Source organism: Paenibacillus sinensis, assembly GCF_019904155.1.
Classification (GTDB): domain Bacteria; phylum Bacillota; class Bacilli; order Paenibacillales; family Paenibacillaceae; genus Paenibacillus_AQ; species Paenibacillus_AQ sinensis.
Window position 1 is genome coordinate 114,944 of the sequence record NZ_JAHCMB010000241.1, and the last position, 44,437, is coordinate 159,380.

Annotated in this window: 41 protein-coding genes and 1 pseudogene (1 of these 42 only partly in view); 22 read left to right on the forward strand and 20 right to left on the reverse strand. The window is 56.5% G+C overall.

Translation table 11 applies throughout. The features are described from left to right. From KIH86_RS29160 to KIH86_RS29170, 3 genes are all read right to left on the reverse strand, one after another. A protein-coding gene (locus tag KIH86_RS29160) for a hypothetical protein (RefSeq protein WP_223081410.1) crosses the window boundary here: on the reverse strand, window positions 1-137 show its beginning. It extends 151 nt beyond the left edge of the window; the window shows 137 of its 288 coding nt (coding positions 1-137); it begins with the start codon at window positions 135-137; its stop codon lies off the left edge, out of view. A 237-nt stretch (window positions 138-374) separates the two neighbouring features. Further along, window positions 375-1,214, reverse strand: a complete 840-nt coding sequence (locus tag KIH86_RS29165) for a 1,4-dihydroxy-6-naphthoate synthase (protein ID WP_223081643.1) — start codon at window positions 1,212-1,214, stop codon at window positions 375-377. Window positions 1,215-1,222: 8 nt separating this feature from the next. Next, a complete protein-coding gene (locus tag KIH86_RS29170) occupies window positions 1,223-1,939 on the reverse strand; it encodes a futalosine hydrolase (protein ID WP_223081409.1) in 717 nt (238 codons plus the stop codon). Between the two features lie 206 nt (window positions 1,940-2,145). On the opposite strand from KIH86_RS29170, the gene KIH86_RS29175 reads away from it, so the two are divergent. The 4 genes from KIH86_RS29175 to KIH86_RS29190 all read left to right on the forward strand — a co-directional run bounded on the left by KIH86_RS29175 (window position 2,146) and on the right by KIH86_RS29190 (window position 4,791). Then, complete coding sequence (locus KIH86_RS29175) at window positions 2,146-2,622, forward strand: MarR family winged helix-turn-helix transcriptional regulator (protein ID WP_223081408.1); 477 nt, start codon at window positions 2,146-2,148, stop codon at window positions 2,620-2,622. Between the two features lie 176 nt (window positions 2,623-2,798). Next, window positions 2,799-3,194 (forward strand): DoxX family protein, encoded by a 396-nt coding sequence (locus KIH86_RS29180; RefSeq protein WP_223081407.1) that lies wholly within the window; start codon window positions 2,799-2,801, stop codon window positions 3,192-3,194. A gap of 41 nt (window positions 3,195-3,235) precedes the next feature. Next, window positions 3,236-4,186 carry a ring-cleaving dioxygenase gene (locus KIH86_RS29185; protein ID WP_223081406.1) on the forward strand — a complete coding sequence of 317 codons (951 nt, stop codon included), beginning with the start codon at window positions 3,236-3,238 and terminating at the stop codon, window positions 4,184-4,186. Beyond that, window positions 4,183-4,791, forward strand: a complete 609-nt coding sequence (locus KIH86_RS29190; protein ID WP_223081405.1) for an alpha/beta hydrolase — start codon at window positions 4,183-4,185, stop codon at window positions 4,789-4,791. The genes KIH86_RS29185 and KIH86_RS29190 overlap by 4 nt, the downstream gene beginning before the upstream one ends. Before the next feature lie 298 nt (window positions 4,792-5,089). On the opposite strand, the gene KIH86_RS29195 is transcribed toward KIH86_RS29190, so the two are convergent. Together KIH86_RS29195 and KIH86_RS29200 are read right to left on the reverse strand one after the other, a co-directional pair. Beyond that, complete coding sequence (locus tag KIH86_RS29195; protein ID WP_223081404.1) at window positions 5,090-7,450, reverse strand: putative bifunctional diguanylate cyclase/phosphodiesterase; 2,361 nt, start codon at window positions 7,448-7,450, stop codon at window positions 5,090-5,092. 277 nt (window positions 7,451-7,727) lie between these two features. Further along, the gene (locus tag KIH86_RS29200) at window positions 7,728-9,722 is read right to left on the reverse strand and encodes a glycosyltransferase family 39 protein (protein ID WP_223081403.1); all 1,995 of its coding nucleotides are present in this window, start codon (window positions 9,720-9,722) and stop codon (window positions 7,728-7,730) included. A 210-nt stretch (window positions 9,723-9,932) separates the two neighbouring features. Between KIH86_RS29200 and KIH86_RS29205 the strand changes: the two genes are divergently transcribed. The 4 genes from KIH86_RS29205 (at window position 9,933) to KIH86_RS29220 (ending at window position 13,878) form a co-directional block, all read left to right on the forward strand. Beyond that, entirely contained in the window at window positions 9,933-11,168 is a 1,236-nt protein-coding gene (locus KIH86_RS29205) for a multidrug effflux MFS transporter (RefSeq protein WP_223081402.1), read from the forward strand. Next, window positions 11,158-12,054 (forward strand): DMT family transporter, encoded by an 897-nt coding sequence (locus KIH86_RS29210; RefSeq protein ID WP_223081401.1) that lies wholly within the window; start codon window positions 11,158-11,160, stop codon window positions 12,052-12,054. The genes KIH86_RS29205 and KIH86_RS29210 overlap by 11 nt, the downstream gene beginning before the upstream one ends. 148 nt (window positions 12,055-12,202) lie before the next feature. Further along, window positions 12,203-12,562, forward strand: coding sequence for a FlxA-like family protein (locus tag KIH86_RS29215; protein ID WP_223081400.1), 360 nt, complete (start codon window positions 12,203-12,205; stop codon window positions 12,560-12,562). Between the two features lie 419 nt (window positions 12,563-12,981). Then, a complete protein-coding gene (locus tag KIH86_RS29220) occupies window positions 12,982-13,878 on the forward strand; it encodes an FMN-binding protein (RefSeq protein ID WP_223081399.1) in 897 nt (298 codons plus the stop codon). Window positions 13,879-14,007: 129 nt separating this feature from the next. Here KIH86_RS29220 and KIH86_RS29755 read toward each other — a convergent pair whose 3' ends face one another. The 3 genes and pseudogenes from KIH86_RS29755 to KIH86_RS29230 form a co-directional block, all read right to left on the reverse strand. Next, window positions 14,008-15,063, reverse strand: a complete 1,056-nt coding sequence (locus KIH86_RS29755) for an energy-coupling factor transporter transmembrane component T (RefSeq protein ID WP_235775683.1) — start codon at window positions 15,061-15,063, stop codon at window positions 14,008-14,010. Window positions 15,064-15,174: 111 nt separating this feature from the next. Beyond that, window positions 15,175-15,726 (reverse strand): annotated as a pseudogene (locus KIH86_RS30250) (energy-coupling factor ABC transporter ATP-binding protein); the annotation flags it as partial. After that, window positions 15,711-16,535: an ATP-binding cassette domain-containing protein gene (locus KIH86_RS29230; RefSeq protein ID WP_223081397.1), complete on the reverse strand. Its 825-nt coding sequence runs from the start codon at window positions 16,533-16,535 to the stop codon at window positions 15,711-15,713. The gene KIH86_RS29230 and the pseudogene KIH86_RS30250, both read right to left, overlap by 16 nt. Before the next feature lie 219 nt (window positions 16,536-16,754). Between KIH86_RS29230 and KIH86_RS29235 the strand changes: the two genes are divergently transcribed. Next, window positions 16,755-17,372 (forward strand): biotin transporter BioY, encoded by a 618-nt coding sequence (locus tag KIH86_RS29235; protein ID WP_223081396.1) that lies wholly within the window; start codon window positions 16,755-16,757, stop codon window positions 17,370-17,372. 260 nt (window positions 17,373-17,632) lie between these two features. On the opposite strand, the gene KIH86_RS29240 is transcribed toward KIH86_RS29235, so the two are convergent. The 3 genes from KIH86_RS29240 to KIH86_RS29250 form a co-directional block, all read right to left on the reverse strand. Beyond that, the gene (locus KIH86_RS29240; protein ID WP_223081640.1) at window positions 17,633-19,195 is read right to left on the reverse strand and encodes an alpha-amylase; all 1,563 of its coding nucleotides are present in this window, start codon (window positions 19,193-19,195) and stop codon (window positions 17,633-17,635) included. A gap of 63 nt (window positions 19,196-19,258) precedes the next feature. Further along, window positions 19,259-20,110 carry a DUF72 domain-containing protein gene (locus KIH86_RS29245; RefSeq protein ID WP_223081395.1) on the reverse strand — a complete coding sequence of 284 codons (852 nt, stop codon included), beginning with the start codon at window positions 20,108-20,110 and terminating at the stop codon, window positions 19,259-19,261. A 237-nt stretch (window positions 20,111-20,347) separates the two neighbouring features. Continuing rightward, window positions 20,348-22,123 carry a histidine kinase N-terminal 7TM domain-containing diguanylate cyclase gene (locus tag KIH86_RS29250; protein WP_262416315.1) on the reverse strand — a complete coding sequence of 592 codons (1,776 nt, stop codon included), beginning with the start codon at window positions 22,121-22,123 and terminating at the stop codon, window positions 20,348-20,350. Window positions 22,124-22,317: 194 nt separating this feature from the next. On the opposite strand from KIH86_RS29250, the gene KIH86_RS29255 reads away from it, so the two are divergent. From KIH86_RS29255 to KIH86_RS29280, 6 genes are all read left to right on the forward strand, one after another. Beyond that, the gene (locus tag KIH86_RS29255; protein WP_223081393.1) at window positions 22,318-23,100 is read left to right on the forward strand and encodes an ABC transporter ATP-binding protein; all 783 of its coding nucleotides are present in this window, start codon (window positions 22,318-22,320) and stop codon (window positions 23,098-23,100) included. A gap of 4 nt (window positions 23,101-23,104) precedes the next feature. Further along, a complete protein-coding gene (locus KIH86_RS29260) occupies window positions 23,105-23,917 on the forward strand; it encodes an ABC transporter permease (protein ID WP_223081392.1) in 813 nt (270 codons plus the stop codon). After that, entirely contained in the window at window positions 23,914-24,819 is a 906-nt protein-coding gene (locus KIH86_RS29265; RefSeq protein ID WP_235775685.1) for an ABC transporter permease, read from the forward strand. The genes KIH86_RS29260 and KIH86_RS29265 overlap by 4 nt, the downstream gene beginning before the upstream one ends. Before the next feature lie 183 nt (window positions 24,820-25,002). Next, window positions 25,003-26,121, forward strand: a complete 1,119-nt coding sequence (locus KIH86_RS29270; protein ID WP_223081391.1) for an ABC transporter substrate-binding protein — start codon at window positions 25,003-25,005, stop codon at window positions 26,119-26,121. Between the two features lie 90 nt (window positions 26,122-26,211). Then, entirely contained in the window at window positions 26,212-27,675 is a 1,464-nt protein-coding gene (locus KIH86_RS29275; RefSeq protein WP_223081390.1) for a CoA-acylating methylmalonate-semialdehyde dehydrogenase, read from the forward strand. Between the two features lie 68 nt (window positions 27,676-27,743). After that, a complete protein-coding gene (locus KIH86_RS29280) occupies window positions 27,744-29,111 on the forward strand; it encodes an aspartate aminotransferase family protein (protein WP_223081389.1) in 1,368 nt (455 codons plus the stop codon). Here the strand turns inward: KIH86_RS29280 and KIH86_RS29285 are convergent. After that, on the reverse strand, window positions 29,077-30,768 hold the full coding sequence (locus tag KIH86_RS29285) for a PucR family transcriptional regulator (protein ID WP_223081388.1): 1,692 nt from the start codon (window positions 30,766-30,768) through the stop codon (window positions 29,077-29,079). The two genes, KIH86_RS29280 and KIH86_RS29285, sit on opposite strands and share 35 nt — an antisense overlap. 275 nt (window positions 30,769-31,043) lie before the next feature. Here KIH86_RS29285 and KIH86_RS29290 point away from each other — a divergent pair, with 275 nt between their 5' ends. From KIH86_RS29290 to KIH86_RS29315, 6 genes are all read left to right on the forward strand, one after another. Beyond that, window positions 31,044-32,435, forward strand: coding sequence for an NAD(P)-dependent oxidoreductase (locus KIH86_RS29290; RefSeq protein WP_223081387.1), 1,392 nt, complete (start codon window positions 31,044-31,046; stop codon window positions 32,433-32,435). 28 nt (window positions 32,436-32,463) lie between these two features. Beyond that, window positions 32,464-33,753: an NAD-dependent dihydropyrimidine dehydrogenase subunit PreA gene (preA, locus tag KIH86_RS29295; protein ID WP_223081386.1), complete on the forward strand. Its 1,290-nt coding sequence runs from the start codon at window positions 32,464-32,466 to the stop codon at window positions 33,751-33,753. A gap of 3 nt (window positions 33,754-33,756) precedes the next feature. Next, entirely contained in the window at window positions 33,757-35,181 is a 1,425-nt protein-coding gene (gene hydA / locus KIH86_RS29300; protein ID WP_223081385.1) for a dihydropyrimidinase, read from the forward strand. Continuing rightward, a complete protein-coding gene (locus KIH86_RS29305; protein WP_223081384.1) occupies window positions 35,181-35,414 on the forward strand; it encodes a hypothetical protein in 234 nt (77 codons plus the stop codon). The genes hydA and KIH86_RS29305 overlap by 1 nt, the downstream gene beginning before the upstream one ends. A gap of 310 nt (window positions 35,415-35,724) precedes the next feature. After that, complete coding sequence (locus tag KIH86_RS29310; protein ID WP_223081383.1) at window positions 35,725-36,522, forward strand: methionine ABC transporter ATP-binding protein; 798 nt, start codon at window positions 35,725-35,727, stop codon at window positions 36,520-36,522. Next, the gene (locus KIH86_RS29315; protein WP_235775686.1) at window positions 36,519-36,851 is read left to right on the forward strand and encodes a hypothetical protein; all 333 of its coding nucleotides are present in this window, start codon (window positions 36,519-36,521) and stop codon (window positions 36,849-36,851) included. Before KIH86_RS29310 ends, KIH86_RS29315 begins: the two co-directional genes overlap by 4 nt. Here the strand turns inward: KIH86_RS29315 and KIH86_RS29320 are convergent. From KIH86_RS29320 to KIH86_RS29340, 5 genes are all read right to left on the reverse strand, one after another. Beyond that, window positions 36,837-38,516, reverse strand: a complete 1,680-nt coding sequence (locus tag KIH86_RS29320) for a recombinase family protein (protein ID WP_223081382.1) — start codon at window positions 38,514-38,516, stop codon at window positions 36,837-36,839. The two genes, KIH86_RS29315 and KIH86_RS29320, sit on opposite strands and share 15 nt — an antisense overlap. Window positions 38,517-38,597: 81 nt before the next feature. Further along, complete coding sequence (locus KIH86_RS29325; protein WP_223081381.1) at window positions 38,598-38,861, reverse strand: DUF6870 family protein; 264 nt, start codon at window positions 38,859-38,861, stop codon at window positions 38,598-38,600. Window positions 38,862-39,522: 661 nt separating this feature from the next. Then, window positions 39,523-39,801, reverse strand: a complete 279-nt coding sequence (locus KIH86_RS30255; protein WP_223081380.1) for a helix-turn-helix domain-containing protein — start codon at window positions 39,799-39,801, stop codon at window positions 39,523-39,525. 114 nt (window positions 39,802-39,915) lie between these two features. Continuing rightward, the gene (locus tag KIH86_RS29335; protein ID WP_223081379.1) at window positions 39,916-40,332 is read right to left on the reverse strand and encodes an RNA polymerase sigma factor; all 417 of its coding nucleotides are present in this window, start codon (window positions 40,330-40,332) and stop codon (window positions 39,916-39,918) included. 510 nt (window positions 40,333-40,842) lie between these two features. Then, window positions 40,843-41,520 (reverse strand): lactate utilization protein, encoded by a 678-nt coding sequence (locus KIH86_RS29340; protein WP_223081378.1) that lies wholly within the window; start codon window positions 41,518-41,520, stop codon window positions 40,843-40,845. 113 nt (window positions 41,521-41,633) lie between these two features. Between KIH86_RS29340 and KIH86_RS29345 the strand changes: the two genes are divergently transcribed. Continuing rightward, on the forward strand, window positions 41,634-42,317 hold the full coding sequence (locus KIH86_RS29345) for a Crp/Fnr family transcriptional regulator (RefSeq protein ID WP_223081377.1): 684 nt from the start codon (window positions 41,634-41,636) through the stop codon (window positions 42,315-42,317). Here KIH86_RS29345 and KIH86_RS29350 read toward each other — a convergent pair. The 3 genes from KIH86_RS29350 to KIH86_RS29360 all read right to left on the reverse strand — a co-directional run bounded on the left by KIH86_RS29350 (window position 42,314) and on the right by KIH86_RS29360 (window position 44,259). Further along, window positions 42,314-42,475, reverse strand: coding sequence for a hypothetical protein (locus tag KIH86_RS29350; RefSeq protein WP_223081376.1), 162 nt, complete (start codon window positions 42,473-42,475; stop codon window positions 42,314-42,316). The genes KIH86_RS29345 and KIH86_RS29350 overlap by 4 nt on opposite strands. A 4-nt stretch (window positions 42,476-42,479) precedes the next feature. Continuing rightward, window positions 42,480-43,880: a relaxase/mobilization nuclease domain-containing protein gene (locus KIH86_RS29355; RefSeq protein WP_223081375.1), complete on the reverse strand. Its 1,401-nt coding sequence runs from the start codon at window positions 43,878-43,880 to the stop codon at window positions 42,480-42,482. Window positions 43,881-43,959: 79 nt separating this feature from the next. Next, window positions 43,960-44,259 (reverse strand): CD1845 family protein, encoded by a 300-nt coding sequence (locus KIH86_RS29360; RefSeq protein ID WP_223081374.1) that lies wholly within the window; start codon window positions 44,257-44,259, stop codon window positions 43,960-43,962. Window positions 44,260-44,437 lie beyond the last annotated feature (178 nt).

The following is a 44,437-nucleotide window of genomic DNA, read 5'->3' on the forward strand; positions in this document are numbered from 1 at the left end:
ATGACCAGATTGACAGGGAAAGTGGAGTTGTTCTGTACAGTAACGGCTGCGTTGATTCCACCTGCGAGATTCTCATAGTAGGATTTGCCGACGCCTGTTGCGAGATTGAAGAACTGCTGCGGTAACAGAATAGCCATCTCGGAATACCTCCTTTGCTGTTTGATAGTACATGGTATGCTCAAAATCTAGCAAAGCGGCGACGAATGGCATAGCTTGTTCGCACATTTTGATAGAAAGGGTATTCCGCTGAGTTTCCCTTCCTGACGAAAAAGCCCCCAATCCCTTTACAGCAAGGGATTGGGGGCTTTGCAGGCTTTGCACTGATTCGCTATTGCGCCATCAGTGAGGTCATTACCCGGTGTAAAAGTAAGAGGCTAGCGAAGAAGCGCCGGGTCGATCCGGGGAACAAGCCCTTCAGCGGCCGCACGGTCCAGCAGGCTGGAAATGGCATTATATCCGCTATCGCCCAGCTCCATCGTAAAATCGTTCACATAGAGGTCGATATGTGATCTGGCCACCTGCGGCGACAGCTCCTGCGCGTGGCTCAGCACGTAATCCTGCGAGGCTTCCGGGTGATCCCACGCATAGCGCAGCGATGCCTGAATCCAGCCGCTGACAGCTCCGGCGTCCAGGTCCCGGCGGGCGATAATGGCGCCGAGCGGGATCGGAAGTCCCGTATCGGTCTCCCACCAGCTTCCCAAATCTACGAGCATATGAAGGCCGTAAGTAGAGTAGGTGAAGCGGGCCTCGTGGATGACCAGTCCCGCGTCGATGATGCCGTCTCTCACAGCCGGCATGATTTCGTGGAACGGCATGACGACGATCTCGCCCACTCCGCCCGGAACATGGCTGGCCGCCCATAGGCGGAACAGCAAATAGGCAGTGGAGCGTTCGCTCGGCACGGCGACCCGCCGCCTTGACAGCTCTTCCGGACGACAGATGGCGCCTGCTCCGCCGCTTGTCAGCAGCAGCGGGCCGCAGCCCCGGCCAAGCGCGCCTCCGCAGGGCAGGAGCTTGTACCGCTCCAGCACCCAGGGCAGAGCGGCATAGGATATCTTGAGCACCTCCGGCCCCGCGCCTTCGGCGGCGAGGCCGTTGGTGATGTCGATATCGGCATAGGTTACGTTCAGCTTGGGCGCACCGGGAATAAGCCCGGCGGCCCAGGCGTGAAAGACAAACGTATCATTGGGGCATGGCGAGTAAGCAATATTCAATTCTGCGGTCATTTCAGCACCTCCGATAGTATGGGCCCGGCGGCGGCGAGGGCGGCAAGCGCCTCGCCGATCCGCCAGGCGTCCCGGTCGCGCGGCCCGACCGGGTTCGAAATGGCGCGAATCTCCAGCACCGGGAGATTCAGCGCCGCTGCGGCTGCGGCAACTCCGCAGCCTTCCATGGCCTCGGCGGCCGCGCCGGGTACGCGCGCCGAGAGAGCGGCGGCCGTCTCAGCCGTGCCGGTCGCCGTCGAGACTGTGAGCACAGGTCCCGTGCTCACAGGGAGGCCCGCCGCTTCAAGCGCGGCGGCGAGCCTTGCCCCCCGGCCGGTGTCGGCCGGGTAGCGCACGCGGCCGAAGCCGAGCTCGTCGGCGCGGCGGAAGCCTTCTGCCGTCTCGGCTCCGAGATCGGCGAAGATCAGCTCGCTGGCTACGACCAGCGAGCCTACGGCGGCGCGGCCGGGGAAGCCGCCGCCGATGCCGGCGCTGACGACGCAGGCATAGCGTCCGGCGCCGGCGGCAAGGGCCGCGGCCGTGCCGGCGGCTGCTGCGGCCGGACCTGCCCCGGCCGCGATTACGGTGAAGCCGGGCGCGCCGCCGAGCCCGCGCATGACGGCGTCCGCTTCCGCTTCCACCGCCGTGACGATCAGGACGCCGGCCTCAGGCTCCAGCCTGCTATCGGACGGCTGCCCGATATAGTCCGGGCGGGGCCCCTTGGCATCGTTCATCAACAAAGCCTCCTTCGGCTCATTCTTTCTATAAATAAATAGATGCATAATGGTTGCATTTCGAAGAAAAGGATACACCCCTTTGCCGGGCAAGGTCAATTTAGCATAAATTTTAAACAAGGTGTTGACAATAGAAATAACGGGGTGTATATTTATCTTAAGTTAAAGATAATTAATTCAAAGATAAATGGCGGAGGTGAGAGGGAATGAGCGAAGCAAATGAGAAGCAGGTTGTAGCCGAAGAGACAAGCGGCCGGGATGAGGCGGCATCGCTTAAGCTATTTGTCGTATTGTCCAAAGCTTACCGGAGCCTGATGGACCGGGCGGTCAAGGACATGAAGAGCCACGGGCTGTCCTCCGCCGAGTTCATGGTGCTGGAGGTGCTGTACCACCGTACCCGAATCCCGCTCCAGCAGATCGGCGAGAAGATTCTCGTGACAAGTGGAAGCATCACCTACAATATCGATAAGCTAGAGAAGAAGGGGCTGCTGAAACGCGTGCCGTGCAGTGAGGACCGCCGCGTAACCTATGCCGAGATTACCGGAGAGGGCCGGGCGCTGTTCGACGAAATCTTTCCGAAGCATGTGGCGACGCTGCATGAAATGATGGGCGGACTGGATACGGCGGAGAAGGAGCAGGCGATCGGGATGTTAAAGCGTCTCGGCAAAGGGGCCGGCGCTTAGCAGGCCGCATATGCGGCCTAAGGATAAGGTCCCGTGAAACGCTAGGTTGCATGGGACCAGCGGAATCCCGCCTGGAATGAAGACAGACTGACGGCGGATAGCGAGAAAGGCTTTCTTTTTTGCCTAATATCTTAAAGTAAAGATTATTAAATCAAAGAGAATGGAGACGATCTAAAATGGTAAGTGTAGGATTATTGCTGATTCGGTTATTTATTGGTATTGCGTTTATCGGTCATGGGGCTCAGAAGCTGTTCGGCTGGTTCGGCGGTTACGGACCTAAGGGAACGGGCGGCTGGATGGAATCCGTCGGCATCAAGCCCGGCGTGGCGATGGCGGTGCTGGCAGGCGTGCTGGAGCTGGGCGGGGGACTGCTGCTGGCGCTCGGATTGTTCACTCCGGTCGGAGCCGTGATGCTGGTTCTGGCGATGGCGGGAGCGCTGAAGGTTCATGCCGGCAACGGCTTCTGGGCTACAGCGAACGGTTATGAATACCCGCTTACGCTGCTTGTAGTCGCAGCTGCCATCGCGCTCTCGGGTCCGGGCTCGCTGTCTCTGGATCATCTGCTGTTCTAATTTAATCATGTGGCCATCGGGCCGGAAAAGGGGAATAAATCATGAAGCTTCAAACAGCTGGCATTCATCATATTACGGCGTTCGTGCAAGACGCGCAGCGCAATGCGGACTTCTATGCAGGCATTCTGGGACTTCGTCTGGTGAAAAAAACAATCAACTTCGACGCTCCCGAGGTCTATCATCTGTACTTCGGCAATGAGGCCGGAGCGCCGGGCACGATCATTACCTTCTTCCCGTCTCCTGTGGGGCGTAAGGGCCGGATCGGCAGCGGGCAGGTTGGCGTAACGGTGTATGCGGTCCCCGTCGGCTCACTCTCCTTCTGGGAGGAACGGCTGAATGCTTATGACATTCCGGTTACGAAAACCCAGCGGATCGGCGAGACGTACTTGTCGCTGGCCGATTATGACGGCCTGCGTATTGAACTGGTCGAACGCGAGGAAGGCCCGCTGAGCACCTGGTCGTTCGGCGGCGTCCCGGCTGAGCACGCCATCAAGGGATTCGGCGGGGCTGTGCTGTACAGTGCAGCTCCTGCGAGCACCGCGGATGCACTCGTGCACACGCTTGGCTTTGAACGTGTAGCTGCCGGAGACGGGTATGTACGCTTCCGGTCAGCGGGTCCTCTGGGCAATGTGGTCGATATCAAGACCGATCCGTTGCCGCTCGGCGCCGGAGGAAGCGGCACCGTGCACCATATCGCCTGGCGGGCGAAGGATGATGCGGAGCAGCTGGAATGGCAGGATTTCGTGGCAAGCCGGGGCTTCCACCCGACACCGGTTCAGGACCGTCAATACTTTAACGCGATCTACTTCCGCGAGTCGGGCGGCATCCTGTTCGAAATCGCGACCGATCCGCCCGGATTCGCCAATGACGAAGAGCCGGATAAGCTCGGACAGAAGCTTATGCTCCCGTCCTGGTATGAGCCGCATCGCGCGGCGATCGAGAGCAATCTGGCGCCCTTTACGGTGCGCGAGCTGGAGGTGAAGCGTCAATGATTCATATCTTCAAGCCCGGAAGCGATGCTTCGAAGCCGACTCTCGTCCTGTTCCACGGAACTGGCGGCAATGAGCGGGACCTGCTCCCGCTTGGCGAGATGCTGTCACCGGGATCGGCCCTCCTGGGCATTCGGGGCAATGTGTCGGAGAACGGGATGCCCCGCTTCTTCCGCCGCCTGGCGGAAGGGGTGTTCGACGAGGAGGATATTGTCTTCCGGACACATGAAGTGAAGCAGTTTCTGGATGAGGCTGCGGCCAAGTACAATCTGGACGCATCCAATCTGACGGCTGTCGGCTATTCCAATGGAGCCAATATCGCGGGCAGTCTGCTGATGCATTACGGCAGCCTCTTCTCATCGGCGGTGCTGCTGCACCCGATGGTTCCGCTGCGCGGCATGAACCTGCCCTCTCTTGAAGGGACGCCGGTCTTCATCGGCGCCGGCCTCAATGATCCGTTGATCCGTAAGGAGGAGACGGAGGAGCTTCAGGGGCTTCTCGAAGGAGCGGGCGCGGAAGTAACCGTTCACTGGGGCAATCAGGGCCACCGGCTGAGCGCCGCCGAAGCCGAAGCGGCCCGGCTGTGGCTGGAGCGCCGGAACCGCTGAGCCGCTATGCGATCGAGCGGTGAGGCCATTGAGCCCCTGAAGCGATCGAGCCGCCGGGCTGCCCGGGCAGCATCTCAAGCGGTGCTGGCCCATCCGGGGCCTGGAAGTCCAGGCCCGTTAATATAAAAAGAACGCAGACAAGGGACAGCTTGCCCCGAGTCTGCGTTTTTGCGTGTGTCTGCAAGGGTTGGTACATGATTATGATGGAACTGCTTATGAGGCTGTGGCGGCTGTGGTAGCGGCTTGGGAGGTCGGCAGTCCGGGTATAGTGGACTTGTGGCGCTGCTGACAGGCCGCTTCAAGCCGTTCCTTTTTCCCTGGAGTCCATCCAGTCGAGCAGCATATCCAGCGGCAGCGGCCGGCTGAAAAAGTAGCCCTGCACGGCGTCACAGTCCAATGCCCGAAGAACTTCGGCCTGACCGGCGGTCTCCACGCCTTCGGCGACAACCTGCTGGTTCAGGCTGTGAGCCATCACAATCATCGCCTGGACAATGTTGCGGGCATTGGAATTGCCGTCAATCCCGTCAATCATGGACTTGTCGATTTTAAATACCTGGAACGGCAGGCTTTGAATAACCGAGAAGGTCGAATAGCCGGTGCCGAAGTCGTCCATCGCCAATTGAATGCCCATGTCGGCCAGCTCGCGGAACTGCCGCAGCTGCTGCTCCCTCTGAACCATATGGGTGCTCTCTGTTACCTCCAGCTGCAGGAGCCGGGGCGGGTACCCGGTTTCGGCAAGAATGGCCTTCAGGTCCTCCACATAATCGCCGGCCGCCAGCTCTTTATTGGATACATTGACAGAGATCGCAAGCTCATCTCTTCCCGCTTGGAGCCAGGAGCTTCCTATCCGGCAAGCTTTCTCCAGAACCCGCCGTCCGAGCGGCACGATAAGTCCCGATTCTTCCGCATAGGGGATGAACACGGAGGGGGGCAGAACCGACCCGTCCGGCTGAATCCAGCGGACCAGGGCTTCCACGCCCCAAATCCCCCCGGTTGCCAAGTCGATCTGAGGCTGAAAATACAGTCTGAACCGGTTCTCCCTCAAAGCGCCCTTTATCTCCTGGCCGAGTATTAAACGGTTTTCCTGCCTATGTTTAAGCTCCTCCGTGAACATGCGGTACTGTCCGCGGCCGTGCCGCTTGGCCTCATTTAGCGCCAAATCGGCGTATTGAAGCAGCTGCTCCGGGCTAGAGGCGTACGGCCGGGACAGGCAGATGCCAATACTGGCCGACACGGTAAACGACTCTTGCATATAGACAAAAGGCTCTTTCAATCCTTTAAAAATGGCTACACAGGTCTCTTCGGCAATCTCCCGCTGAGTCCCTTTGAACAGGAGCGCGAATTCATCTCCGCCCAATCGGGATATGAGCCGGGCCGATGCGGCGCTCCGCGAAAGGACACATCCGACATGCTGCAGCAGCAGGTCGCCGACATGATGCCCCCGGGCATCGTTCAGGTCTTTGAAGTAATCAAGATCAAGTTGAATCAGACTGACAGTTTCTCCGTCCTGCTCCCCCATCGCCAGCAGATCCGAGAGCGCCTCCTGAAATTTTCTGCGGTTGCCAAGGCCGGTCAGCGGATCGTTGTAGGCCATGTAGATGATGCGTTCCTCCGCCTTGATGTGGTCTGTTATGTCCCGTATCAATACGTATTCAAAGGGCTCTCCGCCCGACTCGATCCTTTCGTGCTCGGTCTGGAGGATTCGGGGCTTGCTGCCGGATACCGAGGTTATCCGGAAGTTCTCCTTATCCCGGTCCCCCGCAAGGCTGCCTTGTTCATAGGGAGGGGCCAGCCGCTCAAATTTCTGGTGCAGGAAGTCAGCCTCCCGCAGTCCGAACAGCGTCAGCGCGGCGGAATTGGCCTCGATGATTCGTCCGTACCGGTTCAGCAGCACGATGGCGATGGGGGAACGGTCGTACAGCACCTTGTATTTTCGTTCGATGGTAGGCAGAAGCTCGTAGCGGACCATCCCGTAACGGATCATGAAGGCGAACAGAATCAAGCCAAGCGTGCTCGGTTCAGGCATGTTGAAGCTTTCGGAGGTCATAAAATATGGGTTGAAGCTGACGAGCCCTATACCGGAGATCCCGCCGTAGAGATATGCCAGCAGAAGCAGTCGCAGCTGTTTGCGTTTTTGGGTTAGCCCGCTGCGTTTTACATAGGTCATGCCCTGATAGAGAAAGTAGAGGCAGGCGCCAAACGTATAGACCGCCGATACCATCACGGCATTGAATGCTGCGGGGCTTGGCATCACATCGGTCCACGGCCCCCTTTGTGTGACGTCGACATACACATAGGAGGAGGGCATAATCAGAAACAAGGCGCAGAATGCAGGCGAATAGCCGAATAATACAATTCGTGCCCTTGACCAATGATCAAAACGGTCCGTCATTCGCATAATGAGATGTATCGAAAATGACATCATTAATAAGGCCGGGACCAGCTTCATCCAGATCGTTACGGCCGGGGCAAATTCGGCCGGGATCAGATTGATCAGCGCATCGGCCAGAAAGAATACCATGATCGTGTAGAACAATCCGGAATAAAGCCGGTTCAGGGCGGTGCGGTTGCGAAGACCGGTCTCGACCGCAATATAAAAGAAGAACCCTGTCGGAATCATGAAGCATAGCAGGGAAAGCAGATACAGCCAACCGGACATAGCAGCACACCTCGCAGATAAGGCTGAATCACTGGACAAGCTCTACTGTCTATATCGTCTTTTTGTATGGAAGAATGGATAGAAAGATAACAATTTTTGTTAATCTTTTTACATAGCATTTATGCTCAGTGGTCTTCTGACTCCAGATAAGGGTTGAGCATTGATAACGGCAGGGAAGCAGGGATGAGATATGACGCATAAAAAAACAGGACATGACCGGGCATTTGCCCGTCATGTCCCGCCTCTGAGAGGTGAAACCGGTTCTGGAACAGGTTTGTTACGCGTGCTCCGGCACTTCCGCAATCGAGTGTCCGGCATCGGCATCCTGCGCTGTATGCCGCGACGCATCCAGCATGATTTTGATCAGCAGGACGCACATGGCGATGTTAAGCAGCGCCGAGAAGAACATCAGGAAGCCGACATGGCCGTCGGTGCTTGTATAGCCGTAATAGACGGCGTAAGTATTCATGAAGATCGTGGCGCTGAAGCCGAAGGCGAGCCACAGAAGCCGTCTGTCCTTAAGCTGGCCGTAGGCCAGGAGCGCCAGAGCCGCTGCCGGGAACAGATACCGTTCGTGCATGCTTGACGAGAAGGTGAATACTCCGGCAATCAGCAGCAGGGCCGAGAGGGAAGCGAACGCCACCTTCCGGCTTCGGAGGTAGAGCCAGCCCGACAGCAGCGTAGCCAGAACGATAAAGATCATGCCCCAGGCGTGATAGCTGAAAATGACGAACGTCGACGACGAGTCCTTGTAGTTCGCCCCGAGAAGCCCGAACAGGTTGAAGCCGTTCACCGAAGCGTATGGGTACTCGTTCACGGTTCCGGTATAGAGGTCGTACAGCCACATCGGGCTTCGGCTTCCCGTAAAGGGCAGCGCCACGACAACCGCGGCAGCGACCGCAATCGCGGCGGATTTCAGCCACGGGCCGATGGATCGCGCTGTCAGCAGCGCGAACAGCAGCACCGGCGTGTAAATGATGCCCTGCGGCTTCATCAATACCGCCAGCGCGAAGAACAGGGAAGCCCAGCCCAGCTTCCGGCTGCACAGCGCCCAGATGGCGGCGGCCACAATCATGGTGAAGAAAGAGTCGACCTGTCCCCAGAATGTGGCGTTGATCAATACGGCCGGGTTGAACATGTAGAAGACCGCAATCAGTACTGCCGTCTCCGCTTTGAGCAAGCGGGAGGCCGCCTTGTACAGCAGGAAGGCGGTGACTGCGTCCGCAATGATCGAGGGGAGCTTGATCAGCGTAAGCAGATAAGGCTCGATATGCGGCAGCGTCACGAGCTTGCCTGTCGCCCACAGAATGTACATATACAGCGGCGGGTAATCGCTGGAGCTGTTCTCGTAGAAGCTTCCGAGTCCCTTGGCCGCCGCTTCCGCCCAGGTGGTGAAGAAGCGGATATCTCCACGGTAGCCGGAGATCCAGGGAGCCGCCGCCAGCTTCAGGCAGAATCCGGCCGCCAGCAGCAGCAGGACGACGGTTCCCTTGCGGGATTCGCCGATGATGAACTTGCCTTTGCGGGCATAGTAGAAGGCTGCGCCCAGCAGTCCGGCGAAGAGCGCCGCGTAGATGGCCAGCGCCGTGCCGTACTGGCCGTCGCTGCCGAAGCCGCCACCGAAGCCTCCGCTCTGACGGCCGCTGAAGCCGCCGTTCATGCCGCCTTGGCGGGAGAAGCCGCTTGCGCCGCCCGGATTCTGATTCTGGCCGTTATTGCCTTGCGCGCCTGCTTCGCCGCCGAAGCCCGCAGGCCCGCCGGAAGCCGAGCTGCCGGAATCCCCTGGCGTGCCGCTGCCGGAAGCGATGCCCTGCTGGCTCTGTGAGCCGGAGCCGCTCTGCGGATCGGCTGACCCGCTTTGGGAGCCTGCGGCGCTCAGCGAGTCAGTCGCTGCATCTTGCGCTCCGCCGACTCCGTTTGGCGCGCCTGCGCCACTCTGCGAGCCGCTCGCACCCGCGCCAGGCGAACCAGCGCCTGTGCCGCCCTGCAGGTTCGCTGCTCCACCTTGAAATCCTGCGCCGCTCTGCGAGCTGTCCGCCGCCTCGCCCGGCGCGGTATTTTGCCGGTATCCGCCCTGCCTTCCGCCCTGGAAGCCGCCTTCCGTTCCGCCGGGGCTGAAGCCTCCTTGTCTGCCCCCCTGTTGAAACCCGGATGGCGAACTGCCGGCTGTGCTTCCGTCCACATGCGCGAGCGAGTATATCAGGATGCCAAGACTTACCGCCAGCACAAGCGACAGGCCGGCGATCCATTTATGCTGTCTAATCCCATTCACAGCTTTCACTCCTCTTATCCAAGTGCTGGGGTTATTATACAGGCGATAGCTTAAGATATCCTGAATCCTGGAAGTTCTTATTGAACTCTCATTGAACTCTCATTGAATTCTCATTGAATTTCAGGACGGGCTTCGGGTAGTATGAAGAAATATGGATTTTCAGAATACCCGGCCTAGCGCGCCGGCTGCAGCAGAAAGGCAGATAAGAAGATGAGCATCAAATCAACCGCTTTGGATGTACAAGCCATCCGGGCCTCCAGAAAGCTGAGACTTCAGCTTGCGGGCATTCTGGGGGCAATCGCCACGATCGGCCCGCTGTCGATCGACATGTATTTGCCCGCTCTCCCGGAGCTGGAGCGATCATTCGCCACCTCCGCCACTTTTGTCCAGCTCAGTCTGAGCTGCTTCCTGATCGGACTGGCACTGGGCCAGCTGTTTGCCGGTCCACTGAGCGATGTGTACGGACGCCGCCGGCCCCTAATGATTGGTATGGCGGTATACGCGCTGTCGTCGCTGCTCTGCGCCTTCAGCCTTTCCATCGGCGTCCTGGTCGTGCTTCGTCTGATCCAGGGCTTGTCGGGCTCGGTCGGCGTTGTCATTTCACGCGCAGCCGTCCGCGACCTGTATTCGGGCTCAGAGCTTACCCGGTTCTTCGCCCTGCTGATGATCGTCAACGGCCTGGGGCCGATCGCGGCTCCGGTTATCGGAGGCCAGCTGCTCCGGTTTACAACCTGGCAGGGGGTCTTCCTCGTGCTGTTCGGGGCGGGCGTGCTGTTCTGCCTCATGATCTGGCTTCGCCTGCCGGAGACGCTGGCGCCAGAACGCCGCTCGCATGGCGGACTTTACGGTACCGTCGCTTCCTTCGGCAAGCTGCTGCGCAACCGCACCTTTATGGGGTATGTTCTGTCCCAGAGCTTTGTGAATGGCGCGATGTTCGCCTACATATCAGGGTCGTCCTTTGTTCTGCAAAATATTTTCGGCGTATCTCCGCAGATGTACAGCCTGATCTTTGCCGTCAACGGACTCGGCATCATCATCTCCGGCCAGATCGCGGGACGCCTGTCCGGCAGACTGGGTGAAGCCCGGCTGTTGGTGTGGGGGCTCATTCAGTGCGCGCTTGGCGGTCTGCTGCTCCTGTTCGCCATTCTGACCTCGGCCGGACTGCCGCTTATGCTGCCGGCCCTGTTCGCCGTCGTCTCCAGCGTCGGCATGGTCGGCACGACCACGTTCTCGCTGGCGATGCAGGACCAGGGCGACCGGGCGGGCAGCGCCTCTGCGATGCTCGGCCTTCTGCCGCTTCTGACAGGCGGGCTGATCTCCCCGCTCGTTGGTCTGGGCGGCGGCGATACGGCTCTGCCCATGGCCGCCATTATTGCGGCTGCCGGTATCTGCTCGCTGCTCTGCTACAGCCTGCTGGTGAGAAGGAGGGGCGCTGATGGGCCGTAAAGATCTGTTTGGCCTGGTGCTCCTGGCCCTCATCTGGGGCTCGTCGTTTCTCTTCATGAGAATCTCTTCTCCGGTGCTGGGTCCCGTGCTTACGACCGAGCTGAGAGTAGCCATAGCCGCGGCGGCTCTGCTGCTGTACGCGCGGCTTGCGGGAATCAAGCTCGATATCCGGGGGAACTGGAAGGCGTATCTGCTCCTCGGCGGGCTGAACGCCGCGCTGCCCTTTACGCTGATCAGTGCGGCTGAGCTGCATCTGAATGCTTCCCTTGCTGCGATTCTCAATGCGACTACACCGATATTTGCGACGCTTGCGGCCTGGTGGACAGGCGGAGAGCGGCCGGGCCTGAACCGGGCGATTGGACTGGTGCTCGGACTCGGCGGCGTTGCCGTGCTTGTCGGCTGGAGCCCCGAGCCGCTGGACCGGGCAATGATCGTATCCGTCCTGTTCTCACTGGGCGCCGCGCTAGCCTACGGTTTCGGAGGTCTGTACGCCGCCCGGGTTGGCAAGGGCGTGCCGCCGCTGACGGTGGCCACCGGCCAGCAGCTCGGCGCTGCGATATGCCTGCTGCCGTTTCTTCCCGCCGTGCCTCCGAGGGAGGTGCCGGGCGCTCTCGTCATCTTGTCCATCCTCGCGCTTGCACTGGTCTGCACCGCTTTCGCCTATCTGCTCTACTTCCGGCTGATCGCAAGCATCGGGCCTGTCAAGACTGTCAGCGTGACTTTCCTGGTGCCGGTGTTCGGCATATTCTGGGGCGCTCTTTTTCTGAAAGAGAGCATCTACTTGACGACTGTAGCAGGTCTCGCGGTCATTCTGGCGGGAATCGCTCTGATTAGCGGGCGCGTGCGAAAGCCCGGAGAGAAGACAGCGAAAACGCATGACCTGTAGGTACAGAGCCGGTCTCCCGTGTGAGAGCGGCTCATTTTTTCACGCAACCTTGCCGGATCTCAAGCATTAAGCAAACATTCAGCCCGTCTTAAGCTTGTCCAATGCAAAAAGGGTTATAATGGAAGAAGTACATGAAGGAGGGATTGAAATGAACATATCATCAGCCACATCGGTGCAGTCCTACAGCAGTTCGGCAGGCTCCTCGAGCAGCACATCCAGACAAATAGCCCAGTTGGAGAAGCAGAAGTCGAAGCTGGAGGACGATCTCAAGAAGCTGGATTCCAGCAAAGAGGATGAAAAGACCAAGCAATTGAAGCAGCAGCAGCTTACTATGCAGATTAAGCTGCTGGATGCCCAGATCGCCCAATTGAAGCAGCAAGAAGCCGCTAACGCCTCCGGGAAATCGGCGGAAATAAGCGAAGCGTCGGGATCAAGCCAGGTGCTGGATGCGGAGGCCGCCAAGACAGCGACTACGGACAGCGAAGGGCACTTCGACGCTCGCGTATAACGGGCCGGCGGCTTGGAGTGATAAGAGGCCGTTGATGAGGGGCCACGCAATACATAGATAGATCGTATCATGCTGATCGATGGATTCCAGCTTTGAAATCGCACTATGGAGGCAAAAAGCCAATGTTGATGAGCTGCTAGCTTCCAGCAGAATGTCGGGCCTGTAGGACCGGGGGAGGGCTTAACCGGCCGCTTCAAGAATGAATAAACTTCCCGCATCCACCTTCTCCAATACCGCCAAGAACCGTCTGCATCTTCCTGATCCGGGACATGTAGGCGGTTTTCTGTAATTTGCAAATGTGGCGTCTTTTTAACAATCGAAAAAATTTATGGGTTTTGTGAAAGAAAGCGCATACATGAATAGACTCCGGCAATGTTAGTATGGTTATGCACGACTCTAACAAACGGGGGGATTGGAGTATGAAGAAGACAACAGCATGGGCCGCGCTCGCTCTGATGATGGCGATAGGTCTGACCGCTTGCGGGAACAGCAATAATGCGTCGAAGTCCAGCGCTGAGCCGAGCGTCAAGCCGGCGGAGAGCGCAGCGGCAACGGCGGCGCCTTCCGCCGCTACGGCCGAGGGTGCCTTCAAGGACGGCGTCTACAAGGCCCAGTATGACCGCAACGATGTGCGGAACTGGAAAGCTTATGTAGAGCTCACGGTTGAGGGAGGCAAAATCACCAAAGCCTACTATGACTATTCCAATGATGCGGGCGAGCTGAGAAGCAAGAACGAAGCTTATATCAAAGGCTTCTCCGCAGCCAACAAATTTACGCCGCGCGAAGCGTTCGACAAGCTCGGGGAGGAGCTGGTTGCTTCGCAGAACGCTGAAGTGGATGCCGTCTCGGGAGCGACGCACTCCTCCAGAAACTTTAACGAGCTGGCTGCTGCCGCTCTGGAGAAGGCGAAGGCCGGGGATACCGCGGCTGCCGTTGTGCCGCTGTACGAGGACGGAACATATAAGGTAAGCGCCGATGCGTTCGACGACCATGGTTGGAAGCCGCAGCTGGATCTTGAAATCAAGGATCATCAAATTGCAGGCGTCCAGTTCGACTATGTGAACAAGGATGGCAAGCTGAAGACCGAGGATGCGGATTACAAGGCGGCGATGGAGGCCAAGAGCAAGACGTATCCGGCCAAATATACGGAGGAACTGGAGAAGCAGCTGATCGATAAGCAGCAGATCGGCTCTGTGGACGCTGTAAGCGGGGCGACGACCTCCTCCAATAACTTCAAGGCGCTGGTGGAATATGCGCTCGATGATATGGCGGAGATCGGCGATACGTCGCCTGCCGCCATCAAGATTGAAGAGTAATACGGACGGCACCGGGTCTCCCGCAATTCGGGAGATGTATGGTGGGGAGCCGTATGATGACATGAAGCCTGCCTGGACTTTGGGTCCGGGCAGGCTTTTTGCCGTGAGGCTTGAAGACAGAGGGAGAGCTTACCCGTACAGGGATATGCCGTACAACAGCGCTGCGGCGAGCAGTACGATGATCAGGGCGAGCGTGTCTTTCCGCCGCCATTTCAGCTGAAGCCAGGGAGTGCGGGGCTTGTCCGGATCATAGCCTCTTGCCTCGATGGCGGTGGACAGCTCATCGCCCATGGTAATGACCTGCAGCACAAGAGGAACGGCCATCAACGAGAGCCGTCTTGGCGTCCACCGCGCCGGTCCGCGCCGCTTGCGCCCTCCCCGCGAAGCCAGTGCAAGGCGAAGTTCATCCACAGTCCCGAGCACCCAGGGTACGAACTGAAGCGTGACGGATACGGCCAGCGACCAATTCCGAGTACGGACGCCGAATCTGCGCAGCGGGGAGATGACCCACTCCAGCCCTTCCCGCAGCGGGGCGCCTGACGTCGTCTCCGTGAAGATAAAGCCGAGCGACATAAGCAGCAGGAGCTTCAGCACAGCGAGGCCGCCCTTCTCGGCGCCCTCCGCCGAGAAGGCCAGACTGCCGGAGGATGTGCTCCAATAGAAGGCGGACAGCAGCCACAGCAGCAGGAACATGGGCAGGAACGGCCGGTAGAACCAGCGGGCCCGCTTCCGCGAGATCCCCCCTGCGGCCAGCAGCGCCCCGGTCATCAGAGCGGCGAGGATGAGCGGGAGGAAGTCCTTCATGCCCAGAAGGACTAGCGACCCCAGCGCCATGGCCAGCCACTTGACGCGGGGGTCCAGCGACCGGACCTTGGCCCCGGTCATCGGCCTGACCGCCGGCTTGTCCAGACCGCCGGCGGGCTGCCCGGACGCATCTGCCGCGTCCGGGAGCATCGCGCGTCCGCCGCCTCCGGACGCGCTCCCGCCGGGCGGCGGCGCGCCAAGCGGTGCCGCCGCGGCGTCCCGGGGACGCTTCGCGCCGTCCCCGGGATAGGCCAGCCGGCCCGCAAGCGCGTCCGGCAGCCCGGCAGTGCTCGCGGGCAGCGCGTCCAGCAGCCCGCGCTCCATCAGCATCCGGCCGATCCGGATATAGGCCGGAGGGGCAAGCCCCGCGTCTTCGAGCACGCGGGGCTCTTCCCACAAGCCGGCGGGCGGGCCGGCGTAGCGAAGCCGTCCCTGCGCCAGGACGGCGGCCTGGTCCGCGAGCGGCATGAAGGCGTCCAGATCGTGGGTGGCAGCCACGATGGTGTAGCCAGCCTCGCGGAGCTCGCGCACGGTTTCGAGCAGGCCCCGCGCAGCCTGCGGATCAAGGCCGGCCGTCGGCTCGTCCAGCAGCAGCAGGGACGGCCTCGGAGCGAGCGCCCCGGCGATGCACACGCGGCGCTTCTCGCCGCCGCTCAGCAGATAGGGCGAGCGCGGGCCATAGCTGTCCGGCGCAAGGCCGGCCTGGCTGAGCGCCCGCTCTGCCTCGAGGCTCCGCTGCGGCTGCCGGATGCCGGACTGCTCCAGGCCGTACTCGACGTCTTTCAGCACCGTTCCGCCGAACAGCTGGCTCTCGGGATGCTGAAAGACGATAGTGACGGAAGGGGAGGAGGCCTCCTCCGAATAAGCGATTGTGCCGCCGGAAGGCTCGGCAAGTCCGGCCAGCAGGCGCAGCAGAGTCGATTTGCCGCTTCCTGTCATGCCGCACAGCACCGTCAGGCTGCCTTTCGGAAGCTCCAGGTCAATATCCGTCAGGGCGGGGAGGGGGCCGTAGCGATAGGATACGGCGGTTAGCTGAACCGGCATAGGGCTTCCTCCAGTTCGCGCTCAGTCAGCGGGAGCTGTTCTTGCGGCCAGCCGCCGTCCTGCATAACCCGTCCGACCGCCACGGCAGGCGGGTCCTCCCAGCCAAGCTCTGCCGGCAGCCCGGAGCCGTAGAAGAGGCCGCGGGGGCTGCCGTCGTACAGAAGCCGGCCCTGCTCCAGCACGAGCGCCCGTTCACCGGCTGCCAGCTCTTCCATCCGCTGCGTCACCCACAGAACGGTAACGCCTTTCTTCCAGAGATCCCGTGCGAGTGCGAAGATGCGGTCCCGGGAGAGAGGGTCCAGCATGGAGGTCGCCTCGTCGAAGATCAGCAGCTCCGGCTCCAGCGCCATGCAGCAGGCGATCGCCAGCCGCTGCCGCTCTCCGCCCGACAGCTCCTCCACGGGTATGGCGGCCTTGTCCTCAAGGCCTGCCAGCTTCAGTGCCCGTGTTACCGACAGACGCATCTCCCCTCCGGGAATCCCCCGGTTCTCCAGGCCGAAGGCGACATCTTCCTCAGGAGTCGATCCGATCGTCTGGGACAGAGGGTTCTGAAAGACGGTCTGAACCATCTGCTTGACCAGCCTCCGGTTGCGGGGGGAACGCAGATCGAGGCCGTTCGTCGCGACCTCGCCGGCAGTAGGGAGAAGCAGCCCGTTCAGAATGCGGACAAGGCTGGATTTTCCGCTCCCGTTCGCCCCGGTTACACTTACCCACTCTCCTTTTTCTATATGCAAATCGATATCGTGAAGCACAGGCAGAACACGCTGGCCGTCCCGGAGGGACAGGCTCAGGCCGCTGGCATGAATCATAACGGTTCGACTCTCTTTCCGGAATGGGTTATCGCGTTTAATAGATTCATATTTTACATAATTTAGTTAAGGAGAACGCGCGCTGTCCATAGGACATCGCAGGCGTGCAACCCCGATTATATCAAATTAACGCATTGATGTATTGCGGTACGGATGGTATATTGGTTCGGGTACATGTTACACCTACTAGAACCAAGAAGAAATGGAGGAACATGCACGATGAATAAATGGTCCCTGCGCGGGCTGATTTTCAGCGCGCTCTTCGCGGGCGTCATGATCGCTCTAAGCTCCATGAAGGTGAATCTTCCGTTCTCGACCGTGCCGATCACGCTGCAGACGCTGGCCGTCATGCTGGCCGGCTCCATCCTTGGCGCCAGATACGGAGCGCTTGCCGTCCTGATCGTTCTCGGGCTGACAGCAGCCGGATTTCCTGTTCTGGCCGGAAGAGGCGGCATTTCCGTTCTCGTCGGGCCAACGGCGGGCTTCATTTGGTCCTGGCCCTTTGCGGCCGCTCTGATCGGGTGGTTCGCCCAGCGGATGACGCAGAGCCGGTATACGTTCGCGAAGCTCCTTATTGTGAATATTGTTTTCGGCTCTCTGCTGGTGTATCCGGCCGGCGTGGCCTGGCTGGCTCATTCGGTGCCTTCCCTCGATACGCTCTATAAGGCACTGGTTGCCGGCATGCTGCCGTTCCTGCCGGGCGATTTCCTGAAAGCGGCTTTGTGCGCTTCGGTCGCCGCCGGTGTATGGAAAGTATATCCGATCGAACGGATTGTGGGCAGCCGGAAGGCCTCCGCTTGGTCCGGCAGCGATTCCTCTGCCGTGAAAGGTCAATAATATCATCAATCACACCCGAAAGCCCCGTCCCTTCCGCATTACAGAATGCGAAGGGACGGGGCTTTGTTCAAGAATAGCAAATATCTCATTTGGATAGCTGCGTGCCTCACTGAATCCTCCAATTGCGACAGGGTCTGTCCTGGGATTAGATCCGGGATCAGGTCAAGCGCTGGTTTGTATCTCGCAAATGCCCGCGTCCGCAAGCCGCGGGCAGGCATTCTCCTTGATCCTGTTGCTGTTATTCTGCATAACGCTTCGGCTTACTCCCGACTGCCTGCTCCCTTGCAGGCAGCTATATCATTATGCGTGTTATTTTGTGCGTGATTACGTGTGTTGACCGCTAAAGCCTCTTCTTTCTCGCCCGACGGGTCCACCGGGAGACACCAGACGGACACTCCGCCGCCGCTTACAGGGAAGACAGCCCAGCCGTCTTCACCGATCTTGACCGTCTCCTTGCGGCCCAGCGTCAGATCGCTCCAGGTCTGTCCGGCGCGTTCCTTCCCGACGAACATGCGCTTCTCGCCATTGTCGCCGTTCGAGACGACAACTGCGCATCCGGAGCCGGGGGCTTCCTCCGTTCCGCGTCTCACCCAGCCGATCGTATTGGGGTGGTCGAAATAGTCATTCTGCTCACCGTAAGCTCTATAGTACCTCGCGCACAGCAGGCGATCGATGATTTCGCGCTTGCCCGGAACGGGCGTCGGCCCGCCGATGCCGTAATAGTCGCCGTAGAAGACGACGGGATAACCGTCCTGCCGGAGCAGAATCAGCGCATACGCGCTGGGCTTGAACCAGTCGCCGACCCAGGACTCCAGCGATTCATGGGGCTGGGAGTCGTGGTTGTCGACGAAGGTGACGGCGTGGGTCGGGTGGGTCTGAACGAGCGTGTCATTGAAAATGGTGCTCAGATTGAAATTCCGGCCCGCCAGCGAAGCCGCATGGAATTTGTAGTGCAGGGCGACGTCGAACAGATCGATTTGATAATCTACCGTGTCCAGGAAGTTTCGGGTCGCTTGAAGATCCGAATTCCAGAATTCCCCTACTATATAGAAGTCTTCGCCGCGCTTATGGGCCATTTCGGCTGCAAATTCCCGGATGAACTCATGATTGATATGCTTGATGGCGTCAAGCCGGTATCCGCTGCACTGGAGCGTATCGACCAGCCATTTTCCCCATTCCAGCATCTCTTCGCGGACAACCGGATGACCGTAATCGATATTGGCGAACATCAGGTAATCGTAGTTCCCGAATTCACCGTCTACGTTCTGGTTCCAATCCTTGTTCTCCCCGATAATCTTGTAGATTCCGGTTCTTCCTACCCTGGCGTCGTAATCGGTGCCGTTAAAATGCTCGAAATTCCATTTGAAGGCAGAGTACGTATCGCCTCTTCCGGGGAAAGTGAACTTGGTCCAGCCTTCGATTTCAAACGGCTCCGAGATGACCTGAAGCCGGTTGTTCCGATCGACCTCGACCACCCTGAAGACCTCCGTCTCATCGGCCCCGGCCTTATGATTCATCACCAGATCGACGTATACGGCGATTCCTTGCCGTTGACATTCGACGATTGCGTCGATCAATTCCTGCTTGGTTCCATATTTGGTACGCACAGTGCCTTTTTGGTCGAACTCGCCCAGATCGTACAGATCGTAGACCCCGTACCCGGTTTCCTCCACAGACAGCGCTTTGGTTACAGGCGGCACCCATACCGAATCGATTCCGGCGCTTTTCAGCTCGGGCGCGAGCTTCGCTAGCCGCTTCCAGTGCTCGCCGTCGGCGGCCACATGCCACTCGAAGAACTGCATCATCGTATGATTCCGCTTCATCATGGTTCGCCCCCTGCTTCGTAATTGAAATTCACAGCTGATTAATATGTCGATCATATCGGGTTATGGGCTGAACAGATCCAGCTGGAGTGGGGCAAGTCCGCCGTCTTCCTCGCCGAGAAGACTCTGAAGCTCCTTGGCGTTGGGGGTGGCGTCGCCGGCCGAGTTGTTGTTGAATACCACGTAGACATTCCGCGACCCGCGCTCAAGCTCCCTCAGGCGTTCCCGCCATTCCGTCAGCTCTTCCGTATTGTACCGGTACAGATAGCGCAGCTTCCGCCAGTCGGGATGACTGCTCTGCTGCCAGCCCTTGGTATTGCGGCCGTGCATGCGCACATAGGTGGCTTCCTCCGAGGTGGCGACCGCCACGATCGGGATGGAGCCGATTCCGGCCTGGGGTTCATCGACGACGGTATGAATCCAGCCCTCTTTTTTCATAAATTCAAGCGTTCGATCGCGGTACTGCGGACTGTACCAGGTGGAATTGCGGAATTCAAGCGCGCAAGGAACATCCTTCATGCGTTCTTTCGTTTCACGGAGCATATCCACATTCTCTTTCGTGCAGTCGAACCACGGCGGGTATTGAAAAAGCGTCATCGTCAGCTTGCCGGCTTCAATAGCCGGTTCGATTGAAGTATGAAACGCCTGGAACATGTCCTCGGCCGTATCGAAATAATTGGTTTTGCCCCGCAGATGCCCGGTCATGCCCTGGTAAGCCTTGACGATGAATCCGAAGCCCTCGGGCGTCTGGCTAACCCATTTCACGAAGTTCTTGACCGGCTGAACGGCATAGAAGGAGCTGTCGATCTCCACGATTGAAAAATGCGAGCTGTATGCGGGCAGGCGGCCTTCGGGCCTCACCTTGCCGTACAGTTCTTCGTGATCGCCGAATCCCGTCAGACCGATCTTGATCATGGGCTCCCCCTCCTTTTTCCTATTCTTGGCATAAAGTTCCTCGAACATTACCTGCATATCCCTATTTAAACGTAAAAGGGGAGAGAGCAAACAGGCCTCTGCATGTTGCCTCCGCAGGCCATACCGGGGGAAATGGATCACTACGGCTTTAGGTATGGCGTATATCCGCCCAGAGCAAAGACCGCCAACAGCAAAGACCGCCTTCCCGTTCGGAAGACGGTCTTGCGCATACCGGCTCTACTCGGTTGCCGCCTTGGCATAGGCCGCATTGCTGTCAGGGAACCGGACAAGACCATGCTCTCCGGCAAGATGTACCGAGTTGCGTCCGCTCCGTTTGGATGCGTACAGCGCATGATCCGCTTCCTTCAGCAGCTCCTCAAGCGGGTGCCCCGGCTCCGCGAAGGCGACGCCGAAGCTTACGGTTACGCTGATCCGTCCCTGAGGCAGCAGCAGACCTTCCGCTTCGACTGCCGCCCGAAGGGCATCGGCCAGCTTGGCCGCTTCCTCCAATGACGTATCCGGAAGGCATAGCACGAATTCCTCGCCGCCATAGCGGCCGAAGATGTCGCCTTGGCGAAGAAGGCCCCGGCAGACATCTGTAATATGGCGGAGCGCCGTATCGCCGCAGCTGTGGCCGTAGCGGTCGTTGATGCTCTTGAAGTGATCGACGTCGAAGAGCGCCAGGGAGAGATTGCCGCCTTCGGCGTTGCGGCGTTCAAGCTCCCGGGCGCTTCGCTCCATAAAATGGAGGCGATTACATATACCGGTAAGGCTGTCCGTTGTCGCAAGCTGCCGCAGCTTGTCCTGCATCCGCTTGCGTTCCGTTACGTCGATGAGCATAATCATCCGTCCGGCGATCTGGCCGCCCCGCTTGCGGACGGGCGAAGAGCGAATTTCATAGTAGCAGATGTCGCCGCCCTTCTCCCATTCCAGCTCCCGTTCCTCCTGGACCAGGGGGTCCGCCTCCATCACATAGGCGACCGCGTCTTTGCCGGCTGTCAGAAACAGGCGGATGAGCGGATGGCCGACGTAGGAAGAATCAAGCCCGCTGATCATGCCCGCCGCGGCCGGATTATAGTCGATCAGCCGGTCGGAGCGGTCCATGACGAGAACGCCGTCGCGCATGCTCTCGAACAGACTGCCGCGCGCAATCGGCGCCGCCGTCAGCATCCCCCTCGACAGAATGGCCCAAATATACAGGGTGGAGGTGACGCTCATGATGATCGGCACCGGGTCCATATTGTAAGGAGACAGGCCGATCAGATAGAGAAAGGCGCCGAGCGTCGGCAGGAACAGGCCGAGCAGCAGCGTCACGAGCTGGCGGCGGTACACCTGCTTCATGCGGTTCCACTGATACAGCATGACTACGGTTCCGGCCAGCAGGCATCCGAAGGTGAAGCTGCCGTGAACGATGTAAGCCGGACCCATGACGATATCGGCCAGCGGGGCCGGTGAGTCGGTCCGCAAATACAAGGACTGGTAGAACAGATGATGGTAGTCGTTGGTCCAGACGAGCGCCGTCGTCATGCAGGGGATGGAATAGAGCCAGATTAGCCGCGATTTGGTAATCAGCCTGTCCATTCCTACAAAATGAAGCACCATCAACAGGCTTGAAGGCGCGATAAAAGGCATCCCGATATATTCGACCTTGGTCCACAGGCTGATTTGCGACAGCGAGCCGCTCGACAGCTCAAAGGCGAAGGCGAAGGTATAGATGGCCGATGCGCAAGAGCTGACGATAAACGCCTTGATGCCGGAGAAGTCCGTATCCTTGAAGTAGGCGAAGAGGGCCAGCAGCACGTTTAGGACGCCCGATATGGCTACGATGACAATATATGTGGAAATAAAAGTGCCGATGAATAGGCGCCTCCTTTCGTAAAGGGCAAGTTGCGGACAAAAGCCGGGACGGGCGGGTCCGTCCGGTCTTCCCGGCTTTTGGTAGCGGAAGCGGCAAGCCTTGGGCTGACATGCATCTTTACTGGATATATCGGCAGACAGCCCGCTTTTTGACAATAAATCGAAAGAGGCTGGACAAAATGACGGAATTTCTGCACAGCTATTTTACTTTTTGTCTAGTGCCCGTGAAAGGGGGTCAGTGTAACATGTTAGTTAAAGCTACATCGGATTTGGAGGTTTCGCGAAAATAATGATTTTACGTCACTTAACATGACATCAATACAAAAAATTCAGGAATAGGGGGAGTGGAGATGTCACTTATTGCGACAAGAGTTCCTGAGATCCAATTGGAGAATGTGGAGATGCGCTATCAGACGGATACGGCGGAGGTTCTCGCTCTGCACCAGGTAAGTCTCGATATTGCCAAGGGAGAGTTTGTCTCGCTGCTCGGCCCGTCCGGCTGCGGCAAGACGACGCTGCTGAGATTGATGGCGGATCTGATCGAGCCGACGGGAGGACGGGTGACGGTAGCCGGCAAGAGCGCCAAGGAAGCCCGGCTTGCCCAGAAGTACGGCATCGTCTTCCAGAGCCCCGTTCTGTACGACTGGCGAAAGGTCAAGGACAACATTACGCTGCCGCTGGAGCTGATGGGCGTCAAGAAGGCGCGCCGGGACGAGAAGGCGCTGGAACTGCTGGAGCTGGTGGGGCTTACGGGATTCGCCGACAAGTATCCCTGGCAGCTTAGCGGCGGCATGCAGCAGCGTGTAGCCATCGCGCGGGCGCTCTCCATGGAGCCGGAAATTCTGCTTATGGATGAACCGTTCTCGGCACTCGACGAGTTCACGCGAGAGCGCCTTAATGAAGAGCTTCTCTCCGTATGGAGCAAGGTGGGCAGTACAGTCGTGTTCGTCACGCACAGCATTCCGGAATCGATCTTCCTGTCCGACCGGGTATTCGTCCTGTCTCCGCATCCCGGACGCCTGTCGGCAATCGTCGACATCCCGCTCCCCCGTCCGCGGACAGCCGAAATGCGGAACAGCCCGAAATTTTTTGATCTGATCGCGGGCATTCGCGACAGCTTCGAGGGAGTGTAACGCTATGAAAGGTAACGGCATGCTGGTCAAAGGGCGGCTGCTTCCGCTGCTGGTATGGGTAGCCGGGCTGCTGATTCTCTGGGAGGTTCTGTCCTGGGTACTGCTGAATGTCGCGCACGCGCCGCTCGCCCAATCGAAGCTGCCCTACGTGCATGAGGTGGTCTCTACCCTCTTTCAGTACGGAGGCACGCTGCTGAAGGAAGGGGCTGCGACCTTCGGCAATGCGGCTGTCGGCTTTCTCCTCGGCGCTGCTGCCGGCGTCCTGCTCGCGGTGCTGATGAGCGTCTCGAAGACGATCGAGCAGCTGACCTTCCCGTACGCCGTCGCTTCGCAGATGATCCCGATTCTCGGCCTTGCGCCGATTATCTACGGCATCGTGCGCGACGAGCAGGTTTCGCGGATTATCATTTCCGGATATATCACGTTCTTCCCTGTAGCGCTTAATATGCTGCGCGGGCTGCGCAGCGTCGATCTCTCTGCTCTGGAGCTGATGCACTCCTACGCAGCCAAACCGTGGGCCGTCTACTGGAAGCTCCGGCTGCCCGCCGCTGTTCCGGGATTATTCAGCGGGCTGAAGATTGCGGCTCCGCTGGCGGTAACCGGCGCGATTCTGGTTGAGCTGATGGGAGCCCAGCACGGCATTGGCGTCATTATGCTCCGCAATCTCTATTACGGTCCTTCCCATACGTATATGTTCTGGTCGACGATTCTGGTCGGCGCATTTCTCGGAATGGCCAGCTACGGGCTGATGAGCCTCATTGAGCGTCTTGTCGCTCCCTGGCAGCCTGAATTCCGGCCGAAAGGAGGCAGCCGATGATGGAAGGCAATACCGCTCCGGAGGTTTCATTCGTCTCGCCTCACGGGCAGGAGGGCGGAACGCGGGCAGCCGCCGAAGCCAAGTCTGCCCCGGCTTCGGCGCCGGCGTCCTCGAACAAGCCGCGCCGGCGCTCGCGCACGGCTCCTGTACTGCGTGTTCTGCTGCCGATTCTCGCTGGCGTGCTGTTTCTGGCGCTGTGGGAATTGCAGGTGTTCCACAAAATATTCGACCTCAAGAAATATCAGCTTCCGCTGCCTTCTGCAATCTGGGAGGCGATGGGCGACAATATGAGTCTGCTTCTCTCCTATACGGGCTACACGCTCTCCGAAGCGGTGCTCGGCATGCTGGCCGGCTCCCTGCTTGGCTTCATCATCGCGCTGACCGCCACGGCCTGGCCGAGATGGGGCGGCGGCAGCCTGACGCTGGTCGCCGCGCTGAATGCCGTTCCGATCGTGGCGCTGGCGCCGATCATGAACCTTTGGTTCGGCGACGGGCTGGGATCGCGGATCGCCATTGTAACGGCGACAACTATGGCCGCCATGGCCATCAACGCCTACAAAGGCATGGCTGCGATCGACCCGCTGGCGCTGGATCTGATGCATTCATACGCCGCGCCGAAATCGGCGGTGTTCCGCCATCTGCGGATCAAGAACAGCTTGCCGCATGTCTTCACCGCATTGAAGATCAACGCGACCGCCAGCATGATCGGCGCGATCGTCGGCGAATTTTTCTTCTCCTCGCGGGGGCTGGGGTATCTGCTCTCCAACTCGATCAAGGTCGCCAAAATGCCGCTCGGCTGGTCCTGCATCGTATTGGCGGCCATCGCCGGTGTTGTGTTCTACCTCGTGGTGGAGCGGCTGGAGAAGGTGTTCATCCGTTGGCATCCTTCGCGGCGGGCCTAAACTAAAAATCTTCATTATGTATAACCGTTAACCGGCTCAACCGGCCGCCTTGGCGAAGCCTTGGTATCCTACAGGGCAACGCTGCGGCCGTTGGCATACAGCGCACCAATGGGAGTACAGCACAGTTCCTGACATTCATCACTTCAAAGGAAATCAAAAAAACGGGTAGGGGGAATCAGTTTGATGAAGGGTAACAAGAGAATGTTTCGCGGTGTGCTGTTGATGGCGGTTATGGCGCTGGTGATGTCCATGCTGGCGGCCTGCGGAGGCAACAATAACGGGAATTCGGCTTCGGCGAGCGAGCCGGCGGCTTCTTCCGGAAGCGGAACAGCCGCATCGGCAGCTCCGGCGGCAAGCGAAGCTCCGGCAGGCGATCCGGTTCCGGTGAAGCTGCAGCTGAAATGGGTGCCTCAAGCTCAGTTCGCCGGCTATTATGTCGCGCTCAAGAAAGGCTACTACAAGGATGAAGGTCTGGACGTCTCCATTCTGCCGGGCGGCCCGGACATCGTGCCGGAGCAGCAGGTAGCCGGCGGTTCCGCCGATATCGGCGTCGACTGGGTAGCGAGTCTGCTGACGAGCCAGGAGCAGGGCATGCCGCTGATCCAAATCGCGCAGATTTATCAGAAGAGCGGTCTTGTGCTCGTATCCAAGAAGTCGGCCAACATCAATAGCCCGGCCGATCTGAAGGGCAAGCGCGTCGGCAACTGGATGGGCGGCAATGAGTTCGAGCTGCTGGCGCTGTTCGACAAATACAAGCTCGATTCCAACAAGGACATCAAGTTCACGAAGCAGGGCTTCACGATGGACCAGTTCCTGGGCGGCGAGCTGGATGCCGCATCGGCCATGACGTACAACGAATATCAGGTTGTGCTGGAGTCCGGCATCAAGCCTGAAGAGCTGAATGTCATCGACATGAACGACGAGGGCGTGGCAATGCTGGAGGACAATCTGTTCGCGAACAGCGAATGGCTGGAAGCGAATAAAGAGACGGCAGCCAAATTCGTCCGCGCGTCCCTCAAAGGCTGGCAGGATGCAATCGCGAATCCGTCGGAAGCCGTTGACATCGTAATGGAACAGGCCGAATCCGGCAGCACGACCAAAGATCATCAGCTGAAGATGATGGAGGAAGTCGCCAAGCTGATCCAGCCGGAAGGCTTCGACCTCTCCAAGCTGGGCTACACGGATGACGCTGCATTCAAGCAGACGGCTGACATCGCCAAGAAGTTCGGCGTTATCAAGGAAGAACCGGATCTTACCATAGCCTACACGAACGAAATCATGGATATGGCTTCGAAAAAATAAGCCGCATACAAGCCGCTCCGCCGCCGCGCCCCAGCTTGCACACGCTGACCGCCCGGCGGAGCGATTTTACTGAAAAGAGGTGCTTCTCGCATGTCTCTGCTGGCCAGACCAACCGGGAAAGTGAAGAATTTCATCAATGGAGAGTGGGTGGAGTCGGCTTCGGGACGGGAGGAAGAGGTGTTCAATCCCGCGACGGGCGAAGTGATCGCTTATGTGCCTTTGTCGAGCCGGGAGGAACTTGATGCTGCGGTGGAAGCGGCCGGGAAAGCGTATACATCGTGGAAAAGAGTTCCCGTCCCCCGGCGCGCCCGCTACTTCTTCGACTATCAGCAGCTGCTGCTGAAGCATGCGGAGGAATTGGCGGCTCTCATTACGCTGGAGAATGGCAAGAGCCTGGAGGAAGCGCGCGGCGAGGTGCAGCGCGGCGTCGAGTGCGTGGAATTCGCAGCGGGCGCGCCAACCCTCATGATGGGCAGCCAGCTGCCTGATATCGCCACGGGCATCGAATCGGGCATGTACCGTTACCCGCTCGGCGTAGTCGGCGGCATCGCCCCGTTCAACTTCCCGATGATGGTGCCGTGCTGGATGTTTCCCCTGGCCATCGCCTGCGGCAATACGTTCATCCTGAAGCCGTCCGAGCGGACGCCGCTCCTGATGAACCGGTTGGCCGAACTGTTCGCCGAGTCCGGCTTCCCTCCCGGCGTGCTGAACATCGTGAACGGCGCGCATGAGATTGTGAACGGGATGCTGGAGCATGAAGAGATCAAGGCGATCTCGTTCGTCGGCTCCCAGCCTGTGGCGGAGCATGTCTACAAGACCGGTTCCGCTCATGGCAAAAGAGTTCAGGCGCTGGCCGGCGCCAAGAACCATTCCATCGTGCTGCCGGACGCCGATCTGGACGGCGCGGTCAAGAATATTACGGCCGCTGCCTTCGGCTCGGCGGGCGAGCGCTGCATGGCCTGCTCGGTCGTCGTCGTCCACGAGGCAATTGCCGATGAATTGGTGGCTCGTCTGACCGCCGCCGCTGATGAGATCAAGATCGGCGACGGCTCGAAGCCGGATGTCTTCCTGGGACCGGTCATCCGCCAGTCGAACAAAGAGCGTACCGTCTCCTATATCGAGGCCGGTGAGCTGGAGAGCGCGAAGCTTGTGCGGGACGGAAGGCTGGACGCCGCCAGTGGCGGCGATGGCTTCTTCATCGGTCCGACGATCTTCGATCATGTGAAGCCTGGCATGAAGATTTGGCAGGATGAAATCTTTGCGCCGGTGCTGGCTGTGATCCGGGTCAAGGATCTGTCCGAGGCCATCGCTGTAACGAACCAGTCGCCGTTCGCCAACGGGGCCTGCCTCTACACGGACAGCGCCAAGGCGGTCCGCGAATTCCGGGAGGAGATTGACGCCGGGATGCTGGGCATTAACCTGGGCGTTCCCGCGCCGATGGCGTTCTTCCCGTTCTCCGGCTACAAGAAATCGTTCTATGGCGATTTGCATGCCAACGGACGCGACGGCGTGGAATTTTATACACGCAAAAAAATGGTGACCGCCCGCTATTGATCCGCTGTTAATTCAATTCTTTAAATAAAAAATAAAAGGCCGCAAGGCTTGAGAGGGGACACAAGCCCATGATCAATACAGGAATGGACAGCGAGCTCGCAATCAGCAAAGACCGGAAATATCTGTGGCATCATATTTCGCCATACAGCGAAGCAAGCCCGCCGATGATCGCCGCTTCCGCCAGCGGGGCCTGGATTACGGATATCGACGGCAAGAAATATCTGGACGGCATGTCGGGGCTGTGGTGCGTGAACATTGGCTATGGCCGCAAGGAGCTGGCGGAGGCTGCCTATAACCAGCTGCTGTCGCTGCCTTATTTTCCGCTGACACAGAGCCATATGCCCGCGATTCTGCTGGCGGAGAAGCTGAACGAGTGGCTGGGCGACGAATACGTGATCTTCTTCTCAAACAGCGGCTCCGAGGCGAACGAGACGGCCTTCAAAATGGTCCGCCAATATCAGCAGCAGATCGGCCAGCATTACCGCCACAAATTCATTGCGCGCTACCGGGGCTACCACGGCAACTCCTTCGGTGCGCTGTCCGCAACCGGTCAGGCCCAGCGGAAATACAAATACGAGCCGCTCAGCGGCGGCTTCCTGCATGTGGCGCCTCCCGACAGCTACCGCCGTCCGGCGGGCCAGTCGGTGGAGGAATTCAATCTTCTGATGGCGCAGCAGATCGAGGACACCATCGTATGGGAAGGCGCCGAGACGATCGCGGCCGTTATTATGGAGCCGGTCATTACGGGCGGCGGCGTTATCGTGCCGCATCAGCTCTACATGGACCGGGTTCAGGAAATCTGCAAGAAATATGGCGTACTCCTTATTATCGACGAGGTCATCTGCGGCTTCGGCCGTTCGGGACAGCGGTTCGGCCATCATAATTTCGGCGTGAAGCCGGACATCGTGACGATGGCCAAAGGGATGACGAGCGCTTATCTGCCGCTGTCCGCCACTGCGGTCCGCAAGGAGATTTATGAGGTGTTCAAGGACAAGAGCGACGATTACGGCTATTTCCGCCATATCAATACCTTCGGCGGCAACCCGGCGGCGTGCGCGCTGGCGCTGCGCAACCTGGAGCTGATGGAGCAGGAGAAGCTGGTGGAACGCGGCGATATTCTCGGCAAGCGCCTGAGCGCCGGGCTATCGGAGCTTGCAGGTCACAAGCTGGTCGGCGATATCCGAAGCTTCGGCCTGATCACCGGCATCGAGCTTGTATCCGACAAGGAGGCCAAGACGCCGGCTCCGCTTGATACGGTCAAAGGAATTATTGCCGACTGCAAGGCGAAAGGGCTGATCATCGGCAAGAACGGCGACACCGTAGCGGGCTACAACAATGTGCTGACATTTGCGCCTCCGCTTGCCTCGACCGATGAAGATATCCAGTTCATTCTGGATACGTTCAAAGAGGTAATGATCGGGAGTTGGGCAGAGTAAGCTTCTCCGGGTACAGGAACTGGTAGGCGCGCAGGGCGACCTGAATTGAAATCCGGTTCTCCGGCGACATGAAATCCTCGCCGAGCAGCTCGGTGATTTTATCCAGCCGGTAATAGAGCGACTGCCGCACGATGAAGAGCTTCCGGGCCGCGATCTGCTTGGAGCCGTCATGATCGAGGTAGACGCGCAGGGTGAGCAGCAGCTCGCTGCCCTTCTGCTGGTCATGGTCAATCAGCGGGCCAAGATAGGTGCGGATGAAGTTCTGCAGCGTCTTGCCGTCGTTCAAGCCGAGCAGCAGCTGGAACACCCCAAGCTCCTCGTAGAACAGGATCGGCTGCTGGTTACAGGGATAGAGCGACAGCGCCTGTACCGCTTCCCGGTAACCGGCGGGTGTATTGCGGAGCTGGGTATGACGCTTGCTGACGCCGACGACGAGCTGGAGATCCTTCAGCTTCTCGTCGGAGCGTATATTCTTCAGCGATTCCAGCGCCTGCTGCAGCCGGGAGCGGCCGGGCTGCTTCGACTGGATGTCGAGCGCGATCACGGTCAGCCGGTTATTCTTGAGCGTGATGAGCGGCCGGAATGAATATTTCTCGAAAATGGAACGCAGGACGAGCGAAAGGTGGAACGTTATCGATTCCCATTCGTTCTCCGAGCTGTTCCATTTTGCGTTCCGGGGATTCTCGATCTCGATCAGGCATACGCGGTAGGGCAGCTCGTTGACGATGGCGAAGTCCGGACCGATCAGGCTCTTAAGCCGGTTATCATCGTCGATCCGCCCGTTGATCAGCTCGTCGACCCACAGATTCTCGGAGAACAGCTTGCGCTCCTCCATATAGCGCGTGCGCAGCAGCTCCTGCGCGATCGACAGCGAGGCGGAATCGAGCAGCAGGCAGTCGAATTCCTGCGGCTTGTGGGGACAGAGCATCAGGATATACGCCCACGTCTGGTCCAGGGCTCCCACCGGCTTGATCACGGCCGTCCGGCCGTTGTAATCCCGGAAGGCGGGCGCGGCGTCCGGCTGGTGTGCGGCGTCCGTCTCTTCGTAGAATGCCGAGAAGAAGCGCAGCAGTTCTCCCTGTTCCTCCGGCGGAAGCGCCGGGAAGAACTGCGGCTTGCCCTGAAGCTGCATGTAGAGCACCTGCGTGCGTGTACTCTTGGACAGCAGCTGCAGCACCTTGACCGTCCCTTGAGAGGTCAGCGTCAGCCGGTGGAATTCGCGCGAGATGCTCTCCAGCTCCTCCAGCATGCGGTGATGGCGGTTGATGATCAGCGAGTGCAGATCGAGTGTAATATCGACGAAGCGAACGGTGCGGTCAAAGACGATGAGCGGGAAGTCATGCCGGTCCGCGAGAGCAATCATTTCCTCTGGGATGGCGCTAAAGTAAGTTCCAAGCTCAATGCACAGGCAAGCGGCATTGCGTTCGATCAGGTATTCCAGAAACTCAAGGGCGGCGGGGAGGTCGGCGCTCATGCCGATTCCCGTGGTCAGAATCATTTCCTGGCCGTGAATCATGCTCTCGAAGTTGGGGGTCTCCAGCACATGAACCCAGCGGATCGCGCGGTCCAGGCCGGAGGCTCCCCCTACAACCGAGGCGTCGGCGAACAGGGGTCTTTTCAGCGCTTCGCGAATGGTGAATACTAACTCCCAGTCCATACTCTACCTCCCTGTCTAATAGCCGTTCTCAATTCATTCTCACACGTAAAAAATAGGCATCCTAAATTAGACAATATGTCTAATGTAACGAAAAAATGAATTGACTATAGTTTGAATATAGAATGTTAGAATAACTAACCTATATCGGTAGAGATAAGCGCTTTTTTTAGTGATACAGATTATTTTACTATATAAATCTGTCAAAGTAAGTAGTTTTTTAAGGCAAATATCGTAATTGTGTTATATTATATAACATATATCTGGAGGGATCACCGATGGAGCACACTTCTCCGCAGACCGTATTTTCACCCGATATGTTCATGCGAAATTTTGCAGAAGCCGAGGCCGGATTGACCCAAAAAGGCGCTGTCGAAGAGTCCAACCGCTGCCTTTACTGCTATGATGCTCCTTGCATCAAGGCTTGCCCGACGGGCATTAATATCCCTTCTTTCATTAAAAGAATCGCCACGGACAACCTGAAAGGCGCGGCCATGACGATCATGGAATCGAACCCGGTCGGCGCAAGCTGCGCCCGTGTCTGCCCAACCGAAGAGCTCTGCGAAGGCGCCTGCGTCTTGAACGAGGCATCGAAGCCGATCGAGATCGGCCTGCTGCAGCGCTATGCGACCGATTGGGCGATGAAGAGCGGCACTGCGCTGTTCAAGGCCGGAGCACCTGTTGGCCGCAAGGTCGCCGTCATCGGCGGCGGTCCCGCAGGGCTGTCAGCGGCCCGCGAGCTTGCCCGCGAAGGCTTCGCCGTTGTGATCTACGAAGCAAGAGAGCTGGCCGGCGGTCTGGATACGCACGGGATCGTGTCCTTCCGGCTTCCGCAGTCCGTGTCTCTCTGGGAAGTTGAGCAAGTGGAACGACTCGGCGTTGAGATCCGCACCGGCGTCAAGGTGGGAACCGATGTTACCGTCGATGAGCTGAAAGCGGAGTATGACGCTATCGTGCTGGCCGCCGGCATGGGATATGTGCCGCAGCTCGGCATACCGGGCGAGGAACTGGCCGGTGTCTACGACGCCATCAAGCTGGTGGAATCGACGAAGACGGGCGTGTCCGACATCCGGCTGCTGGGACAGCGCGTTGCCGTTATCGGCGCGGGCAACACGGCGATTGACGCCGCGACCTGCTCGGTGCGGCTCGGCGCAGACAACGTGAAGATGGTCTACCGCCGCACCCGGGAAGAGATGACGGCTTACGACTTCGAGTACGAATTCGCGAAGCAGGAAGGCGTGGAATTCAGTTGGCTGACGCTGCCGAAGCGCATTATCGGCGACGATCTGGGTCGCGTGACCGGCCTTGAATGCGTCAGCATGGAGCTGTCCGGCGAGGCGGGAGGCGACGGCAGACTCAAGCCGGTGCCGATCGAAGGCTCGGAATTCATCATGCCGGTCGATGCTGTCGTACTGGCTATCGGGCAGAAGCGGCATAATAGCCTGATCGAGCATCTGGGTCTCGAACATGACTGGGGCGTCGTCAAGGTAGACTGGGAGACTCACCGCACCTCCGATCCGATGATCTTCGCCGCAGGCGATATCGTATTTGGCTCCGGCAAGGGCGAAGCGATGGTTGTATCCGCTGCACAGCAGGGCAAAATCGCCGCTCACGCCATTGTGGAGCAGTTCATGCCGCAGGAAGGCGGCGTTGTAGGCTCGGCCGTCTAATCTATACCGATCAGGGAGGGAATTACTTATGGCAGATTTGAGTATCGATCTCGCAGGGATCAAGTCGCCCAATCCATTCTGGCTGGCGTCCGCGCCGCCTACCAATACCGGATATCAAGTACAGCGCGCCTTTGAGGCAGGTTGGGGCGGAGCCGTCTGGAAGACGCTCGGTGACCCGATCATCAACACCTCATCCCGCTTCGCAGCTGTTAATTTCAACGGCCAGCGCGTGGCGGGCTTCAACAATATCGAGCTGATTACAGATCGTCCGCTGGATGTGAACCTGAAGGAAATCTACGAGACGAAGAAGCGGTTCCCGAATCATGCGGTGATCGCCTCCCTGATGGTCGAGCCCAAGCAGGAGAAGTGGCATGAAATCGTCAAGCGGGTCGAAGACGTTGGGGTTGACGGTCTGGAGCTGAACTTCGGCTGTCCGCACGGGATGGCGGAGCGCGGCATGGGCGCGGCTTCCGGCCAGCAGCCCGATCTGGTGGAAGCCCAAACCTATTGGGTGAAGGAGGTCGCGAAGACGCCGGTTATCGTGAAGCTGACACCGAACATCACCGACATCACGGTGGTCGCCCGTCACGCGGTTAAGGGCGGCGCCGATGCGGTCAGCATGATCAACACGATCAACAGTTTGGCTGGCGTAGACATTCACACCTGGAACACCATTCCCCATGTCGGCGGCATGGGAGCCCACGGCGGCTACTGCGGACCGGCCGTCAAGCCGATCGCGCTGAACATGGTCGCGGAATGCGCGCGCAACCCGCAGGTCGGCGTGCCGATCTCTGGCATCGGCGGCATCTCCACCTGGCAGGATGTGGTCGAGTTCATGCTGATGGGCTCGACCGGCATTCAGGTCTGTACCGCCGTCATGCATCACGGCTTCCGGATCGTAGAAGAGATGATCGACGGATTGAACAACTATCTCGACGAGAAGGGCCTGGCCTCCGTCACCGAGCTGATCGGCAAATCGGTGGCGAAGTATTCCAACTGGGGCGATCTCGATCTTAACTATAAAGTTGTCGCCCGCATCAATGAAGACAACTGCATCAATTGCAACAAATGCCATATCGCCTGCGAGGATGCCTCGCATCAATGCATCGACATGCTGACAAGCGCGGACGGCAAGGCGGTTCTGAAGATTCGCGAGGAAGACTGTGTAGGCTGCAACCTGTGCTCGATCGTCTGTCCGGCGGACGGCGCGATCGATATGGTGCAGATCGACAGCGGCCTTCCGCCGATGAGCTGGAATGAGCGTCAGCGCGTCGTCGGCAATCTGAGCGGTTCCTATTCCGAAGCGGAGGTGGTTTGAGGTATGAAGAAGATCATCAAGAATGGAACAGTAGTAACGGCGGCGGATACATTCACTGGCGATATCGCCATCGAGAACGGAATTGTTACGGAAATCGGCTTGAAACTGGAGGCGGACGATGCTGAAGTGATCGACGCTTCCGGCTGTTATGTGTTCCCCGGCGGAATCGACCCGCATACGCATCTCGATATGCCGTTCGGCGGCACCGTTACGGCGGACGATTTCGAGACCGGCACAATCGCGGCGGCTTACGGCGGCACGACGACGGTCATCGACTTCTGCCTCACCAGCAAGGGCCTGCCGCTTCAGCAGGCGGTGGATACGTGGCATGCGAAGTCCGTGGATAAAGCGGTGATCGACTACAGCTTCCACCTGATGGTGTCGGAGCTGAACGACAAGGTGCTCGGAGAGCTGCCGGAGATCATCGAGAACGAGGGCATCACGTCGCTGAAAGTGTTCATGGCGTACAAGAACACCTTCCAGGCTGACGACGGCACGCTCTACAAAACGCTGCAAGCCGCCAAGAAGGAAGGCGCGCTCGTCATGGTTCATGCCGAGAACGGCGACGTGATCGAGTACCTCGTGGATAAGGCGCTGGCTGAAGGCAACACCGATCCGATCTACCATGCGCTGACCCGGCCTCCGGAGCTGGAGGGCGAAGCGACGGGACGCGCAGCTTACTTGACGGAGCTGACCGACTCCCAGCTCTATGTCGTGCATGTCACCTGCGCCGAAGCGGCCTGGAAGATCGAGGAGGCCCGCAAAAAAGGGCTTCGCGTCTACGGCGAGACCTGTCCGCAGTATTTGGTGCTCGATCAGACGGCTCTGGAGAAGCCGGATTTCGAGGGAGCCAAATATGTGTGGTCGCCTCCGCTGCGGGAGCAGTGGAACCAGGATGTACTGTGGAAATTGCTCTGGAACGGCAGTCTTCAGACGATCGGCTCCGACCAATGCTCCTTCAACTTCAAGGGGCAGAAGGACCTGGGCCTTGGCGATTTCTCCAAAATCCCGAACGGCGGTCCGACGATCGAGGACCGGTTTACGATTTTGTATTCCGAGGGCGTGGAGAAAGGCCGCATTTCCCTGAACAAGTTCGTGGATGTCATCTCGACGTCCAGCGCCAAGCTGTTCGGCCTGTTCCCGCAGAAGGGCACGATCGCCGTCGGCAGCGACGCCGATATCGTTATCTTCGACCCGAACGTGAAGCGGACGCTTTCCGCAGAAACCCACCATATGAATGTGGACTACAACGCCTTTGAAGGCTTCGAGGTAAAAGGCGAGCCGGTCTCCGTGCTGAGCCGGGGCGAGTTCGTCATCAAGGATAAGCAGTTCGTCGGCAAGGCGGGAGCGGGCAAATACCTCCAGCGCAAGCGGTTTGGAGCGGCGGGCGCTCTTCCGGCGAAGCCGGAAGCCGAAGGAGTGGTCTGATGTCTGCTTACAACGATTTTATCAAGGAGAAGCTGGAGATCGACGGACTGTTGTCCCGGGGCTATGCCGTGGACGGCATGCTGGAGACGCTGGATGGCGCCAAGGTGAGGTTTCGTCAGGCGCAGCCAGCGTCTGAAACCGCCGAGCTGTTCCTGCAGACGGCCGACGCGCGAAAATATGTGACGACGCTGGTGTTCGCAGAGCTTCAGGAGAAGGCGGCCAAGGGCGCTTGAGTCTCCGCGATGTCTAATCGCCGGGCCGAATCCAATATCCAATAGGATAGCAAAGACGATAATGGCGCGTATCCCTCAATCGGGATGCGCGCTTTTTGGCGTTGCTGCGAACCGCTGCCCACCGGAGGCGAGGGTGAAATTCGTGATTGACAGTATCTTGCAACTGCTCTATATTAATAAACAACAATTAAACACATTGAAATAATAAGAATTAATGATTGACCAGTTAACTGGAAATCAAGCTGCGAAACCGCCGGAAGACGGGGAAAGCTTGATTTTTTTTATTTTCCCGAAAGAGGAGGCCGGTTCGATGATTACTGTCACCAACCTGAACAAAAGCTACCGGACCCGGGGCGGCGTTGTTCCCGCGCTTCAGGATATCAACCTGCATATCGAAAAAGGAGAGATTTTCGGCATTATCGGATTCAGCGGCGCCGGCAAGTCCACGCTGATCCGCTGTCTCAACCGGTTGGAGGAGCCCGATTCCGGGACCATTACGGTTAACGGGAAGGCTATCACCGGACTCAAGGAACGCGAGCTGCGGCTGGCCCGACGCAAGATCGGCATGATTTTTCAGCAGTTTAATTTGTTTGATTCCAAGACGGTCTTTGCGAACGTCGCCTTCCCGCTGAAGACGGCAGGCTATCCGAAGGCCGAGATCGAACGCCGTGTCGGAGAAATTCTCGATCTGGTCGAGCTGGGGGACAAAGCTGGCAGATATCCGTCGGAACTGAGCGGCGGGCAGAAGCAGAGAGTAGGTATTGCAAGAGCGCTGGCGGGAGAGCCGGATGTTCTGCTGTCGGATGAGGCAACATCGGCGCTTGATCCGCAGACGACCTTTTCCATTCTGGAGCTATTAGGCGACATTAACCGAAGACTTGGCCTTACCATTGTGCTGATTACCCATGAAATGGATGTGCTGCGGCATATTTGCGGCAGAGCGGCCGTCATTGAAGGGGGAAGGATCGTGGAGAACGTCCCTGTCGATCAGCTGTTCAGCCAGCCGCAGAGCGATACGGCCCGGCGCTTCGCCGGTATCTTCAATTTCTACAAGAACGGCTACCGCGAGGAGCCGGGGCGGCAGGAGAGAGAGGCGGTGCTGCGATGAGAGACGATGTACCCGGCCTGTTGTGGGAGGGGCTCCGGCAGACGCTGTATATGACCGCATGGTCGTCGCTATTCGCGCTGCTGCTGGGCACTCTGCTGGGCATTACGCTGGTGGTAACGGAAAAAGGAGGAATTCTTGCCGCGCCCGCAGTCAACCGCGTCATCGCTACCGTGATCAACGGTGTCCGTTCGGTTCCGTTCATCATTCTGATTGTGCTGCTGCTGCCGTTGTCGCGGCTGATTGTAGGCACTACGCTCGGCCCGACCGGAGCGTTTATATTAGGAAAACAAACTGCCTGTAAAATTGCGGTTCTTCTAAACCGCATTTGAATGGGTATTGAGCTTGATGTATTCCGTTACTCTGCGGTACTCATTGGCAAATTTCAAGCTAACGCTGATACTGCCGTTTTCATATACCTTAATGTGGTCTACAAGCTCAATCAAAACCTCTCTTGTCAGCTTGTCGATATTTTCATACTTCCGAAAGGTTGCTAAAAATGGGTTTTCTGTATCAATCCCATTTTCAAGTTCGGCCTTTTCTTCGTTTAGGTTCTTTATAACCTCGTTGATGGATTCCATTTGCCGCTCGTAATCTTCCTGCATATGGCGGTAATCCTTATGGCTTATCTCTCCGTCTTTCCAATCTTGGTAAATGCTTTGTTTGTAGCGCATAATCTTGGAAAGCTCTTTTTCCTTTGCCGCTATCAGGTCGTTCAGCCGTATAGACTGGCTTTTCTGCAATGGAGCGGTGTTAATCCTTGAAACAATCTCGGAAAACTCTGCCGCAAGGAAAACCATTTTTTCAATGACATGAAATACACCTTGTTCCAGATGATTGTGTCTGATAGTATGCTTGGTGCAAGCTGTTTTTGACTGGTCTTTATAGGTGCGGCAATAGTAATATACATTTCCCCCGACCTTGCTTCGTGTCATAGCCTTGCCGCAATCGGCGCATTTCAGAAAACCGCTGAACAGATATAGACCCTTTTGCTGTGGTGCGGTGCGGGTGTCCTTTCTTGAAAGCTCCTGCACCTTGTTGAAATCCTCACGGCTGATAATCGCTTCGTGCGTATTCTCAACAATGAACCATTCATCTTCCGGGACTGTTTCCTGCACATGGATTTTATAGCTCTTAATGCGGTAACGGCCCTGTACCATATCCCCAACATAAATGCGGTTTTTCAGAATGTTGTTGATACTCACGGCGCACCATAGAGGATTGCCGCCCTCGGCGTTGGGGTTTTTGTATTTCATGCCCTTGCTTTTCTTGTAAGCCGCCGGGCATAAAATGCCGCTGTCATTCAGCTTTCGTACAATCGCATTTTTGCTCATACCCTCTAAAAACCAAGCAAAAATACTTTTTACATGCTCTGCGGCTTCTTCGTCTATGATAAGAGCGTTTTTGTCCTCCGGGTCTTTTTGGTAGCCATAAGCCGCAAAGGAACCGATATGCAAACCTTTTTCCCGCTTCTTATCAAAGGTTCTCCGAACGCTTTCAGATGTACCCCTTGCGTGTTCCTCGTTCAAAACGCCTTGAACGGGTACGGCGATATTTTGGGCGTTCTGCGGGTCTTTGTAAGTATCAATGGGCTGTTGGTATAAAGAGATAAACCGCACATTGTTTCGTGGAAACCAGTCCCCAAGATAATAACTTTGGTCGCCGTTGTTGCGGAAACTCCGGGCAAGGTTCTTGACGATAACACAGTTGATTTCCCCTTTTTGTATATCGGAAAGCAACCTTTGGAAGTTTTCACGTTCTTCGTCCGTAGTGCCGCTTACGCCATCATCAACATATTCGTCAACATAAACGTATTCGTCACCATCTTCCTGCTGTTCAAGAAAATCGGTCAGGATAAGCCTTTGATTGGTGATGCTTTCCGATTCGTCTTTCCCTCGTTTGTCCTCCCGAGATAAGCGGATATAGAACGCTACTAACCATACCTTGTTTTTGGGTAGTGCTTTGACAATGTTTTGCCTGTTGGCCGCTCGTGCCATGTGTCCTCCTTCCTCACATTACACCTATATTATACCATTTTGGCGTAATGCGAACAATGTTGTCGAGGGCACAAAGCCGCATTATAAGCCGCTTTTCTTGCGTATAAGAAAGTTGGTAAGTACCTCTTGAATCGGCGGCGCATTGTCGTCAAATTCAAGTTTAATTCCCATTTCCCCATATCGAAAGCAAAAGGGGTTTTTCAGTTCTTTCAAAACATAGTCCATCCGTTTTTCTTTGGGGAGAGAATTATCCAGCTTCAATGTGCTTATGTCAGCCAGCGTTCCCACATCTACCGTGTTCATATTTACGCTCATAAAATCATCTATCATTTCCAGCGTAAGCATATCATGCACCTCCTTATTCTGCATGATTCAATATATGCGTTTCCTTGTTTGTCCTATGAGGAAACACAAAACGCCACCACTTTTACGGTCAAAGTGATGGCGTTTAATCTTTCCGCATACTTCGGGCCAACTTGACCCGAAGTTAAAATCTCCATTCATCAATCAGGAGTGTGCCGCACCGTTATGGATTGGCCTGTCATAAGACAGAAAGGAACGGTACGGCACTCCCTTTATATAAAAACGTTGGCCCGGACGGGCGGCGGCAACCGCCCTCATAGGAATCTCACCTCACCCCATGCTGATGGCGTGGCGGTCAATGCTGTGAAGCGTTCAAACCGCAAGTATCAATATACCAATCAAAAGATTATCGCCGGGCGGCTTGCCATATCCACCCTACCACAGTCAATATAAATCGCTCACGCTCCGTTAGGTCTTTCCCCCTTTCACATGGGCGGTCTTGGCGTACTCTGCGGCTTGGCTCCCTCCTGATTGAACGTATCCGGGCCAACGGTATTCAGTTGTCAAAGAGCAGAAAGGGAAGAAGTATGTCCCTCTACTTATTAGGACTGGGAAATGTGTTTTGCCGACCCAAACATATATAAATTTGCATAGAAAAACGCCCGGCAGTTTAATACTGCAAGGCGTTTCCTTTTGCTTCGGCTTATTCAATTTCCGGGGACAGATTACGGAATAAATCACAATCGTAAAAATCTATAATGCACATATCCAATCCGTCACACAGCTTCTTTACCGTAACGGCGCTTACATCCCTGCGTTTCGGCTCTAACATACTGTATACGGTGGAGGGCGTTACTCCTGCCAACCGGGCCAGCTCGGTAAATGATATGTTGCGTTCTTTGCATAACTGCCGAAAGCGTTCTGCAATAGCGTCTTTGATTTTTATGCCCTCACCACCTTTCCAAAGGTATGTGACAAGCATATCAATCTATACGCTTCAACGTATACGCGTTTGCGTATTTATAGTTTTTTTGTTACACTGATTCTGCAAAGAGAACGGCCCTGCAAAAGCAAGGCCGCCCCCAGTAAGTATTTGCTATTCAGCAAGGAGCTTGCAAAGCTGATTTAGGGCACGTTTAATCGAGCGGCCTATGGCGGCTTGATCTACGCCCTCAATTTCCGCAATCTGGCGATGGGTCAGATTGTTAATAAAATTCAGCGTCAACCGTCTACGCTGAATTTCTGAAAGCTGATTGATAGCGGTATGAAGCCGCTGATAGCTTTCCATTCTAATCACGAGATCGGCAATATCTTCTTGTGGGTTCCTAATAGCCGTGCCGGTCAAACCGTCTATAAAATCCACATAATCAAGGTGTCGCCTGTCTTGCCGCCTTTGGGATTGAATTTGCCGGGAGGACTGTTCCAGCAGTTCCTTAACCGGAGTTGAAACCTCAACACAAATTTCACTCCCATTGGCGGTTTTATATTTTATCGTTACTAATGGCTTGTCCATTATTTTTCCTCCATTCATCATTTGGCGAATTGCTCCGCAGGGTTTACGGGCTGATGAATGGAGAAAGGCGGGGAACGACAGCCGGGGCCGCTATGCTTTGGCGGTCCTGCCCGGACTTCGGGCCAAGTTGGCCCGAAGTACAAAAAAACACCAATCCGAGAAATTACTCGAATGGTGTCGAAGAAAAAATGGCCGCAGTAGCCGTATGTGTTTTGTACACTTTTCTTTTTTAATTTTTGAAGAAAGGGAGCGTCAGCTAGGCCAAACCGTTACAGCAATGTAACGGTTCCTCCCCAAAATACAACAGCAGCTTTGGATACATGAGAACCTCCTATCCTAAAGCCGCTATTGATGAAATTTTTGACTTTTATTTGCTAAAATCAGACGGCTTCTTTGAATTTTTTCAAAGAAGCCGTCTAGTTAATCTCTCAATTTGGTCACAAATAATCATCTGCCAAATGGCGGCTTTTTTTATATGCCGTTTGGCAGCTATTAAACTATAATTCTTATTCAATATCCCAAAGATTCGCCAACAAGGATAACCTTTATTCTCCCCGCTGTTTTACACATTCTTGTTTGGACAATGTAAGAACAGATACAATCATCTGTTTTACAATCTCCGCAAGCACCATTGATTAGACAGGGCGTTTTTTGCGGCGAATGTAAAAACGGGCTGGACGAGCACGAACAGCGGTATGCATTAATGGGGGCTGCATATGTTCTGGCTCTTATAACTGCGTCTTCAGCGGTCTTGCAAACCTTATTCATCCCTACGATAGCAATAACACTTTTCGGTCCAAAGGTAATTGCCGCCGTTCGATTGCCCACACTGTCGATATTGACCAATATACCATCTTCGCTAATGGCGTTAAAACTCGTTAAATAGGTGTCGCACAAAAGAGATTGGCGCATGAGGTCATAACGTTCCTCCATTGTTTGCGCCTTGTCGCGATCAATAACTACATATTTGCATTGCCGTACTCGATCAAGCAGTCCGATTTCCTCAAGCGTGACTGACCCACCCCATGATACCGAAGAATGTTCCGGAATAAATGATAGTGCCTTTTCTACAGCTTCTATGGCGTTATCACAGTAATAAGCCTCAAACTTTCTGCTTTGCAGATTTTTAATAACCTTTGATGCTAAAAGTCGATTTCTCGCTTTTATTGAATTTTCTTTCCCTTGCATTGTTCTTCCTCCATTCTGACGTTAGAAAAGGTGACTAAACTTCTTGTGTATTTATGATTAATATAGTATAGTAAAAAGAAAAAGTATGTTGCACGTGCAACGAGGAGCCTCTCATGAACAACTTAGATTCCCTATGTCAATCACGTTTATTTTCGGGGATTTCCCCAAATGATATTCCCCAAATGCTTAAATATCTGTCAGCCACACGGAAAGAATATGCAAAAGATGAGATGGTTGTCCGTGAGGGCGATTTAGTTGATGATGTGGGCATTATATTGCAGGGTAGCGCTCAAAGTACGAAATTGAGCGTCACAGGAAAACAAATTATTGTATCCCTCCATTATCCGGGTGGTTATACCGCTGTTTTAACAGCGGCTAGCCGTGGAAGAAGATGCCCTATGTCAGTACAGGCAATAGAACCGCTTGAGGTTCTGTTTATTCCTATCAAAAACATATTGAGCCGTTATACAAAGTTTTGTGTGGCACACGAACAATTACTTGGCAATCTTTTTGATAGTATTGCAGAACGAGCGTTAGAACTGCATGACAGAAATGATTGTCTGATTATGCCCACTATTCGGGATAAGGTCTTAACTTACTTAACAAGAGTTATGCGCGAAGCTGGAACAGAAATTTTTACTATCCCTTTTGATAGAGAAGCGATGGCCGAGTATCTGGATGTAGACCGTAGTGCCTTATCCAGAGAGCTTGCATGGATGAAGCGGGACGGCTTGATTGACTTTTATAGAAACGAATTTAAGCTATTGCAAAAAGCAGTAAAAAAAGATTTTCACTAACCGGCAAGCAGGGCAAGTGTATTGACACTTGCACATTTTTGAGATTTTCCCTGCCGGGAAAACTCAAAAATTGCTTGTTGGGGAGTGCCTTCCCCAAACCCTGCGACTTCGGGCCAAGTTGTCCCGAAGTCGGTGCGTTGCACCTCATGTTGCGTCATGTCGCTATCTCTCCATTTCCTTATTTTTCTGCGCATCCGTCAGGCCGAGCAGGTGGTCTATATTACTTTTCACTGTTACAATTTCCTGCATGGCCTTTTTGGCTTCCCGGTACTCCCGGTAAGCCTTTTTCTTATCAGAAGCCAACTGCTGAAACTCCGCTTTGAGTGTATCCATCTTGGGGAGCTTCGCACCGTTCAGGAGCCTATCCATTGTAGCCCTTGCCGCCCGGTAGGCGGCAATATCTGCTTCATGCTCCGCAAGGTATTTTCTGCTGTACTTCGCCGCTTTGTACCCCTCGAACACAGGCCGTGTCTTAGCGTAATCCACCACCGCCACCTTTAATTCCGTATTGGTACGCATGGCGGTTTCCATTGATTTTATGCTGTCTGAAAGCGTGTGAAAACGGTCTGCCACTTGTGTGGCTTTTTGTTCCAAATCGGCATAATCCATCAGGCCGTTTTCCTGCAAATACGGTAACGCCGCCGCCATCTGCTTTAGGTTATATATCTTGGCCCACTGTTCGTAAGCGGGGCCTTTCCCGGCTCTCATACGGGATTGAATATCCACAATCAGATTTACCTTGCGCCGTTCCATAGGAGCGGCCCGGCCCTTAATCGCCGCCTGTATATCCTCTAAGCCGTAACCCTTGCCAAGCGTAGCGGCACGAAGCTGTGTAAAGCGTTCCTGCCCCTCGGTGCGGAAGCTGATCCCGCCGCCCCGCCTGTGTTTAACCTCAAAGCCAGCGGCAAACATTGCCTGCAAAAATCTGTCCATATCGGGCGGTTTTTCCGCAAGGCAAATATCAATCTGCGCTTTTAGGCGCTCTTGAAAGGTAGGCGTTTTGTTGCCGCCGAGCCATTGCCCGTAATGCCTGTATTTCCCCTTACTTTTCAGCTTGGGACTGGCGATATAGGAAAGGCTGTTTTCAAGGCAGATACGGTCAGACAGCCGCCGCACCGCACGGGCCGTACCGAGAAAATCCCGAAACTTCCTTGTGCAATCAAGGGTAGTGGAATTGTAATAGATATGCACATGAGGGTGAGGGCGGTCAACATGGGAAACCACGAAAAAAGCGTGTCGGCCTTTCGTCCAGCGCATGGCGAAATCATATCCGATTTTAAGGGCCGTTTCGGAATCCACTTCGCCGGGAACAAAGGACTGGCGTACCTGATAGCACAAAATGTCCTCGTCCTTTTTCTGCTCCCGGCCTGTAACGGCCTTGTACTTGGCTTTGCTTAAAAGGAACTCCCCATCTGCGGTTTTCGGGTCGCACTCATAGGCAAGAACCAAATCGCCGCCCTGTGTTTTCTCCGGGTTCTGTCCATAATCAAAACGGTCTTTCATTGACTGTGCTATCGTTTCGCCCTTGCTGATATGATGGGGTTTGAAATAGGTTGTCGCCATGTGCGGCCCTCCTTTCATGTAAAAAATAACTTCGGGCCAAGTTGGCCCGAAGTCGCCCGGCACTTATGCCGCTCTGTGTTCAGCTTACGATAAAATAGCGAAGCGAACAGTTAATGCTTCTCAGTCTGTCTGCCAGCCATTCCCCAATGGCGGGAATACCAAAGGGCGAGAGCAGGAAGGACAGGAACAGGAACACGCAACAACCGAGCTTTTCCCCGGTCAGCAACAGGGCGATACTAAGCAGTACACCTATCCCCGAAGCAATCTCCATAAAGACTGCGGCATAGCAGAACAGAAATACAAATACAGGCGTTCCAATCGTCAGAATGACGATAAACGGAATGGCGATAACCTTAAAAATGAGCTTGATAAACTTCATTATAATTCCCCTTTCTTCTTTGAAATACAGGCGTAATATTAGCTTCTACCTATATTTTACCATGTGGGAAAGAGGGCAACAATGTTGTCGAGGTCGCACCGATCTTGTCCCGAAGTTACAGGGATTGGAGGAGGCACTCCCCAAAACCCTATATAAGATTTTAGAGAAAGGCGTAGAA

Bases quoted from the DNA above. Each gene is read 5' to 3' on its own strand.
- KIH86_RS29170 (WP_223081409.1), bottom strand. From the start codon at position 1,939: ATGAACGATGCCAAGGGGCCCCGCCCGGACTATATCGGGCAGCCGTCC.
- KIH86_RS29175 (WP_223081408.1), top strand. From the start codon at position 2,146: ATGAGCGAAGCAAATGAGAAGCAGGTTGTAGCCGAAGAGACAAGCGGC.
- KIH86_RS29180 (WP_223081407.1), top strand. From the start codon at position 2,799: ATGGTAAGTGTAGGATTATTGCTGATTCGGTTATTTATTGGTATTGCG.
- KIH86_RS29185 (WP_223081406.1), top strand. From the start codon at position 3,236: ATGAAGCTTCAAACAGCTGGCATTCATCATATTACGGCGTTCGTGCAA.
- KIH86_RS29190 (WP_223081405.1), top strand. From the start codon at position 4,183: ATGATTCATATCTTCAAGCCCGGAAGCGATGCTTCGAAGCCGACTCTC.
- KIH86_RS29195 (WP_223081404.1), bottom strand. From the start codon at position 7,450: ATGTCCGGTTGGCTGTATCTGCTTTCCCTGCTATGCTTCATGATTCCG.
- KIH86_RS29205 (WP_223081402.1), top strand. From the start codon at position 9,933: ATGAGCATCAAATCAACCGCTTTGGATGTACAAGCCATCCGGGCCTCC.
- KIH86_RS29210 (WP_223081401.1), top strand. From the start codon at position 11,158: ATGGGCCGTAAAGATCTGTTTGGCCTGGTGCTCCTGGCCCTCATCTGG.
- KIH86_RS29215 (WP_223081400.1), top strand. From the start codon at position 12,203: ATGAACATATCATCAGCCACATCGGTGCAGTCCTACAGCAGTTCGGCA.
- KIH86_RS29220 (WP_223081399.1), top strand. From the start codon at position 12,982: ATGAAGAAGACAACAGCATGGGCCGCGCTCGCTCTGATGATGGCGATA.
- KIH86_RS29230 (WP_223081397.1), bottom strand. From the start codon at position 16,535: ATGATTCATGCCAGCGGCCTGAGCCTGTCCCTCCGGGACGGCCAGCGT.
- KIH86_RS29235 (WP_223081396.1), top strand. From the start codon at position 16,755: ATGAATAAATGGTCCCTGCGCGGGCTGATTTTCAGCGCGCTCTTCGCG.
- KIH86_RS29240 (WP_223081640.1), bottom strand. From the start codon at position 19,195: ATGAAGCGGAATCATACGATGATGCAGTTCTTCGAGTGGCATGTGGCC.
- KIH86_RS29245 (WP_223081395.1), bottom strand. From the start codon at position 20,110: ATGATCAAGATCGGTCTGACGGGATTCGGCGATCACGAAGAACTGTAC.
- KIH86_RS29255 (WP_223081393.1), top strand. From the start codon at position 22,318: ATGTCACTTATTGCGACAAGAGTTCCTGAGATCCAATTGGAGAATGTG.
- KIH86_RS29260 (WP_223081392.1), top strand. From the start codon at position 23,105: ATGAAAGGTAACGGCATGCTGGTCAAAGGGCGGCTGCTTCCGCTGCTG.
- KIH86_RS29265 (WP_235775685.1), top strand. From the start codon at position 23,914: ATGATGGAAGGCAATACCGCTCCGGAGGTTTCATTCGTCTCGCCTCAC.
- KIH86_RS29270 (WP_223081391.1), top strand. From the start codon at position 25,003: ATGAAGGGTAACAAGAGAATGTTTCGCGGTGTGCTGTTGATGGCGGTT.
- KIH86_RS29275 (WP_223081390.1), top strand. From the start codon at position 26,212: ATGTCTCTGCTGGCCAGACCAACCGGGAAAGTGAAGAATTTCATCAAT.
- KIH86_RS29280 (WP_223081389.1), top strand. From the start codon at position 27,744: ATGATCAATACAGGAATGGACAGCGAGCTCGCAATCAGCAAAGACCGG.
- KIH86_RS29285 (WP_223081388.1), bottom strand. From the start codon at position 30,768: ATGGACTGGGAGTTAGTATTCACCATTCGCGAAGCGCTGAAAAGACCC.
- KIH86_RS29290 (WP_223081387.1), top strand. From the start codon at position 31,044: ATGGAGCACACTTCTCCGCAGACCGTATTTTCACCCGATATGTTCATG.
- preA (WP_223081386.1), top strand. From the start codon at position 32,464: ATGGCAGATTTGAGTATCGATCTCGCAGGGATCAAGTCGCCCAATCCA.
- hydA (WP_223081385.1), top strand. From the start codon at position 33,757: ATGAAGAAGATCATCAAGAATGGAACAGTAGTAACGGCGGCGGATACA.
- KIH86_RS29305 (WP_223081384.1), top strand. From the start codon at position 35,181: ATGTCTGCTTACAACGATTTTATCAAGGAGAAGCTGGAGATCGACGGA.
- KIH86_RS29310 (WP_223081383.1), top strand. From the start codon at position 35,725: ATGATTACTGTCACCAACCTGAACAAAAGCTACCGGACCCGGGGCGGC.
- KIH86_RS29315 (WP_235775686.1), top strand. From the start codon at position 36,519: ATGAGAGACGATGTACCCGGCCTGTTGTGGGAGGGGCTCCGGCAGACG.
- KIH86_RS29320 (WP_223081382.1), bottom strand. From the start codon at position 38,516: ATGGCACGAGCGGCCAACAGGCAAAACATTGTCAAAGCACTACCCAAA.
- KIH86_RS29325 (WP_223081381.1), bottom strand. From the start codon at position 38,861: ATGCTTACGCTGGAAATGATAGATGATTTTATGAGCGTAAATATGAAC.
- KIH86_RS30255 (WP_223081380.1), bottom strand. From the start codon at position 39,801: ATGCTTGTCACATACCTTTGGAAAGGTGGTGAGGGCATAAAAATCAAA.
- KIH86_RS29335 (WP_223081379.1), bottom strand. From the start codon at position 40,332: ATGGACAAGCCATTAGTAACGATAAAATATAAAACCGCCAATGGGAGT.
- KIH86_RS29340 (WP_223081378.1), bottom strand. From the start codon at position 41,520: ATGCAAGGGAAAGAAAATTCAATAAAAGCGAGAAATCGACTTTTAGCA.
- KIH86_RS29345 (WP_223081377.1), top strand. From the start codon at position 41,634: ATGAACAACTTAGATTCCCTATGTCAATCACGTTTATTTTCGGGGATT.
- KIH86_RS29350 (WP_223081376.1), bottom strand. From the start codon at position 42,475: ATGACGCAACATGAGGTGCAACGCACCGACTTCGGGACAACTTGGCCC.
- KIH86_RS29355 (WP_223081375.1), bottom strand. From the start codon at position 43,880: ATGGCGACAACCTATTTCAAACCCCATCATATCAGCAAGGGCGAAACG.
- KIH86_RS29360 (WP_223081374.1), bottom strand. From the start codon at position 44,259: ATGAAGTTTATCAAGCTCATTTTTAAGGTTATCGCCATTCCGTTTATC.